The 44,232-nt window shown below is 69.3% G+C and carries 42 protein-coding genes, 2 rRNA genes, 3 pseudogenes and 1 riboswitch; of the genes and pseudogenes, 26 read left to right on the top strand and 21 right to left on the bottom strand.

The window, feature by feature from the left end:
- From DIZ27_RS38615 to DIZ27_RS38560, 12 genes are all read left to right on the top strand, one after another.
- Positions 1–664 (top strand): 23S ribosomal RNA (locus DIZ27_RS38615); the annotation flags it as partial.
- Positions 665–750: 86 nt separating this feature from the next.
- Positions 751–867: ribosomal RNA gene (gene rrf / locus DIZ27_RS38610) — 5S ribosomal RNA — on the top strand.
- Positions 868–976: 109 nt separating this feature from the next.
- On the top strand, positions 977–1,585 hold the full coding sequence (locus DIZ27_RS38605; RefSeq protein WP_109383035.1) for a CDP-alcohol phosphatidyltransferase family protein: 609 nt from the start codon (positions 977–979) through the stop codon (positions 1,583–1,585).
- Between the two features lie 115 nt (positions 1,586–1,700).
- Positions 1,701–4,196 (top strand): mannose-1-phosphate guanyltransferase, encoded by a 2,496-nt coding sequence (locus DIZ27_RS38600; RefSeq protein ID WP_109383034.1) that lies wholly within the window; start codon positions 1,701–1,703, stop codon positions 4,194–4,196.
- Between the two features lie 120 nt (positions 4,197–4,316).
- Entirely contained in the window at positions 4,317–5,231 is a 915-nt protein-coding gene (locus DIZ27_RS38595) for a DUF881 domain-containing protein (protein ID WP_375232056.1), read from the top strand.
- Positions 5,228–5,560, top strand: coding sequence for a small basic family protein (locus tag DIZ27_RS38590; RefSeq protein ID WP_003988855.1), 333 nt, complete (start codon positions 5,228–5,230; stop codon positions 5,558–5,560). The genes DIZ27_RS38595 and DIZ27_RS38590 overlap by 4 nt, the downstream gene beginning before the upstream one ends.
- A gap of 5 nt (positions 5,561–5,565) precedes the next feature.
- Positions 5,566–6,465, top strand: coding sequence for a DUF881 domain-containing protein (locus DIZ27_RS38585; RefSeq protein ID WP_109383032.1), 900 nt, complete (start codon positions 5,566–5,568; stop codon positions 6,463–6,465).
- A 61-nt stretch (positions 6,466–6,526) separates the two neighbouring features.
- On the top strand, positions 6,527–7,474 hold the full coding sequence (locus DIZ27_RS38580; protein WP_109383031.1) for an FHA domain-containing protein: 948 nt from the start codon (positions 6,527–6,529) through the stop codon (positions 7,472–7,474).
- Between the two features lie 46 nt (positions 7,475–7,520).
- On the top strand, positions 7,521–8,264 hold the full coding sequence (locus DIZ27_RS38575) for a MerR family transcriptional regulator (RefSeq protein ID WP_109383030.1): 744 nt from the start codon (positions 7,521–7,523) through the stop codon (positions 8,262–8,264).
- Between the two features lie 83 nt (positions 8,265–8,347).
- Positions 8,348–8,821, top strand: a complete 474-nt coding sequence (locus DIZ27_RS38570) for a bifunctional nuclease family protein (RefSeq protein WP_003988851.1) — start codon at positions 8,348–8,350, stop codon at positions 8,819–8,821.
- A 218-nt stretch (positions 8,822–9,039) separates the two neighbouring features.
- Positions 9,040–9,726, top strand: coding sequence for a MerR family transcriptional regulator (locus tag DIZ27_RS38565; protein WP_109383029.1), 687 nt, complete (start codon positions 9,040–9,042; stop codon positions 9,724–9,726).
- A gap of 99 nt (positions 9,727–9,825) precedes the next feature.
- Positions 9,826–11,262: a DNA polymerase IV gene (locus DIZ27_RS38560; protein ID WP_109383028.1), complete on the top strand. Its 1,437-nt coding sequence runs from the start codon at positions 9,826–9,828 to the stop codon at positions 11,260–11,262.
- Between the two features lie 30 nt (positions 11,263–11,292).
- Here DIZ27_RS38560 and DIZ27_RS38555 read toward each other — a convergent pair whose 3' ends face one another.
- Entirely contained in the window at positions 11,293–11,670 is a 378-nt protein-coding gene (locus tag DIZ27_RS38555) for a PRC-barrel domain-containing protein (RefSeq protein ID WP_109383027.1), read from the bottom strand.
- Between the two features lie 118 nt (positions 11,671–11,788).
- A riboswitch (glycine riboswitch) is annotated at positions 11,789–11,885 on the top strand.
- A gap of 172 nt (positions 11,886–12,057) precedes the next feature.
- Between DIZ27_RS38555 and gcvP the strand changes: the two genes are divergently transcribed.
- Positions 12,058–14,943 (top strand): aminomethyl-transferring glycine dehydrogenase, encoded by a 2,886-nt coding sequence (gcvP, locus tag DIZ27_RS38550; RefSeq protein ID WP_109383026.1) that lies wholly within the window; start codon positions 12,058–12,060, stop codon positions 14,941–14,943.
- 90 nt (positions 14,944–15,033) lie between these two features.
- Here gcvP and DIZ27_RS38545 read toward each other — a convergent pair whose 3' ends face one another.
- The 3 genes from DIZ27_RS38545 to DIZ27_RS38535 all read right to left on the bottom strand — a co-directional run bounded on the left by DIZ27_RS38545 (position 15,034) and on the right by DIZ27_RS38535 (position 16,846).
- Positions 15,034–15,429, bottom strand: a complete 396-nt coding sequence (locus DIZ27_RS38545; RefSeq protein ID WP_109383025.1) for a molybdopterin-binding protein — start codon at positions 15,427–15,429, stop codon at positions 15,034–15,036.
- Between the two features lie 242 nt (positions 15,430–15,671).
- Positions 15,672–15,875: a DUF5999 family protein gene (locus tag DIZ27_RS38540; RefSeq protein ID WP_109383024.1), complete on the bottom strand. Its 204-nt coding sequence runs from the start codon at positions 15,873–15,875 to the stop codon at positions 15,672–15,674.
- A 386-nt stretch (positions 15,876–16,261) separates the two neighbouring features.
- A complete protein-coding gene (locus tag DIZ27_RS38535) occupies positions 16,262–16,846 on the bottom strand; it encodes a hypothetical protein (protein WP_109383023.1) in 585 nt (194 codons plus the stop codon).
- A 550-nt stretch (positions 16,847–17,396) separates the two neighbouring features.
- Here DIZ27_RS38535 and DIZ27_RS38530 point away from each other — a divergent pair.
- The gene (locus DIZ27_RS38530; protein ID WP_109383022.1) at positions 17,397–18,914 is read left to right on the top strand and encodes a glutamate-cysteine ligase family protein; all 1,518 of its coding nucleotides are present in this window, start codon (positions 17,397–17,399) and stop codon (positions 18,912–18,914) included.
- A gap of 89 nt (positions 18,915–19,003) precedes the next feature.
- On the top strand, positions 19,004–19,804 hold the full coding sequence (locus DIZ27_RS38525; RefSeq protein WP_109383021.1) for a CPBP family intramembrane glutamic endopeptidase: 801 nt from the start codon (positions 19,004–19,006) through the stop codon (positions 19,802–19,804).
- Positions 19,805–19,872: 68 nt separating this feature from the next.
- Here the strand turns inward: DIZ27_RS38525 and DIZ27_RS38520 are convergent, their stop codons facing one another.
- Both DIZ27_RS38520 and DIZ27_RS38515 read right to left on the bottom strand, forming a co-directional pair.
- Complete coding sequence (locus DIZ27_RS38520; protein WP_109383036.1) at positions 19,873–20,688, bottom strand: PhzF family phenazine biosynthesis protein; 816 nt, start codon at positions 20,686–20,688, stop codon at positions 19,873–19,875.
- Positions 20,689–20,903: 215 nt separating this feature from the next.
- Positions 20,904–21,332, bottom strand: coding sequence for a DUF6188 family protein (locus DIZ27_RS38515; protein ID WP_146229069.1), 429 nt, complete (start codon positions 21,330–21,332; stop codon positions 20,904–20,906).
- A gap of 82 nt (positions 21,333–21,414) precedes the next feature.
- On the opposite strand from DIZ27_RS38515, the gene DIZ27_RS38510 reads away from it, so the two are divergent.
- Positions 21,415–21,678 carry a hypothetical protein gene (locus DIZ27_RS38510; protein ID WP_109383019.1) on the top strand — a complete coding sequence of 88 codons (264 nt, stop codon included), beginning with the start codon at positions 21,415–21,417 and terminating at the stop codon, positions 21,676–21,678.
- Between the two features lie 720 nt (positions 21,679–22,398).
- Here the strand turns inward: DIZ27_RS38510 and DIZ27_RS38505 are convergent.
- The 3 genes from DIZ27_RS38505 to DIZ27_RS38495 all read right to left on the bottom strand — a co-directional run bounded on the left by DIZ27_RS38505 (position 22,399) and on the right by DIZ27_RS38495 (position 26,074).
- Positions 22,399–23,448: an ATP-binding protein gene (locus DIZ27_RS38505; protein ID WP_181383906.1), complete on the bottom strand. Its 1,050-nt coding sequence runs from the start codon at positions 23,446–23,448 to the stop codon at positions 22,399–22,401.
- Complete coding sequence (locus DIZ27_RS38500; protein ID WP_258308756.1) at positions 23,445–24,968, bottom strand: Mu transposase C-terminal domain-containing protein; 1,524 nt, start codon at positions 24,966–24,968, stop codon at positions 23,445–23,447. Before DIZ27_RS38500 ends, DIZ27_RS38505 begins: the two co-directional genes overlap by 4 nt.
- A gap of 353 nt (positions 24,969–25,321) precedes the next feature.
- Entirely contained in the window at positions 25,322–26,074 is a 753-nt protein-coding gene (locus DIZ27_RS38495) for a TnsA-like heteromeric transposase endonuclease subunit (protein ID WP_109383016.1), read from the bottom strand.
- Between the two features lie 195 nt (positions 26,075–26,269).
- Between DIZ27_RS38495 and DIZ27_RS38490 the strand changes: the two genes are divergently transcribed.
- The 4 genes from DIZ27_RS38490 (at position 26,270) to DIZ27_RS38475 (ending at position 29,886) form a co-directional block, all read left to right on the top strand.
- Positions 26,270–26,890: a PadR family transcriptional regulator gene (locus DIZ27_RS38490; RefSeq protein ID WP_258308753.1), complete on the top strand. Its 621-nt coding sequence runs from the start codon at positions 26,270–26,272 to the stop codon at positions 26,888–26,890.
- A gap of 165 nt (positions 26,891–27,055) precedes the next feature.
- Complete coding sequence (locus tag DIZ27_RS38485) at positions 27,056–27,595, top strand: Clp protease N-terminal domain-containing protein (RefSeq protein WP_258308752.1); 540 nt, start codon at positions 27,056–27,058, stop codon at positions 27,593–27,595.
- A 75-nt stretch (positions 27,596–27,670) separates the two neighbouring features.
- Positions 27,671–28,684, top strand: a complete 1,014-nt coding sequence (locus DIZ27_RS38480; protein ID WP_109383013.1) for a DMT family transporter — start codon at positions 27,671–27,673, stop codon at positions 28,682–28,684.
- A 248-nt stretch (positions 28,685–28,932) separates the two neighbouring features.
- Positions 28,933–29,886, top strand: coding sequence for a DMT family transporter (locus tag DIZ27_RS38475; RefSeq protein WP_109383012.1), 954 nt, complete (start codon positions 28,933–28,935; stop codon positions 29,884–29,886).
- 33 nt (positions 29,887–29,919) lie between these two features.
- On the opposite strand, the gene DIZ27_RS38470 is transcribed toward DIZ27_RS38475, so the two are convergent.
- The gene (locus tag DIZ27_RS38470) at positions 29,920–30,603 is read right to left on the bottom strand and encodes a pyridoxamine 5'-phosphate oxidase family protein (protein ID WP_109383011.1); all 684 of its coding nucleotides are present in this window, start codon (positions 30,601–30,603) and stop codon (positions 29,920–29,922) included.
- Between the two features lie 35 nt (positions 30,604–30,638).
- On the opposite strand from DIZ27_RS38470, the gene DIZ27_RS38465 reads away from it, so the two are divergent.
- A complete protein-coding gene (locus DIZ27_RS38465; protein ID WP_109383010.1) occupies positions 30,639–31,976 on the top strand; it encodes an aminotransferase class I/II-fold pyridoxal phosphate-dependent enzyme in 1,338 nt (445 codons plus the stop codon).
- Positions 31,977–32,017: 41 nt separating this feature from the next.
- Here DIZ27_RS38465 and DIZ27_RS38460 read toward each other — a convergent pair whose 3' ends face one another.
- Positions 32,018–32,494 carry a pyridoxamine 5'-phosphate oxidase family protein gene (locus tag DIZ27_RS38460; protein ID WP_109383009.1) on the bottom strand — a complete coding sequence of 159 codons (477 nt, stop codon included), beginning with the start codon at positions 32,492–32,494 and terminating at the stop codon, positions 32,018–32,020.
- A 30-nt stretch (positions 32,495–32,524) separates the two neighbouring features.
- Positions 32,525–33,019, bottom strand: a complete 495-nt coding sequence (locus DIZ27_RS38455) for a Rieske (2Fe-2S) protein (RefSeq protein WP_109383008.1) — start codon at positions 33,017–33,019, stop codon at positions 32,525–32,527.
- A gap of 223 nt (positions 33,020–33,242) precedes the next feature.
- Here DIZ27_RS38455 and DIZ27_RS45345 point away from each other — a divergent pair, with 223 nt between their 5' ends.
- Together DIZ27_RS45345 and DIZ27_RS38450 are read left to right on the top strand one after the other, a co-directional pair.
- On the top strand, positions 33,243–33,470 hold the full coding sequence (locus tag DIZ27_RS45345; RefSeq protein ID WP_146229068.1) for a hypothetical protein: 228 nt from the start codon (positions 33,243–33,245) through the stop codon (positions 33,468–33,470).
- Between the two features lie 375 nt (positions 33,471–33,845).
- A pseudogene (locus DIZ27_RS38450) lies at positions 33,846–34,652 on the top strand (transposase family protein).
- A gap of 61 nt (positions 34,653–34,713) precedes the next feature.
- On the opposite strand, the gene DIZ27_RS38445 reads toward DIZ27_RS38450, so the two are convergent.
- Both DIZ27_RS38445 and DIZ27_RS38440 read right to left on the bottom strand, forming a co-directional pair.
- Positions 34,714–35,277, bottom strand: a complete 564-nt coding sequence (locus DIZ27_RS38445; protein WP_109383007.1) for a dihydrofolate reductase family protein — start codon at positions 35,275–35,277, stop codon at positions 34,714–34,716.
- Positions 35,278–35,562: 285 nt separating this feature from the next.
- Positions 35,563–36,249, bottom strand: a complete 687-nt coding sequence (locus tag DIZ27_RS38440) for a TetR/AcrR family transcriptional regulator (protein WP_109383006.1) — start codon at positions 36,247–36,249, stop codon at positions 35,563–35,565.
- A 273-nt stretch (positions 36,250–36,522) separates the two neighbouring features.
- Between DIZ27_RS38440 and DIZ27_RS38435 the strand changes: the two genes are divergently transcribed.
- Both DIZ27_RS38435 and DIZ27_RS38430 read left to right on the top strand, forming a co-directional pair.
- Positions 36,523–36,876 carry a hypothetical protein gene (locus DIZ27_RS38435; protein WP_109383005.1) on the top strand — a complete coding sequence of 118 codons (354 nt, stop codon included), beginning with the start codon at positions 36,523–36,525 and terminating at the stop codon, positions 36,874–36,876.
- Between the two features lie 272 nt (positions 36,877–37,148).
- Complete coding sequence (locus tag DIZ27_RS38430) at positions 37,149–38,285, top strand: FAD-dependent monooxygenase (RefSeq protein ID WP_219933700.1); 1,137 nt, start codon at positions 37,149–37,151, stop codon at positions 38,283–38,285.
- Between the two features lie 249 nt (positions 38,286–38,534).
- On the opposite strand, the pseudogene DIZ27_RS38425 reads toward DIZ27_RS38430, so the two are convergent.
- The 3 genes and pseudogenes from DIZ27_RS38425 to DIZ27_RS38415 all read right to left on the bottom strand — a co-directional run.
- Positions 38,535–38,924, bottom strand: a pseudogene (locus tag DIZ27_RS38425) (DDE-type integrase/transposase/recombinase); the annotation flags it as partial.
- 28 nt (positions 38,925–38,952) lie between these two features.
- Positions 38,953–40,809 (bottom strand): glycoside hydrolase family 15 protein, encoded by a 1,857-nt coding sequence (locus tag DIZ27_RS38420; RefSeq protein WP_109383003.1) that lies wholly within the window; start codon positions 40,807–40,809, stop codon positions 38,953–38,955.
- 129 nt (positions 40,810–40,938) lie between these two features.
- Positions 40,939–41,142: pseudogene (locus DIZ27_RS38415) on the bottom strand (hypothetical protein); the annotation flags it as partial.
- Positions 41,143–41,470: 328 nt separating this feature from the next.
- On the opposite strand from DIZ27_RS38415, the gene DIZ27_RS38405 reads away from it, so the two are divergent.
- The gene (locus tag DIZ27_RS38405) at positions 41,471–42,019 is read left to right on the top strand and encodes a DUF4142 domain-containing protein (RefSeq protein WP_181383905.1); all 549 of its coding nucleotides are present in this window, start codon (positions 41,471–41,473) and stop codon (positions 42,017–42,019) included.
- Positions 42,020–42,601: 582 nt separating this feature from the next.
- Here DIZ27_RS38405 and DIZ27_RS38400 read toward each other — a convergent pair.
- The 4 genes from DIZ27_RS38400 to DIZ27_RS38390 all read right to left on the bottom strand — a co-directional run.
- On the bottom strand, positions 42,602–42,862 hold the full coding sequence (locus tag DIZ27_RS38400) for a phosphatase PAP2 family protein (protein WP_109383001.1): 261 nt from the start codon (positions 42,860–42,862) through the stop codon (positions 42,602–42,604).
- Positions 42,863–42,983: 121 nt separating this feature from the next.
- Entirely contained in the window at positions 42,984–43,187 is a 204-nt protein-coding gene (locus DIZ27_RS45340) for a hypothetical protein (RefSeq protein WP_146229067.1), read from the bottom strand.
- A 32-nt stretch (positions 43,188–43,219) separates the two neighbouring features.
- Complete coding sequence (locus DIZ27_RS38395) at positions 43,220–43,855, bottom strand: DedA family protein (RefSeq protein ID WP_109383000.1); 636 nt, start codon at positions 43,853–43,855, stop codon at positions 43,220–43,222.
- 60 nt (positions 43,856–43,915) lie between these two features.
- Positions 43,916–44,232: undecaprenyl-diphosphate phosphatase (locus tag DIZ27_RS38390; RefSeq protein WP_309074966.1), on the bottom strand; the 317-nt coding region annotated here is incomplete at its 5' end.

Raw genomic sequence — 44,232 nt, 5'->3', positions numbered from 1 at the left:
GGGTAGTTTAACTGGGGCGGTTGCCTCCTAAAGGGTAACGGAGGCGCCCAAAGGTTCCCTCAGCCTGGTTGGCAATCAGGTGGTGAGTGTAAGTGCACAAGGGAGCTTGACTGTGAGACCGACGGGTCGAGCAGGGACGAAAGTCGGGACTAGTGATCCGGCGGTGGCTTGTGGAAGCGCCGTCGCTCAACGGATAAAAGGTACCCCGGGGATAACAGGCTGATCTTCCCCAAGAGTCCATATCGACGGGATGGTTTGGCACCTCGATGTCGGCTCGTCGCATCCTGGGGCTGGAGTCGGTCCCAAGGGTTGGGCTGTTCGCCCATTAAAGCGGTACGCGAGCTGGGTTTAGAACGTCGTGAGACAGTTCGGTCCCTATCCGCTGCGCGCGCAGGAGTCTTGAGAAGGGCTGTCCCTAGTACGAGAGGACCGGGACGGACGAACCTCTGGTGTGCCAGTTGTCCTGCCAAGGGCATGGCTGGTTGGCTACGTTCGGGAGGGATAACCGCTGAAAGCATCTAAGCGGGAAGCCTGCTTCGAGATGAGGACTCCCACCCACTTGATGGGGTAAGGCTCCCAGCAGACGACTGGGTTGATAGGCCGGGTCTGGAAGCACCGCAAGGTGTGGAGGTGACCGGTACTAATAGGCCGAGGGCTTGTCCTCAGTTGCTCGCGTCCACTGTGTTGGTTCTGAAACCACGAACGACCCCGCGTTGATTCAGCGTGGTGCGGTTGAGTGTTTCATAGTGTTTCGGTGGTCATAGCGTGGGGGAAACGCCCGGTTACATTCCGAACCCGGAAGCTAAGCCCCAGAGCGCCGATGGTACTGCAGGGGGGACCCTGTGGGAGAGTAGGACGCCGCCGAACTTCTTTTAGAGCTCTGGCTCTCGGGCATGCAACCCGAGAGCCAGAGCTTTTTTGTGTTGAGGTAGGGTCAGTGAGCATCATTGGTACGTTTCCCACAGGAGGCCCCCGGGTGGAGGTCCAGGAGACTCGCGTCCAGACGGACCGTGTCCTCACCATCCCGAACATCCTCAGCATGGCGCGGCTTCTCGGCGTGCCTCTCTTCCTGTGGTTGATCCTCAGGCCTGAGTTCGGCGGCCCGAAGAGTGACGGCTGGGCGCTTCTGGTGCTCGCTCTGAGCGGTGTCAGTGACTACCTGGACGGCAAACTCGCGCGACGGTGGAATCAGATCAGCAGCCTCGGTCGGCTTCTTGATCCCGCGGCCGACCGGCTCTACATTCTGTCGACTCTGCTCGGACTCACCTGGCGCGAGATTCTTCCGCTCTGGTTGACGGCCGTACTACTGGCACGTGAGCTGGTTCTGCTGGTGATGGTGGGTGTCCTCCGGCGGCACGGCTATCCGCCGCCGCAGGTGAACTTCCTCGGGAAGGCGGCCACCTTCAACCTGATGTATGCCTTCCCTCTGCTGCTGCTCAGCGACGGTAGCGGTTGGATCTCGTCACTTGCTGCTGTTTTCGGATGGGCGTTCGCTGGATGGGGTACAACGCTGTACTGGTGGGCAGGAGTCCTCTATGTGGTCCAAGTCCGCCGCTTGGTGCGTGCGGACGCCATGGCCGGCTGAACTCGCTGACTGGCACGCGCAGAGTGGCGCGATGGCCCGCAGTGGAAACGTGCGGGACAATCTTGGTGGGTGAAGTCGGCTAGACCGTCGTCTCTTAGAGGAGGGCGCTTCCGACATGAAGGCCGTAGTGATGGCCGGAGGCGAAGGCACACGCCTTCGCCCCATGACCTCAAGCATGCCCAAGCCGCTCCTGCCAGTGGCCAATCAGCCGATCATGGAGCACGTTCTGCGGCTGCTCAAAAAGCATGGGCTCAACGAAACGGTTGTGACCGTCCAGTTCCTGGCATCGCTCGTCAAGAACTATTTCGGTGACGGCGAAGAGCTCGGAATGGAGCTCACCTATGCCAATGAGGAGAAGCCACTCGGTACCGCGGGAAGCGTCAAGAACGCCGAGGAAGCATTGAAGGACGACACCTTCCTTGTCATCTCCGGCGATGCTCTGACAGATTTCGACCTCACCGAGCTGATCAATTTCCACAAGGAAAAGGGCGCCCTGGTCACGGTCTGTCTGACCCGGGTGCCCAATCCGCTGGAATTCGGTATCACCATCGTGGACGAGCAGGGAAAGGTCGAGCGTTTCCTGGAGAAGCCGACCTGGGGGCAGGTCTTCTCCGACACGGTGAACACCGGGATCTACGTCATGGAGCCCGAGGTCTTCGACTATGTCGAGCCGGATGTGCCCGTCGACTGGTCCGGTGACGTCTTCCCACAGTTGATGAAGGAGGGCAAACCCGTCTACGGCTTTGTCGCCGAAGGCTACTGGGAAGATGTCGGCACCCATGAGAGCTACGTGAAGGCGCAGGCCGACGTCCTGGAGGGCAAGGTCGACGTCGATATCGACGGTTTCGAGATCTCGCCGGGCGTATGGGTGGCCGAGGGCGCCGAAGTGCATCCCGATGCCGTCTTGCGCGGTCCGCTCTACATCGGTGACTACGCCAAGGTCGAGGCCGGCGCCGAGATCCGCGAGCACACGATCGTGGGGTCCAATGTCGTCGTGAAGAGCGGGGCCTTCCTGCACAGGGCCGTCGTCCACGACAATGTGTACGTCGGTCCGCACAGCAACCTGCGGGGCTGTGTCCTCGGCAGGAACACCGACGTCATGCGCGCGGCGCGGATCGAGGACGGCGCCGTCATCGGCGACGAATGCCTGATCGGCGAGGAATCGATCGTCCAAGGAAATGTGCGGGTCTACCCGTTCAAGACGATCGAGGCGGGAGCCTTCGTCAACACCTCGGTCATCTGGGAGTCCAGAGGACAGGCGCATCTCTTTGGAGCCCGCGGGGTCTCGGGAATCCTGAACGTCGAGATCACCCCGGAACTCGCCGTGCGGCTGGCCGGCGCCTACGCGACGACGCTGAAGAAGGGGTCGACGGTCACCACGGCCCGGGACCACTCCCGTGGTGCCCGTGCCCTGAAGCGTGCGGTCATCTCCGCGTTGCAGGCCAGCGCCATCGACGTACGGGACCTGGAGAACGTACCGTTGCCCGTGGCCCGGCAGCAGACCGCGCGGGGCAGCGCGGGCGGCATCATGATCCGCACCACACTCGGCGTGCCCGACTCGGTCGACATCATGTTCTTCGACGGGCAGGGCGCCGACCTCTCGCAAGGCAGCCAGCGCAAACTGGACCGGGTGTTCGCGCGGCAGGAGTACCGGCGCGCGTTCCCGGGAGAGATCGGCGATCTGCACTTCCCGGCGAGTGTCTTCGACTCGTACACCGGGTCACTGCTGCGGAACGTCGACATCACGGGAATCGCGGAGTCCGGGCTGAAGGTCGTCGTGGACGCGTCGAACGGCAGTGCGGGGCTCGTTCTGCCGAGTCTGCTCGGCAAACTCGGTGTCGACTCGCTGACCATCAACCCCGGCCTGAACGAGTCCAGGCCGACCGAGACGGCCGATATGCGGCGCTCGGGGCTGGTGCGGCTCGGTGAGATGGTGGCGTCCTCCGGTGCCGCGTTCGGTGTGCGATTCGACCCCGTCGGCGAGCGGCTGTCCCTGGTCGACGAGAAGGGAAGGATCATCGAGGACGACCGGGCACTGCTCGTCCTGCTCGACCTCATCGCGGCCGAGCGGCGCAGCGGCAGGGTCGCGCTTCCCGTGACCACCACCAGGATCGCCGAACAGGTGGCTGCTTATCACGGCACGCAGGTGGAGTGGACGACCACCTCGCCCGACGACCTGACGCGCGTGGGCGGGGAGGAGGGGACGATCTTCGGCGGTGACGGCAAGGGCGGTTTCATCGTTCCGGAGTTCAGCCGGGTCTACGACGGCACCGCGGCCTTCGTCCGGCTCATCGGTCTGGTGGCGAGGACGCAGCTCACGCTCAGCCAGATCGACGCGCGGATCCCGCGCGCGCACGTGATCAAGCGCGATCTGGCGACTCCGTGGGCCGTCAAGGGACTGGTGATGCGGCGGGTCGTCGAGGAGGCCGGTGAACGCTTCGTGGACACCACAGACGGTGTACGCGTGGTGGAGCCCGACGGTCGCTGGGTGATGGTGCTGCCCGATCCGGCCGAGGCGGTCACCCACCTGTGGGCGGAGGGACCCGACGACGCCTCCGCCCAGGCCCTGCTCGACGAGTGGGCGGCCGTCGTGGACAGCGCGGGACGATAGGCGGGACGGCAGAACCAGCGGTACACGTGCGTGCCGGACAAGTGTCCCCAACGGGGCCTGTCCGGCACGCCGGTAGGGTCCGTTCGGAGGTAGTGGCCGTGGCGTGCGACGATGTGCGGCATGCCGCAGCAACCCCCCGTTCGGAGCACACCCCAGCGGCCTCCGCGCCCGGACGCGTCCATGTCGTTGCTCACCAATGTGATGGACCACAGCCTCGACGAGGGATACGCCGAGGCCGCCGCGCGGAAGCAGGCCGACGGCAGCGGCGGTATGCCGAAGACCCTCAGGGCGAAACTGGGGCTCGCCGGTGGTCTGGTGCTCGCCGCCCTGGTCGTGACCGTGGGAGCCGCGCAGGCCAGGGTGGCGGCCCCCGTCGTCGCCAAGGAGCGCGAGGAACTGATCGACAGGATCGACCGCGAGACCGAGGCGGCGGACAAGCTCAAGGACGGCGTCGACGCACTCCGTGACGATGTGGGCGCACGGCAGCGCGAGGCGCTCAAGCACAGCGGTGAGGGCGACCGTACCGAGCTGGTGGGCGTCCTGGCGGGTGCCGTCGCGGTGCACGGGCCCGGAGTGAAGCTCGTGGTGAACGACGCCAAGGACACGAGCGTCGGCGGGGACGGCGACGCGCGGTCCACCTCCGGGTTCTCCGACACCGGGCGGGTCCGCGACCGTGATATGCAACGCGTGGTCAACGGCCTGTGGGAGTCCGGCGCCGAGGCCGTCTCGATCAATGGGCAGCGGCTGACCGCTCTGTCTGCGATCAGGGCCGCGGGAGACGCGATACTGGTCGACAACAGGCCGCTGGTACCGCCGTACACGGTGCTCGCGGTGGGGGACGGTCGACAACTCAGCAGCCGGTTCCAGAACAGTGCGGACGGGCTGTATCTGCAGGCCCTGGAGGAGAGCTACGACATCCGCACCGAACTTTCGGTGGAGGACGACCTCCGGCTGCCCGCCGCGCCGAGTGTGATCGTACGAACCGCACAACCGATAACCGAGACGACACCTGCAACTGAGAAGGGCATATCGTGATCGCCGTACTGGGCCTCGTCGTGGGAGTCGTGGCCGGCCTGTTGGTCCGGCCCGAGGTTCCGGCGGTCGTCGAGCCTTATCTGCCGATCGCCGTCGTGGCGGCGCTCGACGCCGTCTTCGGCGGGCTGCGGGCCATGCTCGACGGCATCTTCGACGACAAGGTCTTCGTGGTGTCGTTCCTGTCGAACGTGGTGGTGGCCGCACTGATCGTCTTCCTCGGCGACAAGCTGGGCGTGGGGGCCCAGCTGTCCACCGGGGTCGTGGTCGTCCTCGGCATCCGGATCTTCTCCAACGCCGCGGCGATCCGCCGGCACGTGTTTCGGGCGTGAGGCCGATGAGCGATCACGAGCACGACAGGACGACGCCCGAGCCGACAGCCGGAGCACGCCCGGTACCCGGACCACGCCCGGCATCCGGTGGCAGTCTCCGCAAGGAGCTGCCCGACGAGGTGTCCGCGCCCGCGCCCGCGGTCGAGGACGGGCAGACACCGCCGGAGCCGCCCGGATCCGGTCTGACCGGACGGCAGCGGCTGGTGAAGGGGCTGTGGCCGCCACGGATCACCCGAGCTCAACTCATTGTCGCCGTGCTGCTGTTCGGCCTGGGTTTCGGCCTGGCCGTCCAGGTCGCCTCGAACAGCGAGGGTGACAGTGCCCTGCGCGGTGCTCGCCAGGAAGATCTTGTTCGTATCCTCGATGAACTCGACGACCGCACAGAGCGTCTTGAGGATGAGAAGCAAGGGCTCGAGAAGCAGCGTGACGAGTTGGAGAACAGCTCCGACCAGGCCGAGGAGGCCCGGAGACAGACGGCCGAGAAGGAACGGCAACTCGGCATCCTGGCGGGAACCGTGGCCGCGCAGGGGCCCGGCATCACGTTGGTCATCGAGGACACGAAGGGGATGGTGAAGGCGAACATGCTGCTCGACGCCGTCCAGGAGCTGCGCGCGGCCGGCGCCGAGGCCATTCAGTTGGACGGCGTGCGGGTCGTGGCGGGCACCTATCTGGCCGATTCCGGCAATGGGGTGAGCGTCGACGGGAACAAGATCACTGCTCCCTATCGTTTCAAGGTCATCGGCAAGCCGCAGGACCTCGAGCCGGCGCTCAACATCCCAGGAGGTGTGGTGCAGACTCTCGAGAAGGAACAGGCCACCGCCTCCGTGGAGCGGTCGGCCAAGATCGTCGTGGATGCCTTGCGGCCGGCGAAGCAGCCTGACTACGCTCGGTCGTCCTCCCAGTGAACCGGGGGTGCATGGAGGGTGATCGGCGAGGGCATGAGGTTGCGGGGGGTCGGCGCACCGAATGGGTGGTGCGTGGTGGAAACTGTCTGGTGGATACGGACGTTGTGAGGATGTCCGGGTCGGCCAATGTGTTCAGTCAGGGTTCGTCCTGCCCCACGGGCGGGTCTGTTTCGGTCAAGGGGAATCGCCCGTGAAGTTGTTTGGGAAGTTGTTCGGCAAGAGCGCACGAGAAGGCCGCGACAGCGAGACTGCCCGGCATCGCGCACAGCCGGAGGCGGAAGGTTCACGTCCGCTGTTCCGGGACCAGGTGGGCGGTCAGGGCGAGGGCGTTGCGGGAGGTCAGGGCGCGCCGTCGGTTGACCCTGCGCAGTCGAGCGGCATAGGTTTCGGGCAACCGTCAACCTCAGGTACGGGTGGAGGGTTCTCCGACCCGTACGCGTCCCAAGCCCCCGGTGGGCAGGAGGATCCGTCCATGTCGGTCCTGGTATGTGCGAGGTGCGGTAACCGCAACCCGGAGAACAGCCGGTTCTGCTCCAACTGTGGAGCTCCGCTCCGGCCCGGAGTCGCCCCGGAGCGTCCCTCCGAGACGACCTCCACCATCTCCATCTCCGGTCTTGAGGCCTACGACGCGGAGGTCACCGGCCAAACGCAGATGCCGATGCTGTCGCCCGAGGCGCAGGCGGCCGTCGATGCGCTGCCGGTGGGTTCGGCACTCCTGGTCGTGCGCCGCGGGCCGAACTCGGGCAGCCGCTTCCTGCTGGACGGTGACCTGACGACGGCCGGCCGGCACCCGCAGAGCGACATCTTCCTGGACGACGTGACGGTCTCGCGTCGGCACGTGGAGTTCCGCCGCGGCCAGGACGGTTCCTTCACGGTGGCCGACGTGGGCAGTCTGAACGGCACGTACGTCAACCGTGAGCGGATCGACCAGGTCGGTCTGTCGAACGGTGACGAGGTGCAGATCGGCAAGTACCGGCTGGTGTTCTACGCGAGCCAGCGGGGCTACTGATCCTCCCCGGGTTCCGTCCGGGGCACCCTGACCCCAGGGAAGGTCCATGCTTCACACACCGAGCGGCGGTGCCGTGCCCGGCACCGCCGCCGCGGAAACTGGACTGATGAGCATCGGCACGGTGCTGAACGTGCTGCGCGAGGAGTTCCCCGAAGTCACCATCTCCAAGATCCGCTTCCTGGAGTCGGAGGGGCTCATCGAGCCGCAGCGGACCCCCTCGGGGTATCGCAAGTTCAGCGCGGCGGACGTCGAGCGGCTCGGGCATGTTCTGCGGATGCAGCGGGACCACTATCTGCCGCTCAAGGTGATCCGCGAGCACTTGGCGGCGATGGAGCGCGGCGAGGCCCTCCCGCTACCGGTGCTGTCCCGGCAGCGGGACGGGGAAGCCGGCCCCGAGCCGTCCGCCGATCCTGCCGCCACGGCGGCCCGGATCGGGCGGGCGCAGCTGCTGGCGGCCGCCGACATCGACCAGGAGCAGCTCGCGGAGTGGGAGTCGTACGGGCTGCTCGCTCCCGTCGAGGACGAGGTGTACGACGCCGAGGCGGTCACCGTCGCCGGTCTCATCACCGAGTTGGGGCGGTTCGGGATCGAGCCGAGACACCTGAGGGCGATGAAGGCCGCCGCGGAGCGGGAAGCCGGGCTGGTGGACCAGGTCGTCGCCCCGCTCAAACGCCACCGCAACCCGCAGACCAGGGCTCATGCGGAGGCGCGTGCGAAGGAGCTCGCCGGTCTCACGGTGAAGCTGCACGCCGCGCTGGTGAGCTCGGCACTCGGGGTGCGGCTGCCCTGAGGGGCGCGGATCGGGGGACCGGATCGGCCACCTGATCCCGGCCCGACTACCCAAACGTCCCGGGCACGGCCTAGGGTTGCTGTGTGAACGAGCTCGATGTCGTAGGTGTCCGGGTCGAAATGCCCTCGAACCAACCGATCGTGCTGCTGCGCGAAGTGGGAGGCGACCGGTACCTCCCCATCTGGATCGGGCCGGGGGAGGCGACGGCCATCGCCTTCGCCCAGCAGGGCATGGCTCCGGCGCGCCCGCTGACCCACGACCTCTTCAAGGACGTGCTGGAAGCCGTTGGCCAAGAGCTCACGGAAGTGCGCATCACGGATTTGCGCGAGGGGGTCTTCTACGCGGAGCTGGTCTTCGCCAGCGGCGTGGAGGTGAGTGCCCGGCCGTCCGACGCCATAGCGCTGGCGCTGCGCACGGGGACGCCGATCTACGGCAGTGACACAGTCCTCGACGACGCGGGGATCGCCATCCCGGACGAGCAGGAGGACGAGGTGGAGAAGTTCCGCGAGTTCCTCGACCAGATCTCGCCGGAGGATTTCGGCTCCAGCAGTCAGTGAGCGGCGGTGACCGTCCCGCCGGATTTCCGCTCGGGTCGGCGGTGCGCGAGGGCGTCGCACGGCCCGCGCGGAAGGCATTCGGCTAGCCTTTCCCCGCGGTGGGGCACGGGAAACCACTCTTAGGGTGATTATCACTCGGCGTGCCGAGTGTGGCGATCGTTGACGCACCCTTGGTGACTGCCTACCGTCGAGGAGGCAGGTCGAGGACGGAGGTCGGCGTGAGAAGCACCGGCGACGGTACGGCCGGGGGTGCCCCCGGACGCGGTCTCGGGGCGAGCGGTCGGTACCCTCACCCAGGCCCTCAGCTCCGCGCGAGCGGGGCGTATGCCCATCACGGCAGTGCGGCCGATCATGCTCCGCAGCGGCCGGCCGCCGTGCCGAGCAGCGGAGGGGCGGCGACGTCCATGGTGTCCGAGGAGATCGGCTATCGCGGCCCCACGGCCTGCGCGGCTGCCGGCATCACCTATCGGCAACTGGATTACTGGGCCCGCACGGGGCTGGTCGAGCCAAGTGTGCGGCCCGCGCACGGCTCCGGGACACAGCGGCTGTACAGCTTCCGGGACGTCGTCGTCCTGAAGATCGTCAAGCGGTTCCTGGACACCGGCGTGTCGCTGCAGAACATCCGCACCACCGTCCAGCATCTGCGGGAGCGAGGCTTTCGTGACCTGGAGCGCATGACGCTGATGAGCGACGGAGCCACGGTCTACGAGTGCGACACGCCGGATGAGGTCCATGCCCTGCTCCAGGGCGGCCAGGGGATCTTCGGGATCGCCGTCGGTGTGGTGTGGCGGGATGTCGAGAGCGCGCTGTCACAGTTGCACGGGGAGCGTGTCGACACCGGGGAGACGCTGATCGGGCCCAACCCGACGGATGAGCTGGCGCGGCGGCGGAACCGCGCGGTCTGAGCCGTCGGGGCCGGCTGAGCGGCCCGTGTGGTTCAGGGGTGGTCGGTGGACGGCCCGTGCGGCAGGGCATTGTCAGTGGCGTAGGGCAGCATCGGAGATGTGAGATCCGCGCCTACCATCCTGCATCTCGACATGGATGCCTTCTTCGCCTCGGTGGAGCAGGCGTCCAAGCCGAGCCTGCGAGGGAAAGCCGTGATCGTGGGCGGGCTCGGGCCGCGTGGAGTGGTCGCCACCGCCTCGTACGAGGCCCGGATCTTCGGCGTGCGTTCCGCGCTGCCCATGGCGCAGGCGCGGCGGCTCGCGCCGAACGCGGCGTATCTCGTGCCGCGCTTCGCGTTCTACCGGTCGATCAGCGACCAGGTGATGGGGCTGCTGCGGGCGCTGTCGCCGCTGGTGGAGCCATTGAGCCTGGACGAGGCGTTCGTGGACCTGGAGGCCGGCGGGGCGGCCTGGGACGAGCGGTCGGCCCGGCTGGCCGGGGCGAAACTGCGCGCGGACATACGGGAGGTCACCGGGCTCACCGGGTCCGTCGGGCTCGCCGCCTCCAAGATGCTGGCGAAGATCGCCTCGGAGCAGGCGAAGCCCGACGGGCTGGTGCTCATCGAGCCGGGGAGGGAGCGGGCCCTGCTGGCGCCGCTCCCGGTCCGGACGCTGCCGGGAGTGGGGCCCGCCACCGGTGACCACCTGCGCAGGGCCGGGATCCACACGGTCGACGAGCTCGCCGAGGCGGGGGAGGACGAGCTGGTGCGGTTGCTCGGCAAAGCACACGGACACGCGCTGTACGCCATGGCCCTGGCGCGGGACGAACGGCCCGTGGTGGCCGAGCGGGAGACGAAGTCGGTGTCGGTCGAGGACACGTATGACGTGGACATCCACGACCGGGTGCGAGTCGGTACGGAGGTGCGGCGGCTCGCCGATCGCTGTGTGCGCAGGCTGCGGGGAGCGGGGCTGGCGGGACGGACCATCGTGCTGAAGGTGCGGCGCTACGACTTCTCGACGCTCACCCGGTCCGAGACGCTGCGGGGGCCCACGGACGATCCGGCGGTGGTGCGGGAGGCGGCGGCACGGCTGCTGGAATCGGTCGACACGACAGGCGGAGTACGGCTGCTGGGCGTCGGGGTCAGCGGACTCGCGGACTACACCCAGGAGGACTTGTTCGCACAGGCAGCGGGGGGCCGGGCGGAGGAGTCGCCGGGCGAGGAGGACCAGGTGACCGCACCCATGGGGGAAGAGCAGCAGACGAGCACGGAGCGGCGCTGGCCGGCCGGACACGACGTACGGCACACCGAGTACGGGCACGGGTGGGTACAGGGCAGCGGCCTGGGTCGGGTCACGGTCCGGTTCGAGACGCCCGGCTCGGCGGTGGGACGGGTGAAGACCTTCCGCACCGACGACCCGGCCCTGCAACCGGCGGATCCGCTGCCGCTGGTGGATCCAAGCCCCGGGGAGGGCGAGAGACCGCGGGCCGGCGCGGAGACGGGCGACGGTTCGGGGGCGAGTCCCGGTGTCATGGGCCCGGGGCCCTCGCAGGTGTGAGTGGGCTTCGTGCTCCCGGCTCCGGGGCCGTCAGGCCGGGCGGTCGTCGCGGTCGGCGAGTTTGCCGAAGTCGTGGTCCGGAAGCGGGGGAGGCGCGGAGATGTCCAGACCGTAGTGGTGGTAGAGCTGGAGCTCCTGCTCCGGGGAGAGGTGGCGGCCCACGCCGAAGTCGGGAGCGTCCTTGATCAGGGCGCGTTCGAAGGGTATGTGGAGGCTGCCGTCGATCAGTTCGCTCGGCTCCAGGGGGACGAAGGCGTCCCTGCTGAACAAGCCGGTGCGTATCGCCGCCCACTCGGGTACGCCGGTGGCGTCGTCGAGATAGACCTCGTCGATGGTGCCGATCCGGGTTCCGTTGCGGTCGAACGCCTTGCGGCCGATCAGGTTGCGCGGATCGATGTCGGTCTGCACGGGCCCTCCACTGGTCGCACTCCGCAATCATTCGTCAGCACTACGAAACGGCACAATTGGTCCGGCGGCCACTCGAAGGTCCGGGGGTTGCCCTCGCTGGTACGCTGACAGCGGCTGCTGACCCCGTGCGGGAGAGTCCTCCGGACACCATCGGAGGGCGCCGAAGGAGCAAATCCTCCCCGGAAACTCTCAGGCCCACGTACCGCATGGACGAGGTCACTCTGGAAAGCAGGGCGGGTGTCGACGGCTCCCGCTCTCACCGACGGTGAAAGCCGGGCGCCCTGCGGCGGTCCGGTGAAGCTCTCAGGTTGAGATGACAGAGGGGGAGGCCGTCCGGGCACCCGTCATGGTGCCCCTCGAAGGTCGTCAGACCAGGAGGCCTCCGCAATGACCGCCCACCGCATTCCCCTCTCCGAGCTCGAACAGGGAACGCCCTTCGAGCAGCGCCACATCGGCCCCGACCACGAGGCCCGCGCCAAAATGCTCGCGCAGGTCGGCTATGGCTCGCTCGACGAGCTGACGGCCGCGGCGGTCCCGGATGTGATCAAGAACGCCGACGCGCTCGACCTGCCGGGCGCCCGGACCGAGCCCGAGGTGCTGGCCGAGCTCCGGTCGCTGGCCGACCGCAACGAGGTGCTCGGCTCCATGATCGGGCTCGGGTACTACGGGACCTTCACGCCCCCCGTCATCCTGCGCAACGTGATGGAGAACCCCGCCTGGTACACGGCCTACACGCCGTACCAGCCGGAGATCTCGCAGGGGCGGCTCGAGGCACTGCTGAACTTCCAGACCATGGTCGCCGAACTGACCGGCCTGCCGACCTCCGGGGCCTCACTGCTCGACGAGGGCACGGCCGCCGCCGAGGCGATGGCGCTGTCGCGTCGCATGGGCAAGAACAAGAACGGTCTGTTCCTGGTCGACGCGGACGCACTGCCGCAGACGATCGCCGTGATCGAGACCCGTGCCGAGCCGACCGGTGTCGAGGTCGTCGTCGCCGACCTGAGCGAGGGCATCCCCGCCGAGATCGCCGAGCGCGGGATCAACGGCGTGCTGATCCAGTACCCGGGCGCCTCCGGAGCCGTACGCGACATCAAGCCGGTGATCGACCGGGCGCACGAGCTGGGCGCGCTGGTCACCGTCGCCGCCGATCTGCTCGCCCTCACGCTGCTCACGTCGCCCGGCGAACTCGGCGCGGACATCGCGGTCGGCACGACACAGCGCTTCGGTGTGCCCATGGGCTTCGGCGGGCCGCACGCCGGATACATGGCCGTGCACGAGAAGATGGCGCGCAGCCTGCCCGGACGGCTCGTCGGTGTCTCCGTCGACGCGGACGGCCACCAGGCCTACCGGCTCGCGCTCCAGACCCGTGAGCAGCACATCCGCCGTGAGAAGGCCACCAGCAACATCTGTACCGCTCAGGTGCTGCTCGCCGTGATGGCCGGGATGTACGCCGTCTACCACGGTCCCGAAGGACTGCGGACCATCGCGTGGCGCACCCACCGTTACGCGACCGTCCTCGCCGAAGGGCTCCGGGCCGGCGGCGTGGAGATCGTCCACGGCTCCTACTTCGACACGCTGACCGTGCGGGTCCCGGGTCGGGGTGCCGAGGTCGTCGCCGCCGCGCGGGACAACGGCGTCAACCTGCTCCTCGTCGACGCCGACCACGTCTCGATCGCCTGCGACGAGACCACCACACGGGCCCGGCTCGCCGCCGTGTGGAACGCCTTCGGGGTCGAGGCCGACATCGAGAGCCTGGACGCGGCAGCGCCCGACACCCTGCCGGACGCCCTGCTGCGCACCGACGAGTACCTGACGCACCCCGTCTTCCACCAGCACCGCTCCGAGACCGCGATGCTGCGCTACCTGCGGCGGCTCGCCGACCGTGACTACGCGCTGGACCGCGGGATGATTCCGCTGGGCTCCTGCACCATGAAGCTCAACGCGACCACGGAGATGGAGCCGATCACCTGGCCCGAGTTCGGGCAGCTGCACCCCTTCGCGCCGGCCGAGCAGGCCCAGGGCTACCTCACGCTCATCCACGAACTGGAGGAGCGTCTCGCCGAGGTCACCGGCTACGACAAGGTGAGCCTCCAGCCCAACGCGGGTTCCCAGGGCGAACTGGCCGGGCTGCTCGCCGTGCGCGGCTACCACCGGGCCAACGGCGACGAACAGCGCACCGTCTGCCTCATCCCGTCCTCCGCGCACGGCACCAACGCGGCCAGCGCCGTCATGGCCGGGATGAAGGTTGTTGTCGTGAAGACCGCCGAGGACGGCGAGGTCGACATCGACGACCTGCGGGCGAAGATCGAGCAGTACCGCGACGAGCTGTCGGTGCTGATGATCACCTACCCGTCGACGCACGGTGTGTTCGAGGAGCACGTCGCCGACATCTGCGCGGCGGTGCACGAGGCCGGCGGCCAGGTGTACGTGGACGGCGCGAACCTCAACGCGCTGGTCGGGCTGGCCAAGCCCGGACACTTCGGCGGCGACGTCTCGCACCTGAACCTGCACAAGACCTTCTGCATCCCGCACGGCGGCGGCGGTCCCGGCGTCGGCCCGGTCGGGGTGCGGTCGCACCTGGCGCCGTACCTGCCGAACCACCCGCTCCAGCCCGGGGCCGGGCCGGAGACGGGGATCGGTCCGGTCTCGGCCGCCCCGTGGGGCTCCGCGGGCATCCTGCCCATCTCGTGGGCGTACGTCCGGCTCATGGGCGGCGAGGGGCTCAAGCGGGCCACCCAGGTGGCGGTGCTCAGCGCCAACTACATCGCCAAGCGCCTCGAGCCGCACTACCCGGTGCTCTACACCGGCCCCGGCGGGCTGGTCGCGCACGAGTGCATCATCGACCTGCGCCCGCTGACCAAGGCGACCGGCGTGAGCGTGGACGACGTGGCCAAGCGGCTGATCGACTACGGCTTCCACGCGCCGACGATGTCGTTCCCGGTGGCGGGAACGCTGATGATCGAGCCGACCGAGTCCGAGGACCTGGCCGAACTCGACCGGTTCTGCGAGACGATGATCGCGATTCGCGCGGAGATCGAGAAGGTCGGTTCCGGCGAGTGGCCCGTGGACGACAACCCGCTGCGCAACGCCCCGCACACCGCCGCCGCGCTCGGCACGGAGTGGAAGCACCCGTACAGCCGTGAGGAGGCCGTCTTCCCGACCGGTGTGAGCGCGGCCGACAAGTACTGGCCGCCGGTGCGCCGTGTCGACCAGGCCTTCGGCGACCGCAACCTGGTGTGCTCCTGCCCGCCGCTGGACGCGTACGACGACTGACGCGGAGGGCCCGGCCACCGGGACCGAGGAGTGGAAGGGCTCTGCTTCGGCCGTACGGCCGAAGCAGAGCCCTTCCACGTGCCGCTTCCGTCAGGCACGGTCGATATGGACGTTTGTCGACTTCACGCGGGCGGTGGCTTCCATGCCGACCTCCAGTCCGAGCTCCTCGACGGCCTCGCGGGTCAGCAGCGAGACCAGACGGTGCGGGCCCGCCTGGATCTCGACCTGGGCCGCCACGTCGCCGAGTTTGATCGCGGTGACGATGCCGGGGAAGGCGTTGCGGGCCGAGGTGTACGGCCTGCCCTCCTCGGTGGCGCCGGCCTTCGCGAGGTCGACGGAGAACGCGGCCAGGTCCCGCCCGTCGATGAGCCGCCGTCCGCCTTCGTCGCGATGGGTGGTGAGCCGGCCCGCGTCCGCCCAGCGTCGGGCGGTGTCCGGGCTGACGCCGAGCAGCCGCGCTGCCTGGCCGATCGTGTAGGACTGCATGCCGATCACGATAGGCGGCGAGCGGAGCCGGACGGGGCGGGGCCACCAGCGGATGTGACGTGAGACCGCCGTCCTCGGTGGGTGCCGGCGGGGCTCAGAGGCGCTGCGCGGGAACCGCCCTGCTCGCCCGTACGACCAGGCCCGTGCCCGGCTTCGTGCGGGGCGAGTCCGGCTGCTCGTCGCCGGGCGGACCTCGGGCGGGGTTTTCCTCCTCGGGCGGGCACGGAACCGCCCGGTGGAGCTCAGGCGGTGGTCATCACCGCGGTGCCCCCGGGACGCTGCGGGGCGATGCTCCTGCCGTCGGGCAGGAGTTCACCGGTGTCCTCGAAGAGCACGACACCGTTGCACAGCAGGCTCCAGCCCTGCTCCGGGTGGTGCGCCACGAGACGGGCGGACTCCCGGTCGGCGGATTCGGCTGAGGGGCATGGTGACGGATGCTGGCACATGGATGGGATCTTTCGCTCTATTGTGACCTGTGGGTTGGCTGTTGTCTCTGTTGCGCGGCGTGAAACCTCGTTCATGGCCGCCCCCCGTTGTCATAGGTCGGTCGGAAACAAGTGTTGCCCTCCGGACGGCGATCCGCAGGGATTTCGCGGCACCGCCCCTCACAGGTCGATGACGCGTCACCCGCGCGGACGGTTCACCTCAACTGCACTGTCACTTCGGGTGGTTCCGCATGGCCGGATGAGGCTAGTCCGAGGGTTCGGAGTGCTCGGGCCCGTTCGGGCCGGGGGCTCGGCGCACGAGCGTGCCCCGCCGCGGGGATCGGGCGGCGGGGCACGGGGGTGGGCGTGCGGGAGCGGCGGGGCGTGACGCGCGTGACGCGCGTCGGTCAGGCGGGTGAGCCGAGCAGGCGGTCGGGCGTCACCCGGTGGGTCAGCACCGGGAGGAGTTCCGCGACCAGGTGCGGGCGGTGGGCCGCGATGCCGGGCGGCGCGGGGGCGAGCGGGACGAGCAGGTCGGTGGCGGCGGGGTGGCCGGCGGCGCCGTCCGCGGTGCGGTCGCCGTGCAGCCAGAGGGTCAGCATGTAGAGGCCGGGCACCGACAGCAGCCGGGGCTGGTACGGCTGTGGCAGGGACTCGGCCTGGCGCAGGGCCAGTTCGGTGGAGGCGATGTACGGGCCCTCGAAGAAGCGGGAGAAGGTCCAGCCGTCGGGGGTGAGTACGGTGTCGGCCGCGGCCACCGCCCGGTCGCCGCAGCGGATCAGGAAGCGCCAGCCGGCCAGTCGCGTCGCGGACACGCCCTCGGCGGTGATCCGGTCCAGGACATGCACGGGCAGCGGCAGTTCGGGCGAGACCGGTCCCTGGGCACCGAGGAGGGAGGGGGTTCGGGCCTCGCTGACCGCGGTGGGGGAGGAGAGCGCGGTCAGGACGGAACGCAGTGCGGGCGCGGGGGCCGGGGGGACATGCAGGGGCATGGTGGGTCGCCTCTCATTCGAAGGCACGGTGGCACGAGGGCGGGGCGGACGACGCTGTCAGCTCACGAAGGGCCGGAAGGCAGGGGCCGAGGGTCTGAGCGCGAGAGGTGGGGGTGAGGACTGCCGCACGTCACCTCGAGGCTGGATCACTCGACCGTGGGCGCCAACCTTCTGCCCTGTCCACGGAGTTTATACGACGCGTGTTCGGGCTGTGTTTCCACTAGCTGTTTTCGACCCGTTGAACAAGGGTGCTTCTGGTCGATGAAACGGGGGAATCATCCCGATTCCGAACCGGGTGCGCAGCGATGACCTCGATAAACGGTCGTTAAGCGGTAGGCCTATTGTCGTCGGCGTTTTTCACGAGCCCGTCGCGTCGTTACGTGCCATGCCGGCCATGCCGCGTGAATGTGCCAGTGGTCACATTCGACCAGCGTAGCGGTCGACAGACCGGTTCGGGGCGTTATCGATCGCATCCACGGGGCATCCTCCCCTGTGGACCGGGACCCCGGCGGCCGATCATCGGACCGCCCAGCCGAGGAGGGACGCTTCGATGGGGGAGAAGGTGGTGGCAGGCGGGTTCGACCTGTCCGATCGCCAGCGCTACCGCGACAAGCTCCGCAGGTGCCTGACAGGCTTGGAGCGACTCCTGGCGGAGAAGCGGTTCGACCGCCCCAAGAACCTCGTGGGGCTGGAGATCGAATTGAATCTCACGAGCGCCGACGGCATGCCCAAAATGTTGAACGGACAAGTCCTCGAACGGATCGCGAGCCGGGACTTCCAGACAGAGCTCGCCATGTTCAACCTGGAAGTCAACATAGCTCCACATCGTTTGGACGGGCGGGTATTCGACCGGCTCGCTGAGGAACTGCGCACCTCACTCGCGTACGCCGACCGGAAAGCCGCCGAGGTGGACGCCGAGATCGTGATGATCGGTATTCTGCCGACGCTGGACCGTGACGACCTCGTCTCCTCGAATCTCTCCGAAGTCGACCGCTACACCCTGCTCAACGACCAGATCGTGGCCGCCCGGGGGGAGGACTTCAGCCTCGACATCGACGGGGTGGAACGCCTCAGCTGCACCTCCAAGTCCATCGCGCCCGAGGCCGCCTGCACCTCGGTGCAGCTGCACCTCCAGGTCACTCCGGCCCGCTTCGCCGACGTGTGGAACGCGGCCCAGGCGGTCGCCGCCGCCCAGATCGCCGTCGGCGCCAACTCGCCCTTCCTGTTCGGCCGCGAGCTGTGGCGCGAGTCCAGGCCACCGCTGTTCCAGCAGTCCACCGACACCCGGCCGCCCGAGCTGCAGGCACAGGGCGTGCGGCCGCGCACCTGGTTCGGAGAGCGCTGGGTCACCTCGGCGTTCGACCTCTTCGAGGAGAATCTGCGCTACTACCCGGCTCTCCTGCCCATCTGCGACGACGAGGACCCGCTCGACGTGCTGGACAAGGACGGCACCCCCACGCTCGCCGAACTCGTCCTGCACAACGGCACGGTCTACCGCTGGAACCGTCCGGTCTACGGCGTCGCCGACGGCGTCCCCCACCTGCGGGTGGAGAACCGGGTCCTGCCCGCCGGGCCCACCGTCGTCGACGTCGTCGCCAACGCGGCGTTCTACTACGGCCTGGTCCGCGCCCTCGCGGAGGACGGCCGCCCAGTGTGGACCCGGCTGCCCTTCGAGGCCGCCGCCGCCAACTTCGACGCCGCCTGCAGGCACGGCATCGAAGCCCGCCTCACCTGGCCCCGGCGCGGGCGCTACGGCGGTACGGCCGAAGTGGACGCGGTCAGCCTCGTACGCGACGAGCTGCTGCCGCTGGCCGAGGCGGGACTGGACGCGTGGGGCATCGAGCCCGCGGACCGGGACCTGTACCTGGGCGTGATCGAGGAGCGTTGCCGACGCCGGCAGAACGGCGCGAGCTGGCAGGCCGCGACCTTCCACCGGGCCCTGGACGGCGGCCTGACCCGGGAGGCGGCGCTGGCCGCCACCACCCGGCGCTACCGCGAGCTGATGCTGAAGGGCGATCCGGTCCACACCTGGCCCGTTGGCCTCCCGGACCCGGTACCTGCGACCTGACACCGGGGCGGGACCGCCGAGGACCGCCCGTCGGGCCTTCGGACGCTGCCCTCATACTGATCGGACGGATCGGTGATGTGGAGGCAGCTGTGCAGGCGGAGGCGGGCCCGCGGGCCGATGAGTATCCTCAGCGGCGGCTCACGCGGACGATGCTCCGCGACGAGACGCTGCTCGTGCTCGCGGTGTCGCTCGGCGCGAGCGGAGTGTCCGCGCTGATCAGTTTCATCGGTTCGGTCACCCGCCCGGGCGGCCTGAAGGACCAGGCGGCCACCCTCAACGCCTCGGCCGCACCGGGCCGTCCCTGGCTCGACCTGGCCTGGCAGCTCTTCGGGATCACCACCGCGCTCGTTCCCGTCGCGCTCGTCGCCCACTTCCTGCTGCGCGAAGGCGCGGGACTGCGCGTCCTCGGGTTCGACCGCACCCGGCCCTGGTCCGACCTCGCCCGCGGGGCGGTGGTCGCGGCGGTCATCGGCAGCAGCGGCATCGCCTTCTACCTGGCCGCGCGCGGGCTCGGCTTCAACCTCACCGTGGTGCCCGAGGCGCTGCCCGAGGTGTGGTGGAAGTTCCCCGTGCTGATCCTCTCGGCACTGCAGAACTCGATCCTCGAGGAGGTCATCGTCCTCGCGTACCTGCTGCGCCGGCTCGAGCAGTTGGGCTGGACACCGGGCGCCGCGATGGCGGCGAGTTCGGTGCTGCGCGGTTCGTACCACCTCTACCAGGGCATCGGCGGTTTCGTCGGCAACATGGTCATGGGCGTGGTGTTCGTGTACCTCTACCGCCGCTGGGGCCGGGTGGGGCCCCTGGTGGTCGCGCACACGCTGCTCGACATCGGTGCGTTCGTGGGGTACGCGCTGCTCGCGGGCAAGGTGGGCTGGCTGCCCACGGCCTGAACGACCCGGAGACCGGGAAGGGGCGTACCGGCCGTGCCGTTACGCCCCTTCGCCGTTCCGGCGCCCGGTCAGGCCAGGAGCTCGCCCTCGATGACCGTCACCGCCCGCCCGCCCAGCAAGGTGCGCTCGCCGCACAGCTCCGTACGGACGCGGCCGGAGCGGGGCGAGGCCTGGAGGCCGGTGAGGCCGGGGCGCCCGAGACGCTCGGACCAGTAGGGGGCCAGCGCGGTGTGGGCGCTTCCGGTGACGGGGTCCTCGTCGATGCCGACGTTCGGGAAGAAGCAGCGGGAGACGAAGTCGTAGTCCCCGGACGGGTCCGCTGCGCGGGCGGTGGCGATGACGCCGCGCTCGGAGTGGGCGCCGAGGGCCTTCAGGTCGGGCCGCAGGGCGTGGACGGTCCGCTCGTCGGCGACCTCGACCAGCAGGTCTCCGACGTTCGGGCCGGTGTCGAAGGCCGTGAGCGGTTCGGTGCCCAGTGCGTCGGCGACTCCCTCGGGGATGTCGAGCCGGGTGAGCGGCGCCGTGGGGAAGTCGAGGGTCACGGAGCCGTCCTCGGACGGCGTCGCGACGAGGACACCGCTGAGGGTGGCGAACCGGACGGGCCCCTCGTGGGTGCCGGTGGTGTGCAGGACGTGCGCGGTGGCCAGGGTCGCGTGGCCGCACATCGCGACCTCGGTGGCGGGGGTGAACCAGCGCAGCGCCCAGTCGGCCGTGCCGCCCGCGGGCAGCGGGTGCGCGAAGGCGGTTTCGGCGTGGTTGACCTCCAGGGCGACGTTCTGGAGCCAGGTGTCGTCCGGGAACGCCTCCGTGTCCAGAAGCAGGACCCCGGCGGGATTGCCGGAGAAGGGCCGGTCGGTGAAGGCGTCGACGATTCGAATGCGCATGCCCTGACGGTACGGGCCGAGCAAAGTCGCGGGCCAAGGCCAATTCAGGCGCGTTGGACCGGCCGTACGGGTCCCTCTGCCCGGCTGTCCTGTCTCAGCGAAGTTAGTCGTCCGCATCTCGCTGACCTGCGTGGACTGGATTGAGTGAGACGCGTGGACTCGGTTCGTTGAGACAGACCGCAAGTCTCGTGCCCGCCGCATCGCGTGTTTCGAAGTTACGACTCGCTCGTTCCTGAGCCAGTCCAGACGGCGAGGTCGCCTCCAGGCAGTGATGCAAAGCGCCACCCCCTTGGGCCCGTGACCTGCCACGCTTCGAAGGACGGATCGGACGAGCAGGTCAGATGGTGGCCTGTGTCGAAAACGAGACGCAGGGTGCCGGACTTGAACGCGACCGCCGACAGGACATTCGCTCCAAAGAGTGCGAGTGCCCCCGCGACGTCCTGCGATTCCGGATTCAGGAGCACGGACGGGTTGGCGCGGGCTGTCCCGTGCGAGAGGTCGACGGGTGCTTCCAATGCGACTTCCCAGTCCGAGTCGAGGGCCAGCACGAGCCGAAAGTCCACGGTGATCTTGGTGACGCTCATCGCACGAAGGTTCAGGACCCATCGGTCCTCGTGTTCGACGGGACTCTCTTCGGTGCTCACCACTGCACCTTGGCTGATCTGACAGTCGAGGGCCATGGGATTTCCAGCGCCAGGGCGGCATGGCTGGAACTATGGTCGGGCTGTGGACGACGAGCAGATCACCATCAAGCTCACTCCGGATGAGGCCCTGGTCCTGTCGGACTGGCTGGAGCGGGTGCAGATGACGGACCTCAGCCGTCTTGTGGACGATGCAGCGGTGTGGGCTCCGATCCACCGGCTCGCGGGAACACTGGACAAGGCGCTTCCCGGAATCTTTGCAGCGGACTACTCGGAGCGCCTGGAAGCGGCGCGTCGCCGTCTTCGCCCCTCGGCGGATGATGACGGTGAGTCGGAGGACTCCGCGTGACCTTGTGGGGCGGTGGCAAGGCGGCTGAGGAAGGAGTCCGGGGTCTCGTCGTGAAAGAGCAGGATGGTGCGGGGAAGAGGCGGCATCAGGCATCGAGCTTGTGTGAAGGGCCGGGGTCTGGGAGCACTCTGAGGCGTTCCCGGTGGGCTGCGACGCGGCAGGCTGCTGAGCACCAGAGCCGTGGGCGCCCGAGTTCGGACCGGCGGTCGGTCTTGCCTTTCAGTACTCGATCGCAGCGCCCGCAGTGTCCGTTGGCCCAACGTGTCTCGTAGGTAGCCTGTCTGCAATGTTCGGAGCACCAACGGAACGGACGGTTGCGTTCCACGATGGTTTCGCACTGGATGCATGGCGCTGTGTAGCGAGCGTGCCGTAGGACACCGCCGTGGGAGAGCGGGATTCGTCTCCGGAAGGCGATGATGCGGCACTTCCCGGAACACCACTGTGCTGGCCGTCCCTTGTTGGTTCTGGCCGGAAGGGGTTGGCGGCAGATGCCACATTGCATGTCGACCAGAGCCCGCTGAAGGTCAGTGAGCGCGCGGCCGGTCACGGCGGCCAGTCTTTCAAGGAGAGGAGGACCCGAGGAGCCGGCAGCGCAGAGGTGGGAGCGCAGTTCGGCGGGCGGGATATGGTTCGCTGCCGCAAGGCGCCGGATGTAGGCGTCGAAGGTGCCGCCGTCGGCGGGGCGAACGTAGATCGGTAGACGAGGGGGTGTGATCTCGATCATCGCTGCCTGGCAGGCTTCGGTGTGGGGCGCGTGGACTCTGCCGCATAGTCCAGAGGGATGACGTCGAGCCCCTCTTTGGTGACACGCTCGGTGCCGTTGAGGATCGCGTCGATCGCGGCGCCCCGGATGACGTGGGACAGCGCGCCGATCATCCCGTCGGTGCGGTTGTAGAGGTAGCGGTCGAGTTTGAGCAGACTGCGCGACGGATGGTCGTGCAGGATCAGGGTTTCTTCCATGGTCGCGATCAGGCCCTTCCACTCCTCGCCATAGGGGAAGGGGCCGGTTGGAACGAGAGTGAAGCGGCCCGCGATCTGGGCGCCTCGAGTGCCGACCAATAGTTCGCTGGACTCCAGGTCGATTCCCGCATAGACGAAGGTGGCGGGGATGCGCTCGGAGAAATACTTCAAGGTGTCGGAAACCTCGGCTCCGGCCTGGGTCCTCTGCGAGATGTTGTGGATCTCGTCGACCAGGACGAGCCCGGTGCGCGTGTCGGTGCAGACACCCACCACCGCCTCGATGATGTCGGTCATGTTCGAGCGGCCACGGACCGGAAGGCCCAAGAAGCGGGCGAACTCTGCTGCAACCATGCGGGCGGTCCCAGCTGGCGGAACGGTGATGTAGAGCACGGGAATACGGTCGGCAATCGTCGGGTGACGGGCCCGGTCGAGAAGCTCGTGAGCACGGCCGAGCTGCGCGATGGCACTGGTCTTGCCCGTGCCGGGCAGTCCCGAGACCATCAGTCCTCGGCGGGCACTGATCGCATGCCTGTTCAACAGGACCAGGCGACGGCCACAGATCCGCGTCTTCTCAACGAACGATGTGGAGACCGTGAGCATCCGAGCGTGATGGTGGAGGCGGTCCTCGTCGTAGAGATCCCGCTCGGTGAGTGACAACCGCTGCAGTTCGCCCGGGGACAGCCGGTTCGGGGGTGGGGGTGGGCCGTCGACGAACCTCCGCCAGCCAACCAGAGTGGTCAGCTGCCGGTCGGCCTCGGCGTCGGCCTGCCGCACCGTTGTCGGGCCGGCCGCTGGGCAGGAGGGGGTCACGTGTGCCTCCAAGGGTTGGCGAGCGGGTCGAACAGGCCCAGCGGGATGACATCGGCAAGCTCGATGTCAGGCGCGTCATTGCAATGCGGCTCGATGACGGGTGGATCTGGGACCGAGCGGTTGGTCGACGTGGCCCGAGTACGAGCGGCGACGCGGCGGTCACGCCGCGAACGCTTGGCCGGACGGTCCTGTTCTGCAGCAGGACCGTCGTGGGCCCGCCGCAGCAGAGCCGCGGCCGCATCCGCGATCTGTTCCTCGGTGCCACCGGGAACCTGGGCGCGAGCGTGGTCCCAGGCCAACTCACCGAAGGGGACGCCGACGCGGTGGAGATGCTTCCAGAACACGGTGATCCACCGATCGGCGCGGGCGTCGCGTACCCAGATCCGGGACACGTCGTAGGGGTCATAGTGGACCTCCCACAGGCCCTTCTTCGCCGTCACCCCCGAGCGCTGGCGGCGCAGCGGGTTCAACTCCGCGCTGTCGTAGGTGCGGTGCCTGATGCGGATGCCGTAGGCGTTGATCGCCTGCCAGCGTTCGGGCAGCAGCTCGACGTAGTCCTCGCCGCCGAGCGGCACTGGGACGTATCCGCAGAATTCAAGCAGCGTGGCGTACTTCTCGTTCGGTGAGAACGCCCGCGCCGGTGCGTCAGGGTCGCGCAGAGAGTCGTGGGGCCTGGTCTGCCAAACGGCGATGATCCACTCGTCGAGGAGGTTCTGGAGTTCGGGCAGCGACCACAGCGGCCCGTCTTCCAGGCCACGGCCGCGGCGGTCCGTCGTCGAGCCGGTGTATCCCACGACGAACTGGGCGAACAGCGTGGCCACGGAGCCCAGGGTCTTCTCGATCGTGCCCTTGTCGGTCGGCGTCGCCTTGTGCGCCGGCTGAAGGTTGATGCCCAGGTATCGGCAGGACGCCCTGAAAGCATGCGAGATGAACACGCTGCCGTGGTCGCAGACGATCGTCTCCGGCACGATCACCGGGCGGGCGGCCGCGTGTTCCAGTCGCTCGTCGATGCTCAGCAGTCGCCGGTGCGGCAATGCTGACCGGGACATCCGTAGGGCTTCCGCCCAGCCTGGACGCATCGCCTCCGGGGTAACACTGCGAGCCAGCAACGCGGAGGCGTCCGCGGCCTTCGTGGAGGGCCGCAGCACCGCTGCGGTGATCGACCTGGTGGCGATGTCGACCATGGCCGTCAGCTCGACCTTCTCGGCGACGCCGTCATCCAGCCGCACCAGCACGTCCATCGGCGTGGAGTCGATTTGCATCAGTTCGCCGGGCGCACTGGCCGGCACTTCGCCAAATGGCCCGGAGGGCCGCGCTCCGACAGAGCGGCGGGTGCGGGCCGACCCAGTGGCGTGGGTGCCGGCGGCGAGCCTGTCGAACAGCCGGTAGAGCGTGGCCCGAGACGGCAGCTCAACCTCGGCGGTCTCCTCCCGATCGGACAGGAGCTGCTTGGTCCGCCAGATGATGAAGCCGATAGTCCTCGACGACGCGTCGGCGGTCTCGGCGATCGCCTGTCGCATGGCTTCCACCACAGCCGGGTCGACCTGGCCGAAGGCCTGCATCTGCTTGGCCGACCGGCCATCCGCAAGCCCGACCAGCCCATCTTGTTGGTAGCGCTGGCGCCGCTGCTTGATGCCGCTGGCCGATACCTGATGCCCGGCCGCCGTCAGCTCGGCAGCCTTGGCCCGTTCGCGCTGGGCCAGCGAACAGCGTTTCGGATCGAACTCCGGCCGCGGCTTGGTCCCTTCCGGAGCATCGGGCGGCAGGCCGTGCAAGACCTCCAGGATGTGCCTCTCCCACCAGCGGGCCTGTTCAGCGGCAGCCTCGGGGAACTCCCCGATCCGGGAGGTCGGTGGCACCCGCCTCTTCCCGGTCACCGACCGACTCCGCTGGCCAAGTGCACGATCGTGCGCGGCCCCAGCAACTCGGCCGTCATGTCCTCGGCGGTCAGTTCTTGGAGCCAGAGGAGGTGGAACAGCACGGGCAGCATCGACAACCGATCCCCGGCCGCATCTGCCCCCACCATGAGTGGTCTTGGGGTTGCAAAGACCTCCCGGAGCCGGGCCGCGGCCGGGTCGTGCAGACACCGTGGGTGCCGGTAGCGCGACAGCCACCGGACATTCGCGAGCAGCACCGCGTCCGGTGTCCCCAGCCGCTCGAATCTCCACCCAGCCTGGGCGCAGAGCAGGCGCGTCACCTCGAACGCTTCGGCGTCCTGCGGCTCGATCCGCTCGTCCGCGCGGATATCGACGACCACCGCCGAGCCGTCCGCGCGGCGGATGAAGTAGTCCGGGGCGTGCCGACGCTCCCGTTCGCCGTCATGCCAGTGCAGCCAGAACGGCTGCGAGCCAATTCCCACCACGCTCGGGTCGAAATCCATCAGCAGCAGCCGGTCCCGCTCCAGCCACGATTCGAAGCCGACGTGCCGCCCGGTCGTCGCCGCCCAGTACCAGCCCGGGAAGTGACGCTCACCGCGCGACCAGCGAAATGTGCGCACGGGAGGGACATCCTCGAACCGGCCCGTCACGCAGTCCCGTAGCGGACGGCGACGACGCCCGTGCATCGCGTCCACGTACGACAAATCGACACACGGCCCCGCGTGATCCACCCCAGCCGGTACAGCCATCCAGCACCCCCAGCGCGCTCAACCGCGCGACTAGGTTCGCTGAGACAGAAGCCCGAACGACTCGGTTCGTTGAGAAAACGACTCGATTGAGTGAGACGGGACAACAACGGACGGTCGAGGGGTTGTCCAGCGAAACTCACCGATATATCGTTGAGATATCGCGACAGGTCAACGATGGAATGGAGAGTGGTTGCGATGCGTACCCATGGTTGCGAGCACGGCCAGGGCGGTCCGCGGGACGTCCGGAGCGACTTCGAGCGGCTGCGGGCCGCGTTCGGGCCCTTCGGTCCCTCGGGGCCCGGTGGCCCCGGCTTCGGCCCGGGTTTCGGGCACGGCCCCTGGGGCGGTGGCCGAGGGCGTGGCGGGCCGCGGGGAAGGGCACGGCGCGGTGACGTGCGGGCCTCGATCCTCGCCCTGCTGAAGGATCGCCCGATGCACGGCTACGAGATGATCCAGGAGATCGCCGAGCGCAGTGGCGGGGCGTGGAAGCCCAGCCCCGGCTCGGTGTACCCCAACCTGCAGCTGCTGGAGGACGAGGGGCTGATCGCCAGCGAGTCCGAGGGCGGCAAGAAGCTGTTCGCGCTCACCGACACCGGTCGCACGGCGGCCGAGGAGGGCCCGGAGGCACCTTGGGAAGAGGCCTCGCGCGGGGTCGACTGGGAGGCGCTGAGCGAGATCCGGCAGGCCGGGTTCGGTCTGATGGAGGCCTTCGGGCAGGTCTGGAAGACCGGCAGCAAGGAGCAGCGGGAGAAGGCGCTCACCGTCATCAACGAAGCCCGCAAGAAGCTGTACCTGATCCTCGCCGACGACGACTGAGGACGAGGGCGCGGCCCTGAGGAAAACTGAGGGAACCTGAGGAGAACAGCCTGACTCTCCTTCTCAAGGAGGAGAGTCAGGCCCGGCGTGTCCACTTCCCGTGGGACAGGAAGATGCTCCCTGCCGGGGATGCCCCGGACCTGCGGGGCTGATGGGGTGGAGGATGTGCAATCCCGTATTCCCCGGCAGTCGGCCCACGAGGCCCAGGAGCAGGGCGTTCGCCACGCGGACCACGGCGCCGGACCCGGTGCGGAGCTGGCGGCGGTGGTCGCCGGTGCCCGCCGCAGGGCGCTCAGGGACGCGGACCGGCAGATCGACACCGCCCATCTGCTGCACTCGCTGCTGGAGTCCGATGCCGAGGTGCGCGCGGTCTTCGGCGAGGGCCCGCAGACCGCCCGGCTGCTCGGCTATCTGGTCCAGCGCAGCATCGGCTACGGCCTGCGCTGGCAGAGCGCCGTCGAGGACTCCGATGCGGTCCCGGTGGTGACGGAGGCCGCCGGTTTCTCGCCGCTCGCCGCGGCCGGTATGGCGTACGCCCGCGAACGTGCGGCACGCCGCGAGGGGACGCCATGTGGCGTGGACCTGCTCGCGGCGATCATCGTGGACCCGCAGGCCCGTGCCGTCGAGGTGCTCGAGCGCGCCGGGATCGACTCCCGAGCCCTGCTCGCCCGGCTCGAGACGTGGACCGGCGACCCGGCTCACTGAAAACGGAGGGAGCCACCGTCCAGCAAGTGAGACAGGAGCCATGGGGATGACGCTCCTGTCGACGCCTGACATCATGTGCCGGTGTCTACCTCTGTCAGCACCCGGAACACCCTGGGCACCCGTGGGAAAGGCGTGGGGCTCGGCCTCGCGTTGTTGTCCGCGGTGGCCTTCGGCGGATCCGGTGTCGCCGCCAAACCGCTGATCGAGGCGGGACTGGACCCGCTGCACGTCGTCTGGCTGCGGGTGACGGGCGCGGCCCTGGTCCTGCTGCCGCTGGCGGTGCGCCACCGGGGGCTGCTGCGCAGCCATCCGGCGCTGCTCGCGGGGTTCGGACTGTTCGCCGTCGCCGGCGTCCAGGCCTGCTACTTCGCGGCCATCTCCCGTATCCCCGTCGGCGTCGCACTGCTCGTCGAGTATCTCGCGCCCGCGCTCGTCCTCGGCTGGGTGCGGTTCGTCCAGCGGCGGCCGGTGACCCGGGCGGCGGCGGTCGGTGTGGTCCTGGCGGTGGGCGGACTGGCCTGCGTCGTGGAGGTGTGGTCGGGCCTCGGCTTCGACGTCCTCGGATTGGCGCTCGCGCTCGGCGCCGCCTGCTGTCAGGTCGGGTACTTCGTCCTGTCCGACCAGGGCAGCGACCACGGCGACCGGGCGCCGGACCCGCTCGGGGTGATCGCCTACGGCCTGCTCGTCGGCGCCGCCGTACTCACCCTCGTCGCCCGTCCGTGGTCCATGGACTGGTCGGTGCTCGGCGGCAACGCGAGCATGGACGGCACCTCGGTCGCGGCCTTCGTGCTGCTGGCCTGGATCGTCCTCGTCGCCACGGTCGTCGCGTACGGCACCGGAGTGCTCTCGGTGCGGCGGCTCTCGCCGCAGGTCGCGGGGGTCGTGGCCTGCCTCGAAGCGGTCATCGCCACCGTGCTGGCCTGGGTTCTCCTCGGCGAACACCTGTCGGCGCCGCAGCTCGTGGGCGGTGCGGTGGTGCTGGCGGGCGCGTTCATCGCCCAGTCCTCCGCGCCGGCCAGGAACTCCGAGGGACCGGTGGCGAGCGGAGGGCCCGAAAGGGAGTTGTCCACGCCCGGAACTGCCGCCTAAGGTGCTGATCATGCATGCGCGCGCACTCGTTCTTCCGCCTCCCGCCGCCTGAGGCGGGTCCACAGCTCCCTTCGCCCGGCGCGCCGCCGGGCCTTGCGGTGCTGCCCGCAGACGCAGTCCGCGGACCCCGTCGACCCGGCTCGACCCGGACCTGATCTGGGGCTTCCTTCCTTCCTTTCGCGCAGTGCGTGCACCGCCTTGAGTGGTGCGTACCCGCGCGTATCTGTGTGCACCTGCGGAGAGAACACGTGTCGAACGCCGTATCCGGCCTGCCCGTCGGGCGAGGCCTGCTCTATCTGATCGTCGCCGGTGTCGCCTGGGGCACCGCCGGCGCTGCCGCGTCGCTGGTCTACCGGGTCAGTGACATGGGCCCGGTCGCCCTCTCCTTCTGGCGCTGTGCGGCCGGACTCGTACTGCTGCTCGGGGCCCGGGCGCTGCTTCCGCGCACCCGGACCGTGCCCGGGCCCCTGGGCCGCAGGGTGTGGCGGGCCGTGGCCACCGGGGTCGCGCTCGGCGTGTTCCAGACGGCCTACTTCGCCGCCGTCGCCGCCACCGGACTCGCCGTGGCCACCGTCGTCACCCTCGGCGCGGGACCCGTTCTGATAGCGCTCGGCGCACGGCTGCTCCTGGGGGAGCGGCTCGGCCGGGGCGGGAGCGCCGCCGTCGCCGGGGCGCTCGCCGGGCTCGTCGTCCTCATCCTCGGCGGCGGGGAGGCGGTCGTGGACCTGTGGGGCGTGCTGCTCGCGCTCCTGGCCGCGGCGGGCTACTCCGCGATGACGCTGCTCACCCGCTGGTGGGGGCGGGACGGCGGGTTGGACGCCTCCGGCGCGACGGTCGGGGCGTTCGCCGTCACGAGTGTGCTGCTGCTGCCGTTCGCCGCGGTCGAAGGGCTGGTCCCGCACACGGGCGGCCCCGGTCTGCTGCTGTGCCTCGTGGCATACAGCGCAGCGGTCCCGACCGCTCTCGCCTACGGCCTGTACTTCGCGGGCGCGGCCGTCGTACGGTCGGCCACCGTGTCCGTGATCATGCTGCTGGAGCCGGTGAGCGCGGCGGTGCTCGCCGTCGCCCTGCTCGGGGAGCGGTTCACCCCGGCCACGCTGGTCGGCACCCTGCTGATGCTGGGCGCGGTCGCGGGGCTCGCGGTGGGCGAGGCACGGCTCGCCCGGGCCCGCAGGACGGAGGACGACGCGGTACCGGCGTGACGGCGGGGCCCTGGGTCCCCATGCGGCGCGGGGTCACAGGGCCGCCAGATACTCCGGCAGCTCCGTGCCGGGGGCCAGACCGGGGTCGGCGAGCGGGGTGCCGTAGCCGCGACTCAGGGGGACGATGCCCGCCCAGTGGGGGAGAGCGAGGTCCTCCGGCTCGTCGTTGACGCCGCCGGTGCGGAGCTTGGCGGAGACCTCGGTCAGGTCGAGACGGATCACCGCGGTGGCGGCCAGCTCCTTCTTGTCGGCCGGGCGGGAGTCGGCGGCACGGCCGGGGACGACCTGATCGACCAGGGCGTCCAGCGACCGCCGCTTCTCCTCGGGGTCGGTCACGTCGTGCGCGAGGCCGTGCACCACCACGGAGCGGTAGTTGAGCGAGTGGTGGAAGGCGGAGCGGGCCAGCACCAGCCCGTCCACATGGGTGACGGTCAGACAGACCGGGAGGCCGGACCCGGCCCCGCCCGCCGCGCGCAGCGGGCGGGAGCCCGTCGAACCGTGCACGTAGAGCCGCTCGCCGACCCGGGCGTACAGCGTGGGCAGCACCACCGGCGCGCCGTCGCGGACGAAACCGAGGTGGCAGACGTACCCCTCGTCGAGTATCGCGTGCACCAGCTCCTTGTCGTACGCGGCGCGGTGGGGGGAGCGGGTGGGGACGGTGCGCTCGGTGGGTGGGTAGCTGGTGGTGGGCTGCTGCGGCGGCCGGGGCCCCTGCATGGCGTTCTCCATTGCACTAGTGCATAATAGACTTTGTGCTAGGAGAGTATCGGATCAGTGGGCGGCGCGCAGCGGAGATTTCGGCGAACATTGAGCGCGCGGTGGGTGAAGGGGACCTCAGGCCGGGTGAACTCCTGCCTCCGATGCGGGAGTTGGCGGAACGGCTCGGGGTGAATCCCAATACCGTCGCGTCCGCGTACCGGACCCTGCGCGAGCGCGGGGTGATCGAGACCGCGGGCCGGCGGGGGAGCCGGGTGCGGCCCAAACCGGCCACGACGGCGCGCGACTTCATCCGGGTGGAGGTGCCGCCGGGCGTACGGGACGTGTCCGACGGCAACCCGGATCCCGCGCTGCTGCCCCCGCTGGCCGAGGCCTTCGCCGCCGCGGCCGGGCAGGGGGACCGGGAGCCCGTGCTCTACGGGCACGCTCCCGTGGAGCCCGGACTGACGCGGCACGCACGCGCCTGGCTGGACGCCGATGGCGTTCCCGACGGCCCCGTCGCGGTTGCCTCCGGTGCCCTGGACGCCGTGGAGCGGGTGCTCGCGGCCCACCTCAAGCAGGGGGACGCGGTCGCCGTGGAGGACCCGGGATGGGGAAGCGTGCTGGACCTCGTCCCGGCGCTCGGGCTGCGGACCGTCCCGGTCGGTGTCGACGACGAGGGGCCGCTCCCTGATGACGTACGGCGTGCGCTGACGGGCGGGGCGCGTGCGCTGATCGTGACGGACCGGGCGCAGAACCCTACCGGGGCCGCACTGAGCGCAACGCGCGCGCGTGCCCTGCGGGCGGTGCTCGCGGACCACCCGGAGACGCTGCTGATCGAGGACGACCACGGGCACCACATCGTCGACCTGCCCCTGCACCCCCTCGCCGGCCCCACCCGTAGCTGGGCCTTCGTGCGTTCGGCGGCCAAGGCGTACGGCCCCGACCTACGGCTCGCCGTGCTCACCGGGGACGCGGTCACCCTCGACCGGGTGCGCGGGCGGCAGCGGCTCGGGCCGGGCTGGGTCAGCCGCACCGTCCAGCGCGCGGTGCTCCGGTTGTGGACCGGCGGCGCGGTGGACCCGGGCGCGGTGGCGGCGGAGTACGGGCGGCGCCGGGACGCCCTGATCGAGGCGTTGGCCCGGCAGGGGGTCACGGCGCACGGGCGCAGCGGTATGAACGTGTGGGTGCCGGTGCCGGACGAGACCGACGCCGTCGCACGGCTGCTGCACGCGGGCTGGGCGGTGGCCCCCGGCGCCCGCTTCCGGATGAGCGCACCGCCGGGCATCCGCATCACCGTGTCGACGCTCACGGGGGACGAGATCGGCCCCCTGAGCAAGGCGGTCACCGCGGCGATCGGACCGGACACACCGGAGTCCAGGACGTACGTATAGGACCTTTCGTACAGGACCTCGCGTACGGACGGCCCCTCAGGTCAGCCCACCTGGCGAGCGCCCAGTTTGCGGAAGTCCCAGGACACGATCTTCTCCGGGGTCAGTCGCATCCAGGCGTGCCGACCGTCGTGCGGCATCTCGTCCAGGCCGAAGTTCTTGCGCGCGAACAGGGTCTCGGGAACGTCGAGTTCGGCGCGGAGTTCGCCGGTGCGCGGTATCTCGCCCACGAACTCCATCCGCCCGGACAGCTCCGCACCGCGCAGTTCGTCGTACTCCTCGCCGGTGTCCACCACGATCGCCACCCGCGGGTCCCGGCGCAGCTCGGCCCAGCGCTTGGAGCGCACCACGGAGTACAGCCACAGTGAGACGCCGTCCCAGGCGAACCAGAGCGTGCTCACATGCGGCGCGCCGTCGGCCGACACCGTGGCGACCCGACAGGTGCGCTGAACGGTGAGGAAGTCGTCCAGCTCGCCCGGCGTCATCATGATCTTCCGGCCCCGGCGCTGCGTGGCGGTCATGCGGTCCCTCTTTTCTCACATGGACCAGGCTCACGCGAGCCTGATCGAGTCCCCGCTGACGGTGATCTCCACGGACGGCAGCGGCGCGGTCGCCGGGCCGCCCTGCACACTGCCGTCGGTGATCGAGAAGTTACTGTTGTGGCAAGGGCAGTTGATGACTCCGTCGGCGACGCTCTTCACCGCACACCCCTGGTGGGTGCAGGTCGCCGAGAACGCCTTGAACTCGCCCGCCGTCGGCTGGGTCACCACCACCTTGCTGTCGGCGAAGACCTTCCCGCCGCCCTCGGGGATGTCGGCGACCGCGGCGAGCTCGGCCCCGGCCGCGTTGCCGCCGCCCGAACCTCCGCTGCTCGTCTCGTTGTTGTCCTGAGGGCCGCTGGACGCGCCGGAGCCCGCGGACGAGTCGGAGGCGTCGTCGGAGCCTCCGCAGGCGGTCAGCGCGACGGCGAGGCCCGCCGCTCCGGCCGCCGCCACGACGGTACGACGGGCAGGCCCCGATGCGAGCTGATGCGATGCGCTGGTCATGCGGGTGTGTCCCTTCCGGGGAGGTTGCGTGATCTGGCAAGAGGTACGGTCGGCGGGCCCACGTCGTTCAGGCCGTGCAGAGAGCTTGACCCGCGCCCGGTCGGAGGGGCGTAAGGCACAACTGTCGTTTCGCTGTCGGCGTGACGGGACGTACTGCCGTACTGCCGCACGGAGACGAGCACCGCCCGCGCCGACTGTCACGCTCGGTTACTATGCTCACTCCATGCCGGAGACCACAAGCGAGGGGCGCGCCACCATCGACGGGATGCTCGGAAGGCAGCGGGACCGGCACGCCGGTCGAAACGCCCCGGCCCCACCTGGTCAGGTGGGGAAAACACTGACCGAGGTCACCGCCACGCGCTACATCACGCCCCTGCGCGAGGGCGGCTCGCTGCCGGGACTGGTCGAGGGCGACGACCTCCGCACCTACGTCCTCAAGTTGTCTACCTGATGAAGCTGACCTGCGGTGATGTGCCCAATACCGTATCTGAGCTGGGCAGATGAGTCTTTCAGTGTCTTTCAGGATTGTGCTGCGTTACGCAGTCGATTCTCCCCACGTGCTCCCCAGCGCCGCCCATCCTCCCCAGAATCCCCCCAAGGATATTCCGTGTCGCAGGTGGGCGACCTGGGATGTCTGCTCGTCCGGCTCGCTGCGGCGGGCACGGTGAGTGACGTTTTCTCAGCGAAATGATCCACGCGAAGGGGTGCGAGCCATCCCGTGCGTGAGCGGGCCGGACGGGCTGTACCTGGCTGCGGACAGACGTAAAGCCCCTGGTAGGACAGGTCTCACCACAAGATCATGTCCGTAACCACCAGAGGCTTCACGTTGGTCACCCATGACGCCACGCTCGACGTCCCGCGCCACGTCGTGGACCACCTCTCGCGTCTGCTGGCCGCGCGCCGCCGCTGAATCGGCACCCCGCGCGGCAGCCGCGCGCTCGGTCCGTTCCGCCAGGCCGTACTGGTCCTGCACTGGTTCCGCGAGCACGACTGCGTCCACTGCCTGGCCCGCGACGCCGGCGTCTCCCAGGCCACCGGCTACCGCTACCTGCACGAAGGTATCGACGTCCTCGCCGCTCGGGCCTCCAACCTGCACGAGGTCCTGGCCCACTGCCGACGCGGGCATGACCCACGTGATCCTCGACGGCACGCTCACCGAAACGGACCGCATCGCCGGCGTCCGGGACAACGGCAACGACTGGTGGTTCAGCCAGAGACACAAGGCATTCGGCGGCAACGTGCAGTCTCTGGCGGCCCCGACGGCACCCCGCTGCGGGCCTTTGACGTCGACCCTGGCTCCGCCCCCGACATCACCGCCGCCCGCCTCCACGCGCTCCCCACGCTGTACAAGGCGGCGGCCGACGGCCTGCCCACCCTGGCCGACAAGGGCCGCATCGGCGCTGGCATCGGCATCCTCCTCCCGGCCCGCCGCCCGAAGGGCCGGTCCGAACAGGCCCTGCACACCGACACACGCACCACGAACAACCTGATCAGAGGCATCCGAGCTCTCGGCGAACGCGCCGCAGCCGAGCTCAAGCAGCGCCGGCGCACCCCGCAACACGTCACCCTCAGCCCCAGCCGGATCGGAGACATTGCCCGCGCTGCCCTCGCCCTCAACGGACACTGGAAGTGATTACCGCTGAGAAGACGTCACTGGCCGGCCCGTTCCTCCCAGGGCTCGGCGGACGAGCCGGCTAACGCGCCACGCGGTAGCGGAGGTAGACGACTCTCGAGCCGAAGGTGCGGGTCTCGACGAGTTCGAGATCCGCCCGGCGCTCGCACTGGGGAAAGAACGGAATGCCACCGCCCACCAGCACCGGGTAGACCATGGCCCGGTACTCGTCGATCAGACCCGATGCGGCCGCCTCGGCGGCGAGGGTCGCGCCGCCGATCGCGATCTCGTCCTCCCCCGGCTCGGCTCGCCACCGCTCGATCTCCTCCGCCAGACCGCCGGAGGCCAGGCGGGCATGGCCCCGCACCGCCGACAGCGTGGTGGAGAACACCACCTTGGGCAGCGGCTTCCAGAGTGAGGCCCACTCGAGCATGGAGTCGTCGAGCGCTGGATCCTGGTCGGCGGTCTCCCAGTACAGCATCGTCTCGTACAGCCGTCGTCCCAACAGGTGGACGCCGACCTGTCGAATCTCGTCGATCCAGAAGCGAAAGACCTCCTCGTCGGGCGCCGTCCAGTCGAAGCCGCCGTCCGGCCCGACGATGTAGCCGTCAAGCGAGACGCTCATCGAAGAGGTCACGCTGCGCATCAGGAGTCCTCCTCGGTACCGGGTTCGACAAGATGACCGCCGGACGCCGCAGGACTCATCGCGGCTCGCGGGATCCTCTGGGCCGAGTCACCCCACGAGATCATGTCGTTGAGAAAACCTCACTCGGTCAAGCCCTGCTGATGCAGTAATACCTTGGCTGGTCAGGGAGCTGGATGAGGTCATCCCGTATGCTGCGGCGTCGTCCCTCGTCATGCGTCCTCGGTACGGCCTACGGCACCATCGACAGGGATCGTCCCCGCAGGGGGCGACTTCTGCGCGGTCGGCTCACCCGCCTGGCGATCCGTCCCGGTCTGCGGGGGCGGGTCCTTTTGAGACCGGGAGGTGGCCGTGCAGGAGGAGGGTGACGAGCTGGTCCACCACCGCCTCGCCCGGCGGTATGCGGTTCACCGCGGCCAGGTACACGACCGTCCCGGAGTAGATGTCGACCATCAGTGACGTATCGGTGTCCGGCGGCAACCGGCCTTCGAGGCGGGCCCGCTCCAGCAGGTTCGCGACCGACGCGCGGCGGGGTTCGATGAGCTCGGCGAAGGCTTCCGTGCCGGTGGGATCCTCGATCACGTCGGCGAGAAGCGCCGGGAGGATCAGGCAAGTGGGCATGGCGGAGACGAGCTCGATGGTGAGACGGACGGCGGTGCGCAGGTCGGCTTCGAGGTCGCCGGTCTCGTGGATGGGAGGCAGGGGGACCTCCCCGCTGAGGGCCTCGATCACGAGTGCGGCCTTGTTCGGCCACCACCGGTAGATGGTGGCCTTGCTGACTCCGGCCCGCCGGGCGACGCCTTCGAAGGCCAGCCGCTGGTATCCGACCTCGCCGAGGAGGTCTTTCGTGGCTCGGAGCACGGCTTCGTGGGACTCCCGGCGGCGCCGCCGGGAGTCGGGCGTGATGCGGTCGGGCCGGGCGTACTCAGGAGCCAGAGCGCTCTGACGGCCGTCCTGAGGCCTGGGAGTGTCCACCGCATGCCTCCCTCGTGAGCCACTGGCACCCCGTTGACTTTGCCCGGGAAATGGCTCTATTTTTATCGAAACGGGGCGTTTCGTACCGTATGCCCCGCCTTGTAGTCAATGGTAAGATCCGCAAGCCTGCCTGGAAACTGCTGCGACGATGTTTCAGTACGTCCGGCGGGTGGGTCACCGCGTGTCAGACCCGCGCGCAGGATCTGGCGCGTACGGGCGTTCTCCCCGAGTGCCCGAGATCCCTGTTTCGACCCCCGGAAGGGGGACATCATCATGCGCGCAACCACGAGCAGGATGCGGCGAATAGCCGCTGCGGTCTGCGCGGCACCCATCCTTGCCATCGCGGCCGGAGCCGGCGCTGCCAGCGCGGCCGCTTCCCCCTCGTCGTCCCATGTCGCTTCGGCTCCCTTCCACGACAGCAAGGCCCGGGGGGATCGCTGCTTCTTCGGTGACGGCTGGGGCTGGGGTTGGGGAGACCACTGCCACTCCGGCTGGGGCTGGGGCTTCGATCACGGCTTCGATCACGGCTTTGGTGGTGACCATGGCTTCGATCACGGCTTTGGTGGTGACCACGGCTTCGATCACGGCTTCGGTGGTGACCACGGCGATGGCGGGCGTGCCTACTGACGCTCCAGCGCAGTGAGCTCGCGACCAACCTGCGGCAGTTTTGTGAGTGCTGCATCCGGATGCCCGGACATCTCGGGCATCCGGACCCGTCTGGAGTGGTGGGCCTCCCATCCGACCGGTAGTCGGGGCGGTGTGTAGCGGTGAGGATCGTGTGCGTCGGTGCGGGGCCTGCAGGGCTGTACTTCGCGATCTCGGCCAAGTTGCGCGATGCCGGGCACGAGATCACCGTGTACGACCGTGACCCGCCCGCGGCCACCTACGGCTGGGGCGTCGTGTACTGGGACGACCTGTTGGACGTCCTCTATCGCAACGATCCGGAAAGCGCCCGGGAGGTCACCGCCAGGTCCGTGCTGTGGCAGGACCAGGAGGTGCGTGTGCACGGCTCGGGCGGCGAGCAGACGGCGTACTTCGGGGGGTACGGATACAGCATGAGCCGATCTGCGTTGCTCGACGTCCTGGCCCGGCGTGCTGTGCAGCTCGGCGTCGACGTCCGGTACGGCCACCGCGTTGCAGATCTCTCGACGCTTCCCGAAGCGGACCTTCTCGTTGCTGCCGACGGTGCGAACAGCGGGATCCGGGGGCAGAGCCCAGCGTTCGGAACTCGCATCGAGGTCGGTCTCAATCCCTACATCTGGCTCGGCACGGACCAGGCGTTCCGCAGCTTCGTGTTCAGCTTCGAGCGGACGTCCGCCGGATGGATCTGGTTTCACGCCTACCCCTCAGTCGAGGGAATCAGCACCTGCATCGTCGAATGCTCACCGCAGACCTGGCACGGTCTGGGGCTCGACGTGCTCGGCCGTGACCAGGGAGTGGGACTGCTGGAGGAGATCTTCAAGCGCGCACTCGACGGCCACCGCCTGATCAGCCGATCACGGGGTGCACCGGCGCATTGGCAGCGCTTCGCGCACGTGACCAACAAGACCTGGTACCACGGCACGACGGTGCTCGTCGGCGACGCTGCCCACACCACCCACTTCACGCTGGGGTCGGGCACCAGACTGGCGATCATCGACGCGATCGTCCTTGCACACAGCCTGCAGAAATACCTTGACGTGGGGGACGCGCTGCGGGAGTACGACCGCCATCGCCGCGCGGAACTCCATCCGGTGCAGGCGGCCTCGCGTACGAGCATGGCGTGGTTCGAGCACCTGGACCAGTACGTCGACCGCGGGGCTGTGGCGTTCGCGCATGCCATGTCGGTACGCCACGGTGGCCAGAACCCCTGGCACCATCAACTCCATCTCGCCACTCAGATCGCTGCGGTACGCACGGTACGGCGCGCCTTTGCCACCGGCCGACGCTGGTACCTCGCCCGCCGGCGAGGCGGCGGAAAAGACGACCAGTCACGTCAAACTGGCCGACTACCGTTCCCGTCCGGAGCCGATCAGCAGGGAAACCGTGACGGGTAGACAGTGGGGCATGGGCCTTCGGCGGCCTTCCACGACCTCTTTGCCGGGAACCTCTGGCTACCGCCGGCTCACACGCAGTGCGGACCTTTTGAGTCCGCTCGGTCCCAGAGCAAGCAGACCGCCGGCCAAACCCGCTCCGCAAGTTGGTTGGCGGTCCGTGAGTCCGGCGTCAGCGGGGCGCTGTCACGTTGTTGGGTGTGAGTGCCTGACGGTGTGTCGGGTGTGGTGGGGCCAGCTTCCGCTCCGTGCTCAGGCCGCGGCAGACAGGCCGGCGACGCCGGTGACCTGCTCCCAGATSGCGAAGCGGACGGTCATCTCGGCGCGGTGGTCGGAGGCGGTCATCCGGTGGCGGTGAGGACGGAAGTGGGGCGAGATACCGCTGAACGCGGGCMGGAACCGCTGGGCCCCGCCGACGGAACGGAAGCCCTTCAYGGYGCGTTCGCGCTGCCTCGTCGGCTGGTGGCTGTTCTCGGCCCGGTTGTTCAGGCCCTGGTGACAGCGGTGCTCGACCGAGGGCATCACCTCGCGGTGCGCCGTGCCGTAGGAGCGCAGCYTGTCGGTGACCACCACCCGCGGCACCGTGCGGGTCTTCTTGAGCAGTGTGCGGAAGAACCGCCGGGCCGCAGCAGCGTCCCGACGAACCCGCCCGCGGCGATGCCTGCCGCGTTCATGCGTTCGTCTCCGTGCGGGCCGCGCCGATGGCGCAGGCGGCGCTGATGAGCGCGAGATGGCTCAATGCCTGGGGCAGGTTGCCGAGGAACGCGCCGGTGGCTGGGTCGATCTCTTCGCTGTAAAGGCCGACGTCATTGGCGAGGCCGACCAGGTCGTCCATCATCCGGGTGGCATCCTCGACCCGTCCGGTGCGGGCCAGGGCTTCCGCCAGCCAGAACGAGCAGGCGACAAACGCCCCCTCCGTGCCGCTGACACCGTCGTGACCGGCATACCTCATGACGTACGGGCCATGTCGTAGCCTGCGATCGATGGCGTCCACCGTGGCGCGCAGCCGCGGATCGCCTGCGTCGCCGTAGCCGTAGAGCAGGCCGAGCAACACGGCAGCATCCACGTCCGTGCTTTCGGCGGACCGCATGTAGCAGCCGTGCGGCCGCGAAAAGCAGCGGCTGTCGATGAACTCGCGGACCGCTCGCCGGCCGGCGCGCCAGCGAGCGGCGTGCCGATCCGGGATCAGCCGCCGCTCGGCCAGATCCACCGCCCTGTCGAGCGCCACCCAGCACATCATCTTGGACTGCGTGAAATGGACAGGCTGACTGCGCACCTCCCAGATCCCGGAGTCCGGTTGCTGCCAGGTCGCGCACACCAAGTCGGCCAGCTCCGCCACACGACGCGCGACGTCGGCGTCCAGATGCCCGGCGGTCCGCGCATACAGCCAGGCCGTCTGCAGCAGCTCGCCGTAGGTGTCCAGCTGGATCTGCCCGACCGCGGCGTTGCCGATCCGGACCGGCCGCGAGCCGAGACAGCCCTCCCACGGCAGAGTTCTCTCCGGGGTGCGGTGGCCGCCGTCCAGGCGGTAGAGCACGTGCAGGTCGGGATGGGTGAGCTGGGATGCGTGCATCAGCCACCAGAAGTAGGCGTGGGCCTCAGCGGGGCAGCCGAGCTGCAGGAAGGCGGCCAGGGCGAAGGCGGAATCGCGCGCCCACGAGAAGCGGTAGTCCCAGTTGCGCTCGCCCTCGATCTCCTCCGGCAACGAGGTCGTCACCGCGGCCGCGACCGCACCCGAGGGCGCGTAGACCAGCAGTTTTAGCGCCAGTAGGCTGCGCATCACCGCCTGATGCCACCGCCCCGTGTACAGGCGGTCATGTGCCCAGCTCCGCCAGGCCGCACACGTGTTGTCCAGGCGCGCCTCGCACTCGGAGCGGGAGGGCAGGACGAGCGGCTCCTGATCGGCGAACGGCATCACGATCATCGCCCGCCGGCCCTGGGCGAGCTCGAAGTGGCCGCTGATGACGTCACGGTCGCACTGAGGATTGCCCGCGTCCCAGACGCAGATTCCAAGTGCGTCCCTTCCAGCTGTCGCCACCGGGACGCTGGCGCGCCGGGTGAACCGGGTGCGCCGCGTGCCGTAGCCAAAGCGGGGCTGCACGCTCCACCTCATGGGCACGGTCTCGGACAGCCCGTCCACGCGGCGTAGCAGCTCTCTCATCGGCGTGAGTACCGCGTCGTCGTGCAAGCTGAGGGCGTCGGTGACCCGCACCGTGCCGCGACCGGTGACGAAGGTCGTCTCCAGCACGTTGGTGCTGGGCAGGTAGCGACGTTCCGTCCGGTAGGGCCCGGAGGGTTCGAGGGTGAACCGGCCACCTCGGGCGGCGTCCAGCGCGGCGAACACGGCGGGTGAATCCAGATCGGGCAATCCCAGCCAGTCCACCGACCCGTCGCGGGCGACCAGGGCGGCGGTGCGGCCGTCGCCGATCACCGCGTAGTCCCGCAGCGGCGCGTAGCCGCCGGCCCGCGGCACCGCGGCGGGCGACGAACGCCGGCCGGTGTGGGGCGAACCCTTGACGGTTGCCATGACACCACCCTCCCACCAGGCCCGATACGCCACGACCGGTCCGTCGGCCGTCAGCAGGTCACGGACGCAAGGGAGGCGGGTGCCTCCCGGGCGCTCACCCGCCTCGCCGCAATGTGTCCGCTGCGGAATTCAGCTCGGCTGCCGCTTGCCGTGGTAGCGCTGGGCGAGCCGCGCGAGGGCGACCGCGCCGGGCAGAAGCCCGAAGTCGCGCAGCGCGATGTCGTAGTAATCGGGGATCGACAGCAGGTTGACGATGATGCCGACCAGTCGGCCGGCCACCAGCCAGCCGCCGAACCGCGGGGCGACGGCCACGGCGACGCCTACTACGCACTCGGTCTGCCGTTCGGCAGCGGCTCCTTCCGCGCCCGTCGAATGCGGCCCGGCCCTTGGTCTCGTCCCCGAGCCAGCGTCCTCGTCACCAACCGGATCGGTCCCGCCCGCCCTGACACCGTGGAAGCCCAGCTCGCCTGTGCCGAAGGTCGTACGGTCGGCCGCCGAGGATCGACGCCCGACCACCCACCGAAGCTGACAGAGGCGCCCGGGTCCTCGGTTGCCGAGGGCCTCGACCGGGTGGACCATGGCACAGGTACGGCTTCTCACGCTTCGAGCAATGAGGATGGGGTTTTCACCGAGGCTTGCACGTGCGACCTGTGGAGGGCCCATGTACACGACTCGATCCCGTGCCCGTTTTGCCGCCGTCTGCGCCGCCACCCTGTGCATCATGGGCGCCGCGTCGTCCCCGGCCCTCGCTTCGTCGTCATCCTCGCCGTCGGCGGTCTCCACCCTGGACAGGCAGTTCCTGACCGCAGCCCACCAGGGAAACCTGTGGGAGATCACGACCAGTCAGCAAGCTCAGAGCGCCGCGACCACCGCCTGCGTCAAGCGGGTCGGCGCCGACTTCATCCGCGACCACCGCGCCCTTGATGCCGGTGTCGTCAAGACCGCGACACAACTCGGCGTGGCACTGCCGTACGGGCAAACGGGCGCGCAGCTGCGGCAGACCGCCGCCCTCAAGGCCCTCGCCGGGACGTCCGCGTACGATGCCGCGTGGCTCCAGGCCCAGTACCCCGCCCACGTGCAGACCCTCGCGCTCATCGACAAGCAGATCGCCTCGGGCACCAACCCGCTCGTGAAGTCCCTGGCCAAGAGCGCGCGCCCGGTGGTCGCACGCCACACCCAGATGGTCAACCACGGCGTGTGCCACGCGTAGGCGCCCGCCGGCTCACGGACGTGAGCTCGCCCGCATCGAGCACATCCACGCGCGTGGTCGGTGATCTCGTGCCAAACGCCTTACCCACCCGCCTCGCACCGGGCGAGAAGCCGCACCGCAAGCGGATGGCCACCCTGGCCTTCGTCGGCATCGCCGCAGTCTTGATCGGCTCTCGGAAGCTTGGCGGGTGAGACGCCACCGCGCGGTCAGGCACCGTCGACCAGGCGTGTCCCACACGAGCCGCAGACAGTCTCGCTATCCGACACCAGCCGACGACACCTCGGGCAGTGGAACGCCGGCGGTCTTGCAGGAGGCACGGTCGGCGGAGGGCTGGTCGGCTACGCCCGGCGCCGCCGCACCAGCCGCAGTTCGCCCCAAAGTTGGTCATCTCCTCGGGTAAGAACAAGGGTGCACACCCCTCGGTCGCCCCTGTGTATCGCATCCTCGCCGAGGACGATGCGGCCAGCGGCCCCGGGTGTCCAGAGTTCCAACCCGCTGGTAGGGCAGCCGGAATGCGCCTGAAAGAGGCGACAGCGTAGGCCGGCACAAAGCCGACCGGCCCGACGTGGAAGGGGCGGCCGGTCAGCGCGCGCACTCTGTGTCGGCAGCCCGGGTCAAGTCCCGCTCAGGGGACCCGATACGGAAGGCCGCGGCCGTGGTGGCCAGCACCGCCAGGCCCAGCAGCCATCCGGCCACCACGTCGCTGACCCAGTGCACTCCCAAGGCGATGCGGGCGAAGCCCACCCCGATCACCGTCACCGCCGCCACACCCCACGCCACCGCTCGCCAGGCCCCGCGCAGCGCGGGCCGCAGCAGGACGAGCAGCACCCCGCATCCGACCATCCCGGTCAGCGCTGCCCCGAGGGGAAGGCATAGCCGGCGGCGTGGTCCACCGGGTCCGGCAGCTGCGGGCGCGGCCGGGCCACCGCCAGTTTCAGCAGCGTCGAGGTCAGCGCCACCGCCGTCATCGCGACCGCCGCCCACGCGGCCGCCGGACAGCACGGCGCCGCAGCAGCACGACGACCACGGCGGCGACCACCAGCCGCAGCATCATCGGAACCCAGGCCACATCGGTCAGAAACCGCAGCACCCGCACGTACAGGGGATGGTCCAGTGCGAACGCGTGCAGCACGCCGTCGCCGCGCTGACGTCGGCGTGCTGGACTCACCCGATGAACCCCATACAGGCCCCGACCGCCGGTCAGGACGCGCGGCGGGCACTGCGCCGCGCCTTCAGCAGCTCGATCGCGACCGGAAGGACGGAGACCACGACGATGCCGACGAGGATCGCCTCGATGTTGTTCTTGACGAAGGCGACCTGCCCGAGGAAGTAGCCGAGGACGGTGACGCCCGAGCCCCAGGCGATGCCGCCGATGATGTTGTAGACCACGAAGGTGCGGTAGTGCATGCGGCTCACGCCGGCCACGATCGGCGTGAAGGTGCGCACGATGGGCACGAAGCGGGCGAGCACGATCGAGCGCGGCCCGTACTTCTCGAAGAAGTCGTGGGCCTTGGCCACGTTCTCCTGCTTGAAGAACTTCGAGTCGGGGCGGCGGAACAGCGCGGGGCCGGCCTTGCGGCCGAACAGGTATCCCACCTGGTCGCCGGCGATGGCCGCCGCCACGACCAGCGTGCAGACCAGCCACAGCGGCTGTGTGAGGTACTGCCGGTCCGCCACGAGCAGGCCGGTGGTGAACAGCAGCGAGTCGCCGGGCAGGAAGAAGCCGATCAGCAGGCCCGACTCGGCGAAGACGATCGCCAGGATGCCCAGCAGGCCGAAGGCCGAGATCAGGTAGTCGGGGTCGAGCCAGGCGGGGCCGAGCGCGAGAGTGGTCATGGGGCGAGGGCTCCTGGGGCGGATGGGTGCTGCGCGGGTCGGTGGGAACGGGGTGGGCGGCTACTCGACGGCGCCGGCGGCGGGGGCCGGCACGCCGGCGGTGACCAGGACCGCGATCACCACACCGCGGACGATGCGGTAGACCACGAAGGGGGCGAAGCTGTTGTTCGAGATGTACTTCAAAAACCAGGCGATGGCGGCGTAGCCGACCACGAAGGCGATGCCGGTGGCCGGCAGGGTCGGGTCCCAGGCCGGGGCCGGGCCTTCGCCGATCTTGAACAGTTCCAGGGTGCCGGAGGCCACGACCGCGGGGATGGCCGGCAGGAACGAGTACCGGGCCGCGGCCTCCCGGGAGTAGCCCAGCAGCAGCCCCGCAC

Source organism: Streptomyces sp. NWU339 (genome assembly GCF_003143855.1).
In the GTDB taxonomy this organism is placed as follows: domain Bacteria; phylum Actinomycetota; class Actinomycetes; order Streptomycetales; family Streptomycetaceae; genus Streptomyces.
Note: the sequence above shows the minus strand (reverse complement) of the source record. Positions and strands in the feature narration are given on the sequence as shown.

Bases quoted from the DNA above. Each gene is read 5' to 3' on its own strand.
- DIZ27_RS38600 (WP_109383034.1), top strand. From the start codon at position 1,701: ATGAAGGCCGTAGTGATGGCCGGAGGCGAAGGCACACGCCTTCGCCCC.
- DIZ27_RS38595 (WP_375232056.1), top strand. From the start codon at position 4,317: ATGCCGCAGCAACCCCCCGTTCGGAGCACACCCCAGCGGCCTCCGCGC.
- DIZ27_RS38585 (WP_109383032.1), top strand. From the start codon at position 5,566: ATGAGCGATCACGAGCACGACAGGACGACGCCCGAGCCGACAGCCGGA.
- DIZ27_RS38580 (WP_109383031.1), top strand. From the start codon at position 6,527: ATGGGTGGTGCGTGGTGGAAACTGTCTGGTGGATACGGACGTTGTGAG.
- DIZ27_RS38575 (WP_109383030.1), top strand. From the start codon at position 7,521: ATGCTTCACACACCGAGCGGCGGTGCCGTGCCCGGCACCGCCGCCGCG.
- gcvP (WP_109383026.1), top strand. From the start codon at position 12,058: ATGACCGCCCACCGCATTCCCCTCTCCGAGCTCGAACAGGGAACGCCC.
- DIZ27_RS38545 (WP_109383025.1), bottom strand. From the start codon at position 15,429: ATGCAGTCCTACACGATCGGCCAGGCAGCGCGGCTGCTCGGCGTCAGC.
- DIZ27_RS38540 (WP_109383024.1), bottom strand. From the start codon at position 15,875: ATGTGCCAGCATCCGTCACCATGCCCCTCAGCCGAATCCGCCGACCGG.
- DIZ27_RS38535 (WP_109383023.1), bottom strand. From the start codon at position 16,846: ATGCCCCTGCATGTCCCCCCGGCCCCCGCGCCCGCACTGCGTTCCGTC.
- DIZ27_RS38530 (WP_109383022.1), top strand. From the start codon at position 17,397: ATGGGGGAGAAGGTGGTGGCAGGCGGGTTCGACCTGTCCGATCGCCAG.
- DIZ27_RS38520 (WP_109383036.1), bottom strand. From the start codon at position 20,688: ATGCGCATTCGAATCGTCGACGCCTTCACCGACCGGCCCTTCTCCGGC.
- DIZ27_RS38500 (WP_258308756.1), bottom strand. From the start codon at position 24,968: ATGCGACAGGCGATCGCCGAGACCGCCGACGCGTCGTCGAGGACTATC.
- DIZ27_RS38495 (WP_109383016.1), bottom strand. From the start codon at position 26,074: ATGGCTGTACCGGCTGGGGTGGATCACGCGGGGCCGTGTGTCGATTTG.
- DIZ27_RS38490 (WP_258308753.1), top strand. From the start codon at position 26,270: ATGCGTACCCATGGTTGCGAGCACGGCCAGGGCGGTCCGCGGGACGTC.
- DIZ27_RS38470 (WP_109383011.1), bottom strand. From the start codon at position 30,603: ATGCAGGGGCCCCGGCCGCCGCAGCAGCCCACCACCAGCTACCCACCC.
- DIZ27_RS38460 (WP_109383009.1), bottom strand. From the start codon at position 32,494: ATGACCGCCACGCAGCGCCGGGGCCGGAAGATCATGATGACGCCGGGC.
- DIZ27_RS38455 (WP_109383008.1), bottom strand. From the start codon at position 33,019: ATGACCAGCGCATCGCATCAGCTCGCATCGGGGCCTGCCCGTCGTACC.
- DIZ27_RS45345 (WP_146229068.1), top strand. From the start codon at position 33,243: ATGCCGGAGACCACAAGCGAGGGGCGCGCCACCATCGACGGGATGCTC.
- DIZ27_RS38445 (WP_109383007.1), bottom strand. From the start codon at position 35,277: ATGCGCAGCGTGACCTCTTCGATGAGCGTCTCGCTTGACGGCTACATC.
- DIZ27_RS38435 (WP_109383005.1), top strand. From the start codon at position 36,523: ATGCGCGCAACCACGAGCAGGATGCGGCGAATAGCCGCTGCGGTCTGC.
- DIZ27_RS38420 (WP_109383003.1), bottom strand. From the start codon at position 40,809: ATGGCAACCGTCAAGGGTTCGCCCCACACCGGCCGGCGTTCGTCGCCC.
- DIZ27_RS38405 (WP_181383905.1), top strand. From the start codon at position 41,471: ATGTACACGACTCGATCCCGTGCCCGTTTTGCCGCCGTCTGCGCCGCC.
- DIZ27_RS38400 (WP_109383001.1), bottom strand. From the start codon at position 42,862: ATGGTCGGATGCGGGGTGCTGCTCGTCCTGCTGCGGCCCGCGCTGCGC.
- DIZ27_RS38395 (WP_109383000.1), bottom strand. From the start codon at position 43,855: ATGACCACTCTCGCGCTCGGCCCCGCCTGGCTCGACCCCGACTACCTG.